Below are 57,671 nucleotides of genomic sequence, written 5' to 3'. Positions count from 1 at the left end.
CGCTCTGGTCGGACCGCTTTCAAGCATCATCATAGGCCTGATTTTTTTGGGACTCAATTATGTTTTCTTTGGCGTCTTTTACGGCGCGCCGATTATTGCGGGATCCGTTATGGTCGGCGGCTGGGAAATTATGTACCGCGACATTTCCGTTCTTCTGTTCCTGGTCGGCGCTCTGAACTTGTTCCTCGGCATTTTCAACATTTTGCCGGTCTTTCCGATGGATGGCGGCCGCGTTCTTCGAGCATGGCTGGCACAGCGTTATCCGTTCCAAAAGGCGACGGAAATCGCCGTTCAAACCGGAAAAATCTTTTCGGTCGTGATGGCGGTCATTGGTATTTTAATCTTTAACTTTTGGCTGGCGCTTTTGGCGGTCTTTCTTTACCTTTCGGCTTCAGAAGAAGGAAAAGCCGTCAAAACGACGTTTATGCTTGAAAACGTCAAAGTCGGCGACATCATGACCAAAAATGTGATTACGGTGGACGAGTCCATGAAACTGGCGGATTTCGTTAATTTTGTTTTCCAAAACAAGCACCCGGGTTATCCGGTTTTGCACAACGGGTACGTCACGGGAACCATTACGGTGGACGATGTCAAAAGAGTTAATGAGGCCGAACGCTACGCGTTTTCTGTCAAAGATGTCATGCAAAAGGACATCATTTCCGTTTCTCCGGAAACGCTTGCGTTGGACGCTTTTGAGAAAATGAATATGAGCCGTGTCGGCCGTTTGGTTGTTTTGGACAGCGACCGCAAATTAGCCGGCATTCTGTCCAGAACCGATTTAATGACTGCGATCAATCTCAGAAGCAGTTTAACCAACACCGATAACATCGGCCCGGATTTTTCAAAAAATAATTCATCAAAAAATGAATCCAAAGATAAATATCATGACCCGAAGTAATTCTCTTCGGTGTTCATGACGATTAATGAAGATTGAAAATGGTTTATTTTTTTCTCCGGCAATGTTGCCGGAATGGAAACAGCCAAAACAATTACTTGTTAAAACAATTATCATCAAAACAGTTGCCGGTCAAAACAGTTTAAATCCTCCTTATTTTTGGCGGATTGATATTTTTCTCGCATATCTTTTTAAAAATATATTTTAAAAATATTATATTCACCATTATTTATTATATTTATAAACAATGTGGTCTCTCGCACGTGGTTCTATATCCTATGAACTGTTTTTAAAAAAGGATAAATCCTAAATTTCAGTCATTATTAAAAATTAAAAACATGGTGGGGCGGGTTTAAAATTTTCTTCTTTTATATTTTTTGGATAATTATATATTATTAAAAATTGAAAAACATTATATCGGAAGAGCAAATAGATTTAGTTGACGATTAAAAGCGGTATTTGATTTTCAAAAACGAAAATGTGCGGTATTGATCTTGGAGGTTTGATTTTCTTGGGAAAAATATTGTTGGTCGAGGATAATTCCATGAACCGCGAGCTTGTGAAAGACATCTTAGAGACGTTTGACTGTGATGTTGTCGGCGTCGAAGATGGTTTTAAGGCGCTTTCACTCATCGAAAAAAACGAATTTGACCTGATTCTCATCGACATCAATCTGCCGAAAATGAACGGGGTCGAGCTGGCTCAAAAAATTCGAAACAGCGGTTATAAATACGGGAAACTCGTGGCGCTCACCGCCAACGAATGCACGTTGTCAGGTCAAAGGTTTCAAGATGTCGGTTTTGACGGACATATTCAAAAACCCTTCCAAATCAACGATTTCAGAAAGAAAGTTGAAAAATATCTCTCTTAATTTTTTATATTTTCCTTTTCTCATTCTTTTTCATTCATTTCTATTGTCCCCGCAACGGATGGTTATGTCAAAATGCCGATTTCGCAGCTGAAACAAATTCAATCCGTGTCCTCAAATCCTTCTTTTGACGACATATCCTTTTTAATTTCATTTTTGTCTCCCGGAATAAATGAAATGCTCCAAACAGCTGCTGCTAATGCTTTAATTTCAGCGGGGAAGCCGGCGGTTCCCGCTCTTTTGTCTTGTTTTGAATCTTTCGCAGATGACTCTATTTTAAGCATTGTTTCTTACATCTTGTCTCAAAATCCATCGTCTCCTCTATCCATTTTTTTGGAAAACCTTTCTCACCGAAATCCGGATGTCCGCAAAAACTGCGTGACCGGTATCGGGATCTTGCAAGCGGGAAATTCGCGGGATTTACTTCTGATTGAGAATTTGTCCCGGGTTTTGTATGAGGACCCGGATGTCCTCGTTTCTTATGAGGCGGCGCTTTCACTTGAAAAAATCAATCTCAGCGCCGATTTCTGGAATGCCCTTCTCAAAGGGCAAGGGCTTGACAATCATGTTTTTAACAAAATCATTGAAATTTCAGGAACCGCCGGAGATGACGCAACAATTCGAATTTTGACGCAAATGGAATTTTCCGACGAAAGGCTCGCCAAAACGGCCAAAGAATCTGTTCAAAAATTAAAGAATAAAAAATAAAATTTAAACCGTAAAAATATAAAAACCAAAATAAAAAGAAGCATATAAAAACGAATATATAAGAGCAAAGATTGTGTTACATGTGTTAATCAAAAAACCGGAAATCAATCGGAGGTAGCCGGCATGGAATACGTTTATTTTGTTCTTTTAATACTGGGCGGCTTAATCGCCGGCTCTTTTGCCGGAATGCTTGGTGTCGGCGGCGCTTTTTTGTTGGTTCCGCTTCAATTTTTCGTTCTTACAAAGACAGGCTATGCGCCGGACATCGCCATGAAAGTTGCCATTGCGACCGCGCTTGCTGTTACGCTTCCGACGGCGCTCAACAGCGCGTACCGCCACTCCAAAAGAGGAACGGTTTTTTGGAAATATGCCGCTCTGATTGGAACTTTCGGATTTTTATTTTCGTTTGCCAGCTCTTTTGTTGCCAACTACTTGCCGGGATCGGTTTTGTCTTTCATTTTCGGAATTGTTGTTTTAGCGGCGGCTCTTCGAACGTCGTCTTATAAAGATACGAACGAAGACCCGGCCAATATTTCTCAAAATTATTTCAAATACGCGGTTTGCGGCGCGATTATGGGAACAATTTCAGGGCTGACCGGAATCGGCGGCGGCATTGTTGTCATTCCGCTGATGATCTTTGTCCTGCGTTTCCCGTTCATTAACGCTGTTGGAACATCGTCCGCTACAATTGTTTTCACATCGATGGGCGGCATCATCGGCTATTTTATTAACGGGTTTGATACTGTCGGACTTCCGCCGTATTCCGTCGGCTACATTAATATTTTGATTTTTCTGATTCTCGTCATCCCGAGCATTATTATGTCCGGCGTCGGCGCGTCAGTCACTCACCGGGTGAATCAAAAATACATCCGCTATACGTTTTCCATTTTAACTTTTATCATTGGCGCGACGATGATTTACAAAAGTTTGGGGATTCATCTTTTTGATTTTATTTGATCGCCCAAATTCTTTTTTTTAGTTTTTACTTTTGTTTCTCTTTTCTCTGATTTTTGTTTTTATTATTTTACTTTGCTTGCTGTCACTCTTTTGCGGTTGTACGTATAATGAATAATGAATGATGCCACTTTGTTGTATTTTTTCAGCCTGTACTCAATGAAATAAGCAGCCTGCCCATGAAGAATATTGTCTAAAATAACTTGGTTGCTGACAAACTTGACAAAAACAACCGTTAAGAACTCATCATCGACCAATTCGGATTGTTTTTTGTCGATGTATTCTTCCAAAGGCGGCAGGATGTCACGGTAAGGCGCGTCGATAATGACCAATTTTTCCGGGAATTCCGATTCTTTCCAAAGCTTTTCAAAATTTGTGCGGCCCGCCTCACTTGTTGAAATATGCAAAACGGTTATGTTCTGACTGACAACGTTTGCGTAATTGAGCGCTTTTAAAAACGGACGGGAGAACGATGACCCAAGAACAATGCAGGGATTGTTGTCTTGGCTCGAACATGGTTTATAAATCTCCTTGGCTTCGCCCGGACTTAAAACAATGTCATTGGCAACGGATTTGTAATGATTGTGAACGCTTTGCATCAAAATGACCAAAGCCGGAATGGCAATGGCAAGCACCCAGGCTCCCATCATGAATTTTGTGGTAAACACAATGATGGCGCCGACAAAACTCATGCCGGCTCCGAGTGCGTTAATCAATATTTTGTGCTGCCAACCGGGTTCTTTGTCTTTTATCCATTTGACCACCATCCCGGTTTGTGCGAGCGTAAATGATAAGAAAACGCCGACGGCATAAAGTGGAATCAGTTTATGCGTTTCGGCATTAAAAACAAAGATCAATCCGCCGGCGGCGAAGAAGATGAATAAAATGCCATTTGAAAAACTGAGTTTTTGTCCACGCTGGGCCATCCGGTGCGGCATATAATTATCCACAGCCAGAATTGCCAAAAGCGTCGGAAGGCCGTTGTAAGCGGTGTTCGCGGCCAACAAAAGAATCGCGGCTGTTGCCAGTTGCAACAAATAATACAGAGGTCCTGTTCCGAAAACGGACGCGCCCATTTGAGACAAAACCGTATGCCCTTCCAGCGGAATGACCTGCAGCTGCGTTGCCAACAGAACGGACCCGCCGAAAATAAAAATAATAATTCCGGCCAAGCAATACAGAATTTGTTTGGCGATTTTTTGAGACGGTTGTTTAAATGAAGGAATTGAATTGCTGACCGCTTCAATACCGGTTAAAGCGGAACATCCGGACGAAAAAGCCTTCAGCATGAGAAATACCATGGCCAGAGTCGTCAGGGTGCCGGCCGGCGTTGACGGAAGACTGCTTAAAACCGCCGGAGAATATTCAATCGGCGTTAATGTTCCGGTTAAAAATTTGACCAAGCCGGTTATAATCAAAATGATCATAATTAAAATAAAACCGTATGTCGGAAGACCGAAAACTTTGGCGGATTCTTTCAAGCCTCTTAAATTCATCAGCGTCACAAGAGATAGAAAAATCAGAGCGATCGGAACTTGATAACCGAAAAAAGCCGGAACCGCCGCTACACAAGCGGCTGTTGCCGAAGAAATACTGACCGCCACGGTCATAACATAATCAATAATCAAGGCGGCTGCCGCGATCAGAGAGGCTTTTTTGCCGAGATTCCTTTTTGAGACGATATAAGAACCGCCGCCGTTTGGATAATGGTCAATGATTTGAGAGTATGAAAAGACGAGGACGATGAGCAAAATAATAATCGGAAGCGCGATAACTCCCAAATAATGAACGGACAAAAGACCGAGAGCCGGAACCAAAATCAAGAGAATTTCTTCAATGGCATAAGCTACAGATGATACGGCATCTGATGCCATAATCGGGAGGCCCCATTTTAAATTTAATTTTTCATCTTTAATCTCTTCGTTTTTGAGGGCTTTCCCAAGAAATAAGTTTTTTATTTTTGAATATTTCTCTTTGTCTTGCATACCTATCACAACATTATAAAAATATTATTATAAAATTCGGACGCAATGAAATAATCAAATCCTTTCATTTTTTTCAGAACAGAAGACTCTTTTTTGAAAAATCACCGCTTTATATTTTTGCAGTTTTTTGTTTCTTAGAGTTGTCTTATATGTGGTTTCGTTTTGAAAAATGGAAATATGCTTCGTGCATTTTTGAATAATTTTTATGAAACCAACACTTCATTTTTCGATTAAATTGTTTTACTTTGTTTTAACTTCAAATTATATTTTGCGGATTTTTTCATATAAATTGCTTTCGCCACATTTATATATTATTTTATTTTTAATCGCAAGAAATTCAAATATTTAATTAAATAATGTTATACTTTAATAACTCATTTTATATAGGTTTATGAACTAGAAATTATTGAGCGGGTTAAACCGTTCGCTTTTCACTTGAGTTATTTCACACTGAGGTGTTTTTCCAATGGATATTCAGACAATTCTCACATATGCCGTTTTAATTTTAATCGCAATTGTTGTTGCTTTTATTTTGTACAAAGTGTTAAAGACTGCCAAAAACCTCATCATCAATATCGTTTTGGGATTCATCATCTTCTTCATCGGTGGATTCATCGTTGACAACTATTTGATCAGTTATTTCCCGGGTGCTGAGCCGATTAACTATTTCAGTTTGGTCAACCTCATCATCACGGCTTTAACCGGTGTTTTCGGAGCGCTTGTGCTTTTGATTTTATCTCTTTTCGGAATCACATTCTAATGTGATTTCCTTTTTTCTTATTTCTTCTGTTCTCATTTTGCAGTTTACATCTGCTGTTTCCATTTTACAGTTTGCATCTTCTGTTTCTATTTTACAGTTTGCATCTCCTGTTTCTATTTTACAGTTTACATCTCCTGTTTCCATTTTACAGTTTGCATCTCCTGTTTCTATCTTACAGTTTGCATCTCCTGTTTCCAATTCTGCTATCTTTCATTGAAATCCGAAAAAATCAAACGCAAAGCGTTTGATTTTTCGGGGCGGTTTGCTTGATTCAAAAAAAAATTGCCAAATGACTTACTGATTCAAAAACAAAAACTACCAAATGGTTTGCTTGATTCAAAAACAAAAACTGCCAAATGGTTTACTGATTCAAAAATGAAATCACACGCGGGTTTGAAATCCAAAAGATAATGTGTCGCTATAACGCGCGCGCCGACCACGCAAAAAAGAAAAAGACAAAAAAAGAAAAATGAAAGAAATTCATCTTTCATTATTTATAGCTTAGAACTTTGAAATGAATGTCCGGGCTTGGTAAAGGGCGATGATGCCGATGATAATAATGAAAATCATCCACACGTACGACGAATGCGGAACGTATCCGGCGGCCCACAGCGCATTGTAAGCTTCCATAGCAATTTCGGTTTGCGGCATATTTTTTCCTCCTTATCCGATACAGGCATGCTCAACTTTATCTTTACCGAGATCGGTGATGACATAGCGGTGCATCAAAAATCCTTTCTTGTTGATGCCTTTGTCATCCACGGCTTGTTCAACATCTTTAATCATTCCGCCCGAGGCGAGTTCGATGATGTCGAAATTGATGAGGTCACGTTCATACATGCCGCTCATATCGTATTCTTTGTGAATCATTTCAATGATTTCATAGTTCCAATGCGGCTTTCCATCTTGGAAAAGTTCCAAAAGCCGGATTTTTGTCGGTCGGAGTGCCATTTTAGTCACCCCGGAGAGATTCGACATTGCCGGTGCTTTCTGTAAACATGAGCAAGCTGCCGATGACACACAAAATGCCGCCGACGATAATGGCCCAGCCCGGAGAGCTTCCAAAGAACAGGAAGACGAAAATCACAGCGAAGAGGCCGTATAAGTTTCCGATTCCCTGGCCGCGCCCAACGCCGATGAGCGGGAACGATTTGTACCAGGTCACATAACAGAAACCAAACGTAATTCCGGCAAACATCAAGACGAGAAGAACCATCGGGTTCAGAGCGAGGAGCGCGTAGTGAAGCATCGGGAATCCGAAAAGTGCCAGAATCGGGATGATGATAATCCACCAAACCAACGATTCACCGATGAAACGAATCGTAATGGCCGAGTCGGGTTCTGCCAGGTCCAAACCTTTTCCGGCAACAGCGCCTTCAAGACCCCAGCCGACAGCGGCCATCAGACCGCCGAGATATCCGAACCATTGGACATTGCCGGTGGCGAGTTCAGAAACAAGTCCGCCGGCGTAAATCGCGATTCCGCCGCACACAATAATTAAAATACCCGCAAGAGCGCGTTTTGAGATCTTTTCGCCATACCAAAGACGGGCGACAGTCGAACCGACAACCGGATACAAAAGACCGGCAACAGCCGAGAATGCGGCGCCGATGAATCCCATGGCCAGGTATGAGCCAAAAACAGCGGTCAGACCGCAAATAGATCCAAGGAAGAACCATTTGGAACAGTGTTTAAACTCCATAATTGTGCGTCCAAGTTCCTTGATTTTATGTTTTCCAAGGATGGCGTTCCAGAATAAAAGAGCAATAACGACGGTCAGCGCGTTGAGAGCTGTAATTAAAACCGCCACAATCACAAGCGAGACCGAGTTTCCATAGTCGGCCGCAATGACGGCGGACATGTCGTCAAAAGGATTCAACACCCATACAGCTGTTCCCGGAAGATACCAAATTCCCCAAAAAACAGCACAGAACAAGGCCCACATATAACCAAATTTGACCTTGCGCTTACTTTCCATGACTTTTAAGTCATTCAGATTTAAATTTTCAGCCATAAACTTTCCTTCCAAATGTTGGATAAATTAAACACCTAAAGCAATGAATTGCCTTTAAAATCCGTTATTCGTGGAGTTATTTTGTTAAAGTTGATTCTAATCGGCCGTTTTTGATTTTTATTTACATTAAAAATCTGTTTTGTTTATCTGATTTATTTTATTTTCAACATTATTTTATTTTTAACATTTATTTTCAGTGCTTGATTGCTTGATTTCGTTTTTAATGGAATTATATTTTCGTTTTTGCTTCGTTTTTGTTTCGTTTTTAAGATACTTTTTTATTTTAGATATTCGCCGTATCGGCTTTGTCTTTTATTTCTTTGAAAAATGTCCAAAATAATCGAAGATTTAGCATTTTAACATTTTTCAAAACGGATAAAAAATAAGAAAAGCAACAGTCATTGCTTTTCTTTACTTTATCACCCATTGATTTATTTTTGTTTCCATCCGTTTATGCCGACGCTTTCTTCTGAACTTCCTTTTGGGCCCACCACCAGAGCGGGATGAACAACGCCAAAACGACAAATCCGAGAAGAGTCGGTCCCCATCCGGCGTCCAATCTGTTCAAGTAGACGATACCGATCAGGTAGAACGGAATGTTGACAATCGAAAAGATCATGGCGACGTATTTCCAGCCTTTCGGGGCTTTAAACGGTCTTTCCAAGTCCTTGAATTTCGGGTCGGTTGCGGCTTTATAGTAAGCAGCCAAACTGATACCGTTTGCGACGACGTATCCGATTGCGGATGCGGAAAGAATCGCAGCGGGTCCGGCACCGCTGCCGGCCATGGAGAACAAAACAATCAAAAACAGGTTAAAAACGGCAATGACAGCCATTGCAACCATCGGGACACCGTTCTTGTTCAATTTTCCGAAGAAAGACGGCAAGTTTCCTTCGGCGGCCAAGGAGTGCATTGATCTGGACGATCCGTTAAAGGCCGTCTGAATGATCAAAACCATGGCGGCAATGAGCATCACGATCGCAACGACTCCACCCATGTCTCCGAGAACCAATTTAGCCATCGGAAGAAGTGGGGAAACTCTTTCGGCAATAACGGCGTCAACACCGAGCGTTCCGGTCACGGATGTTTGAACCATCACGTAGGTGAACAAACAGATAATACCGCAGCTGAAGAGTGCTTTCGGAACATCTTTTTTCGGATTTTTGTATTCCGGTCCGTAAATGGCAGCCGTTTCCCAAGCGCAAGCGCTCCACTGTGCCGTTGCCATAATACCAAGGAAAATCAAAATTCCGTAAATATCCCAGCTCCAGTCCGTCGGGAACCAGCTGTTTGTAATGTTCTCAATATGGAACGCGCCGGTGAAAAAGGGCGCAAGCGTAATGATTAAGAGCGGAACCAATGCAAAAATCGCCAAGATGTAACCCAATGTCGCGCCGCCGGAAACACCGCGGGAGTTCACGAGCATCAAAACACCAAAAATAACGATTCCGGCACCCACGGAAAGCCACATCGGAGATATGCCGGCAAAGGCCGGGACAAGTCCGTTTAAGTAGCTGCCGATCAGAACGGAGAAGATTGCCAACACCGGGTTCCAAGCGAGCCAGTATCCCCATGCGGAAAATCCGCCGATGAATTTACCGGTACTTGTTCCGGCGCCGAAGACCGCTTGCGCAAATCCCGGAAGTCCGGAAGCGTTTGGAAACGCCGTTGCCATTTCTCCGTAAGCCATATTTTGAAGGAATCCTTGCAAAACGGAAAGACCCCATGCGACGATTGCAAATGCCCACAAATAGGTCGCAAATGTTCCGATTGATGGCAAAATCAAAAGAGGAACACCAAGCGCAATGGCCAGGCCTTGCTTCCAGTCAATTGTTCTTTGAAGTGTATTACTGTCACTATCCACTGAAAAAACCACCTTTTTTTTAAAAATATCATAAACCCGAAATAATTTTTTTCATTTCGAAAAGCCGACTGAATTCCAATTATTTCACAAAACATTTTTTTAAAATCAAAACGACCTGCAAAAAAGTTAAAACGCAAATAGGGGCTGTTGTTTTGAATCATTCGCCGTTTGATTTCACATTGACAATCCGTCGATATGTTGGCGTTATTTTTTCAAAGCATAAGCTGTTAGAACTATTTTTGCTTGTCTAATACCTCCGTATTATTATATTTTTAAAATGCTGAGATGTTTTTGGCATTTTCAACATTTTCAAAATACCGCCGATTCCAATAAACCCTAAACCGGATAATCGTTTAGTTTGTTATTGATGAATCACACACAATACAAATGCGGCTTCTGTTCTTGAAAACAAAAGCGATACCCCCATATCCGGACTTGATTTTTCAATCCGGTCTGCTTTTTCACAAGACCATCATAAAATTATCCGCATCATTTGTTCCAATCTCTCTCCTAATTATTCATATGGGTTGAGATTTACTTGCACCGTGTAAATAGTGAGAATCGTATATAGCATAACCGTTTGTCATTATTAATGATTCTTAATGAAATATGGTTTGACAAGAGGATTGTATTGCTTTTTATTAATTTAAAATAGGCGTTAATATTACAATATTGTTAAAATATATCGCCGAATAAAAAATCTATCATCGTTTTATTTTTACAAATCGCTTCTTTTGATTCGGTTTTTGGAAAACTCCTTTTATTTTTATTTTGTTTTTTGAATTCTTCATTCCAATTTGTATTTATAAATCCTTTTTCAAAACTGTTCCTATAATACATTCTCCAGGTCGGTTTTTATCATTTGAATTTCAAGGCGTTACTTAAAACTTTATATATGAGGAGCGGATAAGTAACCCTTAATTTGTCATGAAATATTGATGCTTTCATGGATTACAGTCTGTCGCAATAACAGTTGGAAGCTTGTTTTTATAACCGGCCCCTTATATAATTTCATTGTTTGATTATTATTCCGCAGGTCTTTTCCTGTTGTGTTTATTTAATCCTCATGAATATCTGTTACTGATTGTATGTGATCATGATCCTCTGTCCTGATCGTCATCGTATCAGTGCAATATTGTTAATGATTTGTTTGATTTATTTATTCTTTCATCTGTGTTTATCTGTGTTTCATTTTCAAAAGGCGATTCAAATGACATTATCGGCATCATTGAGTCTAAGCGACATTGTTTGTCTTTCGGAGAAGAGGCGCACCCTTCTCTTGTTGTTGAAAGAGAAGGGTTGTAAAATAGAGGAACTCACGGAAAAAACCGAGATGACCGCTCATTCTTTAGCACCGCAGCTCAAAACGCTTCGCGACGAAAAAATTATCGTTTTAAAAGATGACCGTTATGAATTGACACATATTGGTCATATTTTGGTCAAGAATATGTATCCGCTCTTTGAGACGATTGCTGTCCTTGAGCGGGACCGGAAGTATTGGTTTGACCGGGATTTGTCGGTTATTCCGCCGGAGTTGCTTTACCGGATCGGTGAAATCGGCGCTTACAAGCTTCTTGAGTACAGCATCAGCGATTACATGTTTGATGTTCCGGCCGAGTTTTTGGACAACTTGAAAAAATCAAAGCACGCCATGTGCCTTCTTTCGGTTTACCATCCGGTTTACACCGACGAATAGCTCAAGATGGCTGAGTCCGGCAAAGAGATGACAATGATTGTGACGCCGAAGGTTTTTGACCGGATGAAAGAAGAATATGGCGGCCGTCTTGAGAATTTTATTGCCAAGGATAATGTGACGTTTCTCGTTTACAACGAAAAAGGAAAATCGATTGCGCCTTCCATGTTGATGACGGATATTTTCACATATACTTATCTTTTCAACAACGATGGGGTTTATGACAACAAAATGCTCATCAGCTTTGATGATCTTACCAAATCGTGGATCAAAGAGCTTTATAAGTATTTCAAAAAGTCGTCTGTTTCGGTTTTACAATACGAATCAAAATGATTTTTCTTTTTTCTCTTTTCTTCCTTTTTTCTTCTTTTTGGCGACGTCCGACGCGCGCGTTATAGCAGCACATTTTCATTTTGATTCATGAGAAAACAGAGGGTCATTTTCTTTTTGAGTCCGGCAAACCTTCCCGAAAAATCAACCGAAAAATTCCTTCGCTTCGCTATGGAATTTTTCAAAAGGCGGTGTGATGGACTTGCAACAATAAGTTCGCTTCGCGAACGGCTCCCTTCGGTCGCTGAATATATATGGTCAAAATTATTAATAGCCAAGCAAACCGCCCTGCAAAATCAGACGCTTTGCGTTTGATTTTCTCGGATTTCACTGAATTAGATTTGGTACAGTAGTGGCAGATGCAAACCGGAATGGTAAACAGCAGATGCAATCGGAAAATAGTAAGCAGCAGATGCAATCGGAATGGTAAACAGTAGGTGCAATCGGAATAGAAAACAGCAAGTGCAATTGAAATAGTAAACAGTGCGTACAGTTGCAAATTGGAATGCATCAGATTATGGAATTCCGCAAAATGCAGACGCAAAGCGTCTGATTTTGCGTGGCGGCTTTCTTGAGTTGAAAAATATGCAAAATGGGTTAAAATCAAATTAAAATTTTGTCTTTTTTAAGCCTTTGACTTCCGATTTTTTTAAAGAATCGATTTTATTTTTTCCACGATAATTTTTTCATTTTCTGCCGGCGGCAATTTCGCGTCCAAAATCACAAACCGTTCCGGTTCGGCTTTGGCCAGCGTCATGAAGTTTTCGCGCACGCGCGTTAAAAACTCGATTTTTTCAAACTTCGTTTTTTCGCCGCGGTTTTTGACGCGTTCGACTGAATCTTTTGGCGCCAAGTCAAAAATGAATGTCAAATCGGGAACGATTGTCCATCCCGCATGCAAATTTTTGACAAAAGAAAGGGCGTTTGGAATCGTTTTGTCCAAGGTTGCGCCTTGATATGCGCACCGACTGTCGGAATACCGGTCAGAGATGACAATTTTTCCGGCGGCGATATTCGGGCGGACCGTTTCCGCAACGTGGGCGGCGTGGTCAGCCATAAACAAAAAAAGTTCCGCCATCGGGTCGACATCGCATTCAATGGCCGCATAAACGGCTTTTCCCGTGAGCGTATTTTGAGTCGGTTCGCGGGTAAAGGCGATTTCTCCAAGATTTTTTAAGCCGGCATTTTCACGAAGAAGTGCAAGCATTGTGCTTTTTCCGGAACCGTCGATTCCTTCAAAAGTAATAAGTTTTCCAAGCATAAACCTTCCTTATGGGGTTTTTTGATAAAAAGGATTGCTCTGAAAAATTAAAAGAGAGAAAATATTCCGTTCTTGACAGTAATCGTTTCCATTCCGTTCGGATATCTCAATTCATAAGCGTCTGAATAATACATCAAATACAAAAGATATCGGTCCCCGACTTCTAAACTTCTCGGATCCGGGTATCCGGTATCGAATCTGACAACATCTTCGACTTGCCCGCCAATGAAACGAACTTTAATTTCATCGGAGCTGTTGCCTTTCGCCCATTCGTCCACTGTGAAAATGACGTCGGTATAAATATCGTAATCATCCGATCGGATTGCCTTGTAAACAGTTGTTCCGTTTTCATCTCCGCTGATCAATCTTTCTTCTTCTAAATAAGGCCTTTTTCCATCGTAAGTTGACCAAACAGCCGGCTGAATCTCTTTAATGGTTACGTAGACGATTAAATCAGCCTCATTTTCAAGAACATTTCTTGGCGGATAAGCGTAATCAATAAAGGACCATGATGAGAAATATGTTAGCTGCTGGTCCATTGGGATATGCGGAGGCATGTATCTGGCTGTTTTGTAACTGGAGTTGTATTTGACGGATTCAGTGACGTTATTTTCTGTAGAATTGGCATCATCATCATCGGAATTCAGGCATCCGGCGGCAAAAACAGATAGGAGAACAAGAAGTCCAATCAATACGGTTTTAGTTTTCATATTTCTCACGGATTATTTTTAACAGTAATCGTTTCCATTCCGTTCGGATATCTCAATTCATAAGCGTCTGAATAATACGTCAAATACAAAAGATATCGTTCCCCGACTTTTAAGTTTCTCGGATCCGGAAATCCGATATCGTCCCGGACAACATTTCCAACTTGCCCGCCAACGAAACGGACTTTAATTTCATTGGAACTATTTCCCTTTGCCCAATCATCCACGATGAAGATGACATCAGTGTAAATATCATAACTGTCTGACTTAATCATTTCATAAGTGGCTGTTTCGGTTTCATTTCCGATTGTCATTTTCGTGTGGTACAAATCAGATGGCATTTTTCCGTCAGCTGTTGACCAAGTTGCCGGTTGAATTTCTTGAATGGTTGCGTAAATGATCAAGTCAGAGTTGTTTTCAAGGAATTCTTTGGGCGGATGCATATAATCAATATTTGATAACGTTGCAAAGTAAATCAATTGTTTGTTTCTTGGAATCTCCGGGGACGATACGCAAAAGTTTCGTAGTTTGGATAGTATTTGACGTCGGAATTCGTAACGTTGTTCCCTTCAGAGTGATTCGTTGTTGCATTTTCAATGGTCACGTTATTATCTGTTTGATTCAGGCATCCGGTGACAAAAATAGAAATTAAAATCAAAATTCCAATTATTATGATTTTTGTTTTCATATCAAAACCTCTATAATTTGCTTTTTCAATTAAGTTAAATTAATTTTGAACTTATTTATAATGTCCGGCTCGTTGATTTAAATTATTATATTTTCCCATTTGGTCTTTTTCTCTTATTAATTTAAAATTAGGCTAAGTGTTATTCAGCACAAACTTTAAAAGCAATGGATTTCATTCACCCCATCAATAGCAATCTCAAACACCGCTGAATTGTCTTGTTTTCGACAACATACGGCGTATAAGTTGTTTTTGCGCGAAACCAAAAACCGGTTTAAACCGTTTTAGAAAATGTTTTAGATTGAAACTTTTTTGATAACGTCCTTTGGTTTATATGGTTTAATTTATATAATTTCGAATATTATTATCAACCTTGGAGGCAACTTTTGTTTTCAAGGATGTGCATCCTTATTTCCCATCAGAGAAAAGAGTCCGATTTTTGTGAACTGTTCTTCAAAATCATGCGCTGTGCCCAACCAATTTAAATTGGTTGTTTTTGACATGGACAGCACATTGATTGACGCCGAAGTCATTGACGAATTGGCGAATGCGGCCGGAGCCGCCGCCGAAGTTTCCAAAATCACGCGTCTGGCCATGAACGGGGAAATGGATTACACAGAATCTTTTCAGAAGCGGGTTGCGTTTTTGAAAGGACTTTCTTATGAAAAGGCAATGGATGCCGTTTCAAAAATTCAAATTATGCCGGGCGCGCCGGAATTGATTGATTTCATTCATTCGACCGGCAGCAAAACGGCGATGATTACGTGCGGCTTTAATTTGGTTGCCGACCGAGTCGAGCGTGAACTCAATCTCGATTATGTATTCTCAAACGAATTAGTTGTCAAAGACGGCCTTCTCACCGGAGAAGCGACCGGACTGCTCCGGACAACGAATTCGAAAGAAAAGGTCTTTGAAAAAATTGTTGAAGAACACGGGTTCCGGTTTTCGGAATGCGTTGTCGTCGGCGACGGCGCCAACGATATCTGCCTGTTCAAACGGGCCGGTTATTCCATTGCGTTTAATGCAAAACCCACCGTCCAAAAGCACGCGAACATCGCGGTCGCTGAAAAGGATCTGCGGTGTGTGATTCCGATTCTTAAAGAACTTATTTCAAGACCGCCGTGTCCGGTTTAATTTTTCGCGACACGTTTTATAGGAAACCGATTTCAAGCGGACGGAAAATCTCGATTCTCCGTATCGTTTGAAGAGGGGGGACCGGGTAATGATGAAAGAACTGCAAACAAGAAAAACAGAGTTAAAAGATATCTCTGAAGAGGCTAAAGAAAAAAGAAACCAGTTGAACGCTGAAGCAAGCAAATACGCTGCCGAAAGAAATGAACTCAACAACAAGACCAAAGAATTGATTTTGGTTGCCCAAGACTTAAAAGTCAAGCGCGACGAAGTCAACGTGAATGTCAGCAAGTACAAAGAACTGCGTGACACCACAAACGCGCGCGCCAACGAGCTTTTCGCCAAGGCCGACAGCCTGAAAAAAGACAGCAACCTCGACGGTCCGTCCATCAAAGAGATTCGAAAACAAATCGATGCGCTTGAATTCCAACAGCAAACCAATGTCATGTCTCCGAAAAAGGAAAAAGAGCTCGTGACCAAAATTAAAGAGTTGGAGCAAGAATACGTCGAAAAGAAAAAGACGTTGGATGACAACAGCGAACTCAAGGAAATTTTGGACCAAGCCCAAATCATTCGCGACGAAGCCTCCGAATACCACGCTCAACTTTCTGTTTATGCCGAGCAGGCTCAAGTTTATCACGAACAAATGATTACCGCGTTTAAAGACGCTGACCGCGTCCGCGCCGAATCTGATGTCGCCCATAAAAATTTCATCCGTGCTCAAGAAGCCGCTGACGAACAGCACAAAGTCTTCATTGAAGCGCAAAAAGAAATCCGGGATATCGACAAAGAAACCGGAAAATCCAAGAAAAAAGACAAAGATTCCAAGTCCAAGCAAGACAAAGAAGAACTCGAAAAAGATGCTCAAGGCATTATGGACAAGTTCAAGGACGGCGGCAAGCTGACAATGGAAGACTTGATGGCTCTTCAAAGATCCAAATACTAAGAAAAAAGAAAGAATTTCTTTTTTCTTTTTTTTGATTTTGTTTTTTGATTTTGTTATTTTCCTATTAGCTCTGTGATTCTTCTCTCATGTATTCTCTTTATTTTGATTATTAAACACCCTCTGTCTTTATTTATTTTTAATATTTTATTTTATCATGGGCTATTTAAAATAACATTTTATTTTTTCGGATGGTTCGATTGTTTCTGTTTTATTCATAATTTTTTCTAAATTAAAATGATTTCATTTATTATTCATATTTTTATAAAAACATTTATATATGTTACAAACAATTTAGATTTTACTCAGATTGTATTAACTCATTCCAAAGTGTAAAATTAAGCGGTGTTTCAAAAACATTTATTTAAAAAATTTATAATATTTTTAAAAATTAAAGAATTTGAAATTAAAGATTAAAAGATCCAATTTTGAAAAACAGAAAAATGTGATAATATGGTTACCCCTCATGTTTTTGATGCCGTCAAAACGAAGTTTCGCAAAACAAGTATCTCCGTATGGGATTGCGTCTTTCTTTGTACTTTTCCGCTTCTCTTTTTGATTGCCGTTACAGGTCTTTCGAATTTGACATTGGCCGGATTGATTGGGTCTGCCTTTTCACTGGCAGCGTTTTATTTTTTGGTTTTCCTATTCGCCGGAATTTTTTACATTTCATTCCGGAACATGTTTCACTACGGTCAAAATGTCTTATTCCATGGCATTATCTTCTTCATTTACGCAACCGCTTTCATTGACAGCATTGTTTTTAATTTGTATTTAAACCGGGAACCGGTTGGTTTTTTGATGAATTTGGCGCTCATGATCTGGGTTCTGTTTTTCTACTTCACCGCCATTAATGTTTTGAATCTCATATCGGATAAATCCGAACTCGGAATGCTTGTTTTTGGAAAAATTTCGGAAATTTCCTCTTCTTTCAAACAAAAAACCGGTGTCATTGCCGCGTCAATTGCCATGCTGACCTTTACGTTCCTCTCTCTTTTTTATTCAATGACCGATATCGGAATCTATCCGGTTTATATTTTCGAGTCCGCCGGTACGTTTACTGCCGTCACCGTTTTTCTTTACTTGGCCTACCGGTTATTTTTCAAAAAACCTTTGACTTCCCGGGCCATCGCTTACTTTCCGGTTTCATTATTTATGTTGATTCTTAATTTTGCCGCCTTTTTGTCTTTCGGCGCACGAACCGGAATTTTGAGATTCATTCCCTCTCCGGCGACAATCTTTGCCGAAACCATGCCCTTTTTGGCAACGCATTGGGTTTCATTTTTGTTCATGTGTCTGATGAATGTTTTTTTCTACATGCTTTGGGTTTGGCTGGGGTGGAAATCCTATTCCTTTGTCAAAAAAAGATGGTTGCGTTTGACCTCAAATCAAATCGGTCTGTTTGAATTGATTTATAAAAAAGAAAAATATTTAGTTTGTCTTGTTGATTCGAGTTTCTTCCAAAGAAAAGAGATCAGGGTTGCTACCATCCTTCTTGTTTTGATAATGGCGGAAATGTCTATTTTCAGTTGATATCAGAGATATCGCGTTCTAAAATAAACGATCATGAGCGACAATTTTAAAACTGATGATAGTTTTGAAACAGATAATCGTCGGGTGAATCCATAAACAATATGGGAAATACGCTGAATTGATCATCATTTTACTGAATTGATTCAACTCATCCCGGTTTCAGAATCCTCTTTTGTGTTGAGGTCGGAGTTCCAATTTTTCACTTTTTGAACAACCACGCTTGAAATCGTTTGTGTTTTTAAAACAACACTTTTTTTCACGTCCGTCATATTCACAATTTTTCCATTGTTGTCAACACCGGTACCGTTTTCCAAAAGAAGGATTTTCCCGGCCGGCCCGGAGACCACATAATGCGGCTCACCGGTGTTTTTTAGAGGTCCCGAATCTTTTTCCAAAAACAGGAAATATTCCTTTCCGCCAACGAAATCTTCCGGCTCAATATCGCTTTCAAATCGGACGTTATCGACAGTTCCGGCATATGTCCGAATCACAATCGGCGATTCCGTGTTTCCCTTATGGATTTTATCAATTTGAATGACAACATCTGTGTATATTCTCTTGTCCGGGGACAAATCAATTTCCACAGTATTTGCAGCGGTTTTTGTGTGCGCCGGTATTTGATGTGTCTGCATTGGAGGCATCTGTGTTTGTTGCGCCTGCGTTTGCTGCATCTGTGTTTGCTGCATCTGCGTTTGCTGCGTTTGCATCATCAAAACAAGTTCTTCCGGAGCCGTTCCGTCCGGCGTATTCCACACAGAGGGTTGAATTTCAACAACCGTTCCGGTAATGATCAGTTCCGACGTCCGCCCGAGTTGAACATAAATATAAGTTCCGGGGGTGTTGTACGCGGAAAGATTGTAAGCGGCCGGGTTTTCTCCGGAGTTGATAACGACGACATCAGATGAGCCGGATGTGTTTTGCGTCGGCAAAGTCTTGTTTTCAACATTTGCGGCAGCTTGCGCGGTGTTTGAAGAATTTGTTTTTGTTGTGTTGTTTGCCGTATTTTCTTGGTTTAAGTTAATGAAAACAATGCCCGCCAAAAAAATCACGAAAATAACCCCAAGAACAACAACCAATTCCGCGTGGTCTCTGTCCATTTTTTTCTCCCGGCAATTGATATAATCCTAATAAATTAAAATACTATGAATAATTTATGATTATTAAACTCAAATACTTTTATACTATTTATAAACTTTCCATTTTTTCAAAATTCGATTTATTTATGGTTTTAAAGCTTCATATTTTTCGAACAACCCGGCACGGGTTGCCGTAAGCGATAACGTTGTCCGGAATATCTTTTGTAACAACACTTCCGGCGCCGATAATGACCCCATTTCCGATGGTAACGCCCGGTAAAACAATAACACGTCCGCCAATCCAGACATCGTTGCCGACACAAATCGGGTGGGAATAAATCATACCTTTATTTCGCTCTTCTTTGTCCGTCGCGTGCCCAACCGTATAAAATCCGCAATCCGGCGCAACAAATACATTGTCGCCAAAGGTAACTTTCGCACAGTCCAAAATGATGCCGCCGTGATTCATGTAAAAGTTTTCACCGATTTCGATATTGTATCCGTAATCGCAATAAAAAGGCTGCTCAATGAGGAATTTATTTTTGGTTTTGCCGAAGAGCTTTCTTAAAATCGCGTTTCTCTCTTCCATTTTCGACGGATGGAGTTGATTGTATTCATGACATAAACCTTTGGCGTCGGCTCTTTCTTTGTCCAATTTTTCGCCGCCGGAATAATACAAAAAATCGTTTTCATTTTCCAGATTTGTCATGTTTTCTCTCTCCCGTATAATTATAGAATTTATTGAATAAATTTGTTCGCTTTCAATAGATGGTTTACGTCAAAATTAACGTTCCGATGGATTCATTTTTATAAAAATTCAATGCTTGGGGACGAAAAAATATAAAAAAGTCGAAACATTGGAAAACGAAAGAGGAAAACACCGGAAAACGAAATCGTCAAACAGCGGCAAAGAAAACAAAAATGAAAAGAAACAACATTTATCTGTTCAGCTTTGGTTGCAAGAAGGTTTAATCGCTGAAACATTTGGAAGAACTTGTTTTTCGAGTTTTTTATTATGTTTTTTGAGCTTTTTTTATGTTAATGTTTTCAAGTTTTTTTATGTTAAGAAGCGAAACCGGTGAAATGAATTATTCCATTGCCGGTTCCATCTATTCAATTGGCCGGTCAACCAAACTTTCCGGTCCGTTTTTCAAATCGTTTTTAACGCAGTGAGTCCGGTTCCGTTTTTTGATTTCCGGTTCGACATTTTTCGGTCGGGATCTTTTTGGATTTTCCTTCGGATTCGGGGTCAGATTTCCGAAGTTGGAGTCGGGATGAGTTCCCGGGTTTAAAGTCGGGGTTGGACTTTGTTGGAATTTCCTTTGGATTTTGTTTGATTCCCTGATTTTTCCGTTTTTCGGGTATATCCGTTCGGGTTTCAAACGGATGCCGAGCCGCTTTTTAAAGCCGGCGAAGATTGAATCTTCTTAACAAATCAACATACGCAGCTCATCATATTTATATTAATCGATATATATTATCGACTGGATAATTATAATATTTGTCTAATTTTTGAGTTTAAAATTTTAAACGTTTTTTTTGCGTCATGAATTGTTTTGTTTTCAGCGATCAGCATCGAGTTCTCTTTTTTTGATTTTTGAATTATTTTATTGAGCATCAGATCCCCGATGTTTCCGTCCCCAAACGCCAGGTGCAAATCGGATTTTCCATCGTTGTCGTGAATGTGATAGTGATTGACTCGCCGATTTAAAAATGCGTCCAGTGTGTTTGTCGTATGCGCGTGCCCGATATCTAAAACAAACGACAGATCCTCCTCTTCCAAATTGATTTCATCCGGGTACCGGAACAGAAAAATTTCAGCGTTCGGCATGTTTTCCACGCAAATATTGACGCCCGTTTCCTTTCGAATTTCGGCCAGCTGCCGGAGAGATTTTAAAAGCGCCGCCTGAGAACTTTCATAAAGTCCGGTGCTGTTTTGCGGCATGTATCCGGGATGAACAACCAAAATGTTCGCGTCGATTTCTTGACAAACGCGGGCGCTTTGAGAAATTATTTCAAGTCCGGCCCGGCGGATTTCTTCCCTCAAGCTTGCCAAATTGACGTCTTGCGTCGGCGCGTGGACGGAATAAGAAAGGTTGTGTGAAAAAAGACATTCATAGTTTGGGTTATTTTTAAAATCCGCGACAATGTCATGTTTTCCTTCCGAAAATATTTCCGCAAAACCGGCAAATTGTTCGATTTCGGAAAGCGCAAAGTCCAGATCTTTGTCAAATAAAGCAAGCGTTGAAACACCAATCATGTCTTTTTGGATGTTGTTTTTGAATAAAAGCGTAATGGTTTTTTAATGTGTCATGTTAAATTTTATTCAATAAATTTTTATATTATTTAGAATATTATTAATTTTTATTTCAATATTTTCCATATTTCTCTATATTTTCAATACCGAAACCTTATATGATGGCAGCTCATAATTAAAACCCAAAACTTCAATTAAAACACAATTTTACAATTCCGATTCATATTTTTCAGGTGTTCTCATGTCCCCTCCGATTCAATCAAACAATTCACCCGAACCGGAAACAACTCTTCCGTCCTCCGCTTTTCCGGCTCACAGCATCAATTTGGACGATCCGACACTTTATGTGGAGCGGGATTTCAGTTGGCTTCATTTCAATATGCGCGTCATGGAAGAGGCGCTTGATGAAAGCAATCCGCTTCTTGAACGGGTGCGTTTCCTATCGATTTATGCCGGCAATTTGGACGAATATTATATGGTCCGAATTCCAACCGTTCACAAGCGCGTTTTGGAAGAGGGTATGAGCCTTGAAACAGCCAACCGCGCTTATTTTGACATGCAGCAAATTTATTCCGAATTGGCGGTCATGCTTAAAAAGATGGAATTTTGCTGGGAAGACATGTTGATGCCGGAACTTAAGAAAAACAACATCAACATCCTGCAATACAATGAACTTCAGGATTATCAAATCGAGTATTTGACCGATTACTTCAGGCGCAATATATTCCCGCAGCTTACGCCGCTGGCATATGATTCCAGCCATCCGTTTCCATACATCACCAACCAAAGCATTAATTTTGCCGTCATTTTGTCGGACGCGCTTTACGGCGACGTTTTCGTCCGCGTCAAAATTCCGTCCAACGTCAAGCGGTTGATTTTGATTCCGGATCGCGAGGATTTGGCGGTTTCTAATTCTTCTCTGCCGGAATCCCAATTTCCGGTTCCGTTTTCGGCCGGCATGAAAAAGTCAAAATCCGACGCTTACAATTTCATATGGATCGACGACGTGGTTTTGGCAAACCTGGACATGGTTTTTCCGGGACAAAAAATAAAAGAAGCCCATGCTTTTCGAATTACGCGTGACGGCGACTTGGGCATTGATGACGACGGCGACTTCAGCCTTCTCAAATCGATTGAGAAAAAGTCGGGCGTTAATTATTTCGGGCCGCCGCTTCGTCTTGAAATCAATGACGGAATGTCGGATTACGTCCTGAAAATTTTGCTTGAAAACCTCAAACTCCGTTCGTCCCAAGTGGAAGCGCTCAAGTCGCCGGTGGGTTTGGTTTCCATTTCGGAAATTTGCAGCATTGACCGCTCGGAACTTAAATTCGAGCCGTTTGCGCCCAAAAAGAAAAAGTATCTGAGCGTTTCCAAAGAGCTTGATATTTTTTCCCGAATCAAGAAAAAAGATGTTCTGATTTACCGCCCGTACGACAGTTTCGACAGCATGATTGACTTTGTTCAAGCGGCGTCAGTGGATCCGGATGTGGTGGCGATTAAAATCACGCTTTACCGAGTGGACCGCAATTCCCGGATTATTCAATACCTTAAAGATGCGGCCGATAACGGAAAACAGGTGGCTGTTCTCATTGAGCTCAAGGCCCGTTTTGACGAAGAAAACAATGTTTCAAAAGCGAAAGAACTGGAGCACTCGAATATTCACGTTGTTTACGGCGTCCCGAATTTGAAAACACACGCGAAAATGTGTTTGGTTCTTCGTCAGGAAGGCAACACGATTGTGCCGTACATGCACATGAGCACCGGAAATTACAATGCGGGAACGGCTAAAGTGTATTCGGACTTTGAATATTTCACGGCTGACCCGGTTCTCGGGCAGGACGTCGTTGATATTTTTAACAGCCTCACCGGTTATTCCCGAAAGACCGATTACCGGAAAATGCTGGTGGCGCCGAATTCGCTTCGAAGTGAATTTATTCAAAAAATCCGGCGCGAAGTTGAAAGTCATCAAAAAAACGGAAACGGCTACATGCTTTTCAAATTGAATTCTTTGGTCGATCCGGAATGCATCAAAGAACTTTATTTGGCGTCGATGGCCGGCGTTCAAATTGATCTTCAAATCCGCGGCATCAGCTGTATCAAACCGGGGCTTCCGGGAATCAGCGAAAACATTCGTGTCACGTCCATTGTCGGCCGGTTCCTTGAGCACACCCGCGCTTATTATTTCTACAACAACGGAAATGAAGAGCTTTATTTGGGAAGCGCCGACTTAATGCAGCGGAATTTGGACCGCCGCGTTGAGCTTTTGTTCCCGGTGAACGCCGCTTATCTCCGAAAAATCAAAGACGTGATTCTTCAAAAGCATTTGGAAGACAACGTGAAACTCAGAGTCGGTCTTTCCGACGGTTCGTTTACGCGGTACAAACGCTCCGACGGCGCCGAGCCGCTTGATTCTCAAATTTGGATGATGACAAATCAGGATAAGTGGGACTGATTTTCAGTCCTCTCTTTTTTCGGGCGGCGCCATACGCGCGCGTTACAGCGGCACATTTTCTTTTGCATTCAAAAGACAGCGGGCAGTTTTTGAAAAATCAAACGCAAAGCGTTTGATTTTCTCGGAATATCTTGAAAGATAATAAAATTGGAAACAGCAGATGCAAACTGGAAATTGGAAACAGCAGATGCAACTCAGGGCAACAAATCGAAGGCTTTTGTTGGAAGATTTTTTAATTTAATAAAATGGCAGGACGGTTTTTATGACTCAAAGCGAAAATGTGTCGCCTTAACGCGCACGGCGGCGCCGAACAAAAAAAAGAAAAAAATAATTAAAGCGTTTTTGTTTATTTCCAAAACTGATACCACTTTTTTTTCGGCACCGCTTGCGGTTCCGGCATTTTTTCATCCGGAATCGTCAATTCAACCGATTTTTCGTTTTCTTTGGCGCTTTCAATCAACGGCTGGACCTGAAGCATATACGCTTGGTGAATCCGAATCAATTCTTCATAATTCCGGTTGGCGGCGGCGAGTTGGTCTTTTAAGTCCGAAATGTGGCGGCGTTGGACTTCGATGATGTTGTTGTCGATTTCCCTCTGAACAGCCAATTCTTCTCGTCTTTTTAGGCCGGAATAATACTCGGACAAAGCGGTTGAAATCACTTCATTCGGATTTTTCTCGGCGTCGATTTTAATTCTCAAGTTTTCCGGCAAACGAAAGTTGACATTCGCCTTTCCGATTTTTTTTGCGGCGCCGATTTTTTCCTTCTTTTCGTTTATTTTGCCTTTCCGCGCCGTCTTTTCGTTTTTACTTTTCTTCCTTTTGATTTGATTTTTTTTCATTTCTTCTTTGTTTTGGGACACGGCAAAACCTCTCATTCATTTTAAAATCCGGATTCTTCAATGATTTTTGAAATACGTTCATGGAAAAACTTTCTGTCCATTTTTTTCCAAACACCGCGGAACTTCAGCAACAGCGACTCAATTTCTTCTTCCCGGTATGTTTTATATTTGAGCAGTTCGGCAAGGACAGATTCAAATTCGGCAACTTCTTTTTCATTTTCACCGCTGTTCAAATTTCGTTTCATTTCTTCAAGGCGCCGGATATAATTTTCAATCGCGTCAACAGCGACGACAGCATCGTGAAAATCACCCAAAATATCTTGTAATTCTTTGAATTCCTTCGTCAATTTCACAGCGGTATCGCCCAAACAATCCTTGAAAAAGTCAAGCGTATAGCGGAAATTTTTAGCGGCGATTCTGAGCCGGTGAAGCTTATCGATTGAGATGAACGGACCGTCCAGCCATTCATGATAAGCGGTAATGCCGGCCGCTTTTTCATACAAAACTTGCGGCAAAACGTCCGCCACGCGGGACGGGGCGACATCTCCCTTTTTGTTGATGGCCGGTATCCCGATGTATTGTCCCTTGGTTAATGTCTTCTGAATCTTATTTTTGAAAGTTGAATAGTCGTCCGAGTTCAAATAATCCGCAACAGCCTCATGCGCTTTTTCCTTATCAGCGGCAACCAATTCATAAAAAATATTCAGGCGCGCCGGTTGAATATTCTTGTTTTTCAAATAGGCGTCCGTCTTTTCCAACAAAACATCCAAATCCCGCGATTTTCCAAGCGGTGACAGCGTTTTTTTGAGATTGTCTTCGGTTTTTGAAATCCATGCCGGGTCCAAAAATTCATAAAAGATTGTCACCGACGAACGCATTTTTCGAAGCGCGACACGCATATCGTGAACCGCTTCAATCTCTTTTCCTTCAATAACGCCGGGTTCGCATTTGATGACCTCCCGAAGTTGTGTCAAAAATATCTTTTCGGACGCGTTGGCCATTATATCGTCGCATGAAATCTTTTCAGCCGCTTTTTTCTTTTCGTTTGCTGAAATTTTTTGGTCAAACGTTAATTTTTCGCCGTCTTTTTCATACGCGCCGCTTCTCACTTGAATAAACCGGACCGGGATTCCGAACACGAAATTAAAAAGAGATGACCACCCCTTTTTCGGTTTTGTTTTTTTGTCGGCCGTGTAGTAAATTTCCACCATTTTCTCAAATTCAGAAATGTCTTTCTTTACATCCGCCGTTTCATTTTCAACCGAATAAGCCGGTTCGGTGCCGCCTTCCATTTCGGTGAAGCCGCTTCTCATTTCAAAGATTTCATTTTCCGTTTCCAGATTCAATTCAAAAGAGTCATCCGTTTCTTCAATCCGGCTTCTTTCAACGGACACGATTTCCCGAATGGATGCCTTTTCCTTTTCCAACCGGTTGACGATTTGCAAAAATGATGCGTCAACCAGCGCTTTTCTTTGAAGAGCCGGCGGAACAAAGAAACCGGCGTTTTGAATGGCGTTTTTAATTTTGAGTTCGGACGGGCTTTTGATGTTTTCAAGAATGAACGCCAAACTCATCATTTTGAGTTCATTGAGCGTTGTTTCTTTAAGCGGGTGCGTGAGAATGATATCCCGGATGACATTTCCGTCTCTTTCAATGGAAATTCCTTGCCCGATTCCGGAAAGAACGGCCAAATGATTTAAAATCCGATTTTGCGCTTCACTCTTTGTTGAGCGGTCGCCCGCAAAAAAATCCGCCCAATAAGACATGTTTTCGGAACGCGCTTTTACGATGCGGATATCTGAAATATCGGCGCCGTAACAGACCGCCAGTTCTTCCGCCGTCCATGTCTTGCTGTCCGAAATCGGTTTTTGAAGGTAAAAGGCCGGGTTTTCAGCGCTTTCAAAGACAAACGGAAACAGGGACAGCCGAGCCGACAAAAATGCTTGATAAATGTTTACGATGTCTTCCGGGGATGTTTTATATTTTTGGGCGGCGAAATTTACGGAAAGACCGCTGTCCAGTGCCAATATCATGGACGCTTTGAATTGAAAAACATCCGAAATAACGTCCGAATCGTTGCCGAATAAACCGTTTTTGCCGAAGTAATCCGAAAAGTCGGTCGAATAATCTTTTTCACAAATTTGAATAAGCGCCGCCTTTTCAGACGGCTGTAAAAAGTTGGGGCAGACCGTGTCAAAAACAGATTCGGATCCGCTGTCGATTGAATATTTTTGTTCCGCCAACGCCGGATTGACCCGTCCGTCGATTTTGTCGCGGTTGAAGTAAAGAATCAAGCCGCGCTCGAATTTTGATAAATAATTCGTTCGAATGTTGTTTTGAATCAACGGCTCCGATTTAATCGTGTTTACAAAATCTTTTAAATCTCCTTCCGTGCCGTTTTTGAGTTCGATTTCCAACTCGAAAAAAGTGTGCGTTTGGTCGAAAATTTTTAAATAAACACAATCAACAGCCATTTCCGCTAAAACCTGTTCCTGTTCATTGACGCCGGTTTTAACATTTCTGAACATACGTTCCTGTCCGATCGTTAAAACGGGAATTAAATCAAAATCGCCGATGGCAAACGTTAATTTTTTCAAAAAATCAGGGTTGCTGATGTCTTTTACAGCCGAATTCTTGGGCAGAGTTTGTTTGGCTTCCATGCGCTTGTGAACGCCATCTTTCCGGTCTCCGCGGCTTTTCAGCGTCCACTCAATTTCATCGGCTCCCTTTTCTTCCCGCGCGCGCAAATAATAGCCGACGGAAAGCAGCAAAAAATCGGGCGTATCGTAAAACGTGTCTGAAAAAACAGCCGGATTTCCTGTTTCAATTGTAAAAGAACCTGTTTTTGAAATTGTTTTTAAAAAATCATGTGTTTCCGGCTTTAAAACACCGAATTTGTATTCAATTTCCATGTTCTTTCCTTCCATCTTAAATGCTATTTTGTTTTGAACAATTGTTTTTATCAAAAACAGAAATCATCGAATTTTATTTTTGATATTTATATTTTATTTAAGTAAGACACTTTTTCTGTATAAATAGCCACCGAAAAGAAAAAGGACGATCAAAATGAGCAAAACAGAGAACAGTAATCTGAAACAAAACAGGAAATTTTATCAAATTTTATTTTTTAATTTTTAAAATCAGTTCTTTTGGATCGATTTTTCCGTCGTTTCAATGGCACCCACCAATTTTCGGATGGACTCATACCGTTCTTCAACGCATTGCAAAAAAGGAGCCACATTATCACCGGCAATCGCGCCTTGTTGTGACGGTTTGATGAGTCCGTTTTGTTCCAAAATGCGCAGAGAATAACGAACTTTGTGCGCTTGCATTCCGGTTTCTTCAGACAATTTTAAAATACCGATGGGTCCCCGTTCAACGACAAATTTTAAGACAAGAATGTGCCTGTCAATTAATTCTAATTCTGTGTAGGCTTGTTCAAACAACATGAGGAACACAAACAGTTTTATCGCTAAGTTAAGTGTCATTCATTCAATATTTATACTTATCTGATGATTATACATGATTAATGGTTTAACATAGGATCATATTTCTATTTTTATAATCTCATTTTATTATTATAAAAATCATCTTTTGTTATTTTTATCTCTTTTTTTATGGATTCACAAAAAAATAATTAATTTGAATTTTTATATAAAATGGTTTCGGAAAAAAATGTATGTTTAATTTTATATTTTCACGATTTCAATTTTCGTTTCTGAATTTTTCAAATTACCGCATTTTTCAAAAATCTTCAATCACAGTATTTGAAAGTATTCCAATGCCTTCGATTTCAACGTCTACCGTCTCTCCCGGAAGCAATTGACCAACCCCCGGCGGTGTTCCGGTCGCGATGACATCTCCTTTTTTTAAGGTCATTATGTTTGAAATAAACGCGATAAGCTTTGGGATTTTAAAAATTAATTCCGCCGTGTTTGAGTTTTGACAAACCCGAATATTTCCATCCCGATCGGTTATTCGGGTTTGAATATTCAAATTTTCCGGATTCAGGTTTTGTTGTTCCAACTCTTCCGGCGTGACGATAAACGGTCCGAGCGGCGCAAACGTATCAAAACTTTTGGCGCGCGTCCATTGTCCGTCTTCTTTTTGAAGATCGCGTGCCGTCACGTCGTTAAAGCATGAAAATCCGGCGATATAAGAGTCTGAGTCCTCCGAAGATATATTTTTGCCATCCTTCCCAATAATAACGGCCAATTCCGCTTCATATTCCACTTGTTTGCTGGCGCCCGGATAAACAATACATCCATTGTGCGGCAAAAGCGCCGTCGGCGGTTTGAGAAATAAAATCGGATTTTTCGGAACCGGCATGTTCAATTCCCGGGCATGATCCGAATAATTGAGTCCGACGCAGATGATTTTAGAAGGAAGGACCGGCGACAAAATCAAAAGAGAAGACAGCGCGTATTCGTCATCCAAATGTTGATATTCCGGCGCCGGATAAACGATGCCGTCAAAAACATCGCCCTCAAAATCAACTTCCATATCGCTGTTTTCATCCAAAGATCGGAACCGTCCGAACATAAAAATCATCTCTTGCTTAACTCATTATTGATTTTGGCGGCGCCGCGCGCGTTGCAGCAACGCATTTTATAGCACATTCCTTTAACCGGCGGTCAATTTCTCTTTTTTGTGTTATATTTCATGTCCATGTACACGTTTTCCGCTTTTCGTTCCGAAATCATTTGATTCAATCTTTTCATTCGTACCGGCCGTTTATATTTTTAATTTTATTTTACTTCTCTTTCAGCAAATCGGCCAGCTCTTCTTTTTTGAAAGCGGAACGGATAATCCGGGTCCGGCCCTTTGAGCCTTTTCCGGAGAAATCGGCGGTGACATAGCCGGCCGAAATCATTTTATTAATAATTTCATAAAAACGGGTGTAACCGATGTTTGTTTCCGCGTTGAATTTTTCATACAAGTCTCCGGCGGATATTTCTTTGGTATCGGCGACTTGGCGGATAATTAATTTTTCGTGATCGGTCAGGTTTGCAAACATTCGGGTAATATACAAAGAACGGGATGCTGAATACGCTTTTTTCACGTCTTCAATTTCCACTTTTCGAGACGCTCGTTTTTCGGCATTGAGACCGGACCGCTTCAACAGGTCAACGCCAACCCGAAGATCGCCGCTTTCGTTCACAAAATTTGCCATTTGGTCTTTCGCGTCGTCGGTCACGACGTTTGGGAAAAAGCCGCGCATAATCCTGTCGTCTAAAATATCTTTGATTTCGGAAAGTTCGTATCTCGGGAATTCAATTTCTTCCGGAAGAAAAACGGAACTGACGCGTTTGTCAAAACCGTAAATCACTTCGGGGTCGTTGACAATCGCGATGACGGAAATTTTTGAGCCCGGATATTGCTCGTGGGCGCGCAGAAGCGAATACATCACTTCGTCGGCATGCCCTTCATAAAAGAGATAATTGATGTCATCCAAAACGACAACAAGAACTTTATCGACATCGATGAGCTTTTTGGTTAACTTGTCAAAAATGCGGTTAAAAGAAACGCCGGATGCCGGCGGCGCAACACCCATCACGGATTTATAAATCCGGGAGATCACGGCAAACCGGGTGGAATCGATTTGACAATTCACTTTCACCGTGAGCACTTTATCGGTATATTCTTTGAGTTCGTCGAAAATTTTGAGAGAAGCGCTTGTCTTTCCGGTGCCGGGCGGGCCAAAAAGAAGACAGTTGAGAGGACGTCCGCCCCGGATGGCCGGCTTAAGCGCATAGCGGATGGCGTTTAATTGTGAGTCGCGGTGCGGGAAATAGTCCGGCAAATAATCCAACTCAAAAACATCGGATTCCTTAAAAAGAGTCTCATCCCACATCAACATATTATTTTCTTTCATAAAAATCCCGATTTGTTTGATTTTGCATTTTATTTTTTATTTAAATGGGGTATTATTCTATAAAAGGTAATTGAAAATTGAAAACCGGTATTTCGAATCAATTCCTTTTCTTTAAAAAACGGAAGCCGGATTTTGTCGAGATGTATAACTTGCCGCCGTAACGCGCGCGGCGCCGTCGTTAAAATTTGACCGGTTCCTTCTCTTTATCATCCATATTTATGATGTTTACTGCGGTGCAAAGCATATTTTAAATACCAAGATATTAATCGTTCTATCTCATTATCACATTTACTCAAAAGAATCAGAATTTCCTCAAGGTTGAGAAAATTATGGCATTGGACCAAAATGACCTGAACACGATTGAAAAATATGCGCTTCAAAACGCTGTTAAATACGAAGCCGTCCCGCAAGGAAAAGCGGTGATGGGAAAAATTATGGGCATTTGCCCGCATCTGCGCGACCGGGTGCCGGAAGTGTCGGCTGCCATTGCCGATATCACGGACCGGATGTGCAAAGAAACGCCGGCCGAATGGGAAGCCCGGCTCAACGCGATGGCGCCCGAACTCTTAGAAGAATTGTCCGTTAAAAAAGAACCGGATAAAGGTTTAAAACCGCTTCCCGGCGCCGAGTCGGGAAAAGTCGTGATGCGTTTTGCGCCAAACCCGAACGGACCGCCGACGGTTGGCAGTTCCCGCGGCATGATCGTCAATTCCGAATATGTGAAAACTTATAACGGCAAATTTATTCTCCGGTTTGACGATACCGATCCGGAACAAAAACGGCCGATGCTTGAGGCTTATGATTGGTATGTCGATGATTTCAAATGGCTCGGCGTTGTTCCCGACCAAATTGTGATTGCGTCTGACCGCCTGGACAAATATTATGAAATTGCGTTTCAGTTGATCGATCTTGAAAAAGCGTATGTTTGTTTCTGCGACGGCGAGACGTTTAAAGGTTTAAAAGACAAAAAGCAAGCGTGTCCGCATCGGGACACGCCGGCAGCCGTCAACCGCGCGCACTTTGAAAAAATGCTTTCCGGCGGCTATGAGGAGCGGGAAGCTGTTCTTCGGATTAAGACCGACATCACCCACAAAGATCCGGCCATGCGGGACTGGGGCGCTTTCCGCATTCTTAAAAAATCGCATCCCAGACTGGAAGTCGGCAGCAAATATGTTGTTTGGCCGCTTTTGGACTTTGAGGGTGCGATTGAAGACCATCTTCTCAAAACCACGCATATTATTCGTGGAAAAGACCTGCAGGACAGTGAAAAGCGCCAAAAATACATTTACGATTATTTGGGGTGGACATATCCGAAAACCATGCACTGGGGACGCGTTCGAATTGAAGAATTCGGAAAACTCAGCACCAGCGGCATCCGTGCGTCGATTGAGGCGGGCGAATACAGCGGCTGGGACGACCCCCGGCTTCCGACCGTCCGCGCGATTCGCCGCCGCGGAATCCAACCGGAAGCGCTTCGAAAATTCATTGTGGAAATGGGCGTCGGAGAAACCGATGTCAGCATCAGCATGAATTCGCTTTACGCTGAAAACCGGAAATTTGTCGATCCGGTGGCGCACCGCATGTTCTTTGTCGAAGATCCGCTTGAAATGACAATTGATGGACTTGGCGACGTGGTCGCCAAAGCGCCGCTTCATCCGAATAAACACGATGCTGTCCGTGAAATCAAAGTGAACGGCAAGGTTCTTGTGACGGCGGAAGACAAAAAAGAAATGTCTGTCGGCTCTAAAATCCGGCTCAAAGACTTGGCCAACGTGGAAATCACGTCATTATCGCCGCTTTGCGCGAAATTTTTGGACAACAATGCCGAATCCGCCAAAAAATGTAAGATGAAAATTATTCATTGGGCGCCGTCCGACGGTGTCAAAGTGACCGTTCTCGGGCCGGAAAAAACATCCGTGGGAATCGGCGAGCGTCAAATCTTAGCGGAACGCGACAAAGTCGTTCAGTTCGAACGGTTCGGTTTCTGCCGGATTGATTCGGTCGATGGCAACAATGTCGTCGCGTATTTCGCGCACAAATGAACGAATTATTCAAAAACAGACGGTCGTTTGATGATTTGGTCATTAAATTTATTTACTTATTCAGCAACTTAATTGACTTACTTTGTTTAATTGATTTGAAGAGATTCAATCAGATTCAATAATGAATTCGTATCCATTGTCGGAGATCTTGAAATGAAAATTTTAGTCAGCGATTCGCTCTCGGAAGAGGGTCTTTCGATTTTAAAGGAAAGCGGTTTTGATGTTGTCGTTAAAACCGGCCTTTCCGAAGATGAGCTTGTGAAAGAAATCAAAGGTGTCGACGCTTTGGTCATCCGCAGCGGCACCCAAGTGACCGCCCGCGTTATTGAGGCGGCGGACAAATTAAAAATCATCGGCCGCGCCGGTGTCGGTGTGGACAATGTGGATGTGGAAGCCGCCACCAAAAAAGGAATTATCGTGTCGAACACGCCGGATGGAAATACGCTTTCCGCTGCCGAACATACGTTTGCGATGCTCATGTCGATGGCCAGAAACATTCCGCAGGCTTGCGCTTCTCTTCGGGCCGACAAATGGGAACGGAATAAATTTATGGGCGTTGAGCTCAACAAAAAAGTGTTCGGTGTCGTCGGTCTTGGCCGCATCGGCGCCGAAGTCGCCAAACGTGCTCAAGCGTTTGGAATGACGATTCTCGGCTACGACCCGTTTGTGTCGGAGGAACGTGCCAAATCCATGGGCATTCAGTTAACAACGGTGGAAGACATCTGCCGCCGCGCGGATTTTATTACCGTTCACACGCCGCTCACCAAGGAAACCACGAATCTCATCAATAAAAACATGTTTGACGTGATGAAGAAGAACGCGCGCATCATTAACTGTGCCCGTGGCGGCATCATTAATGAAGAAGATTTGGCGGACGCCGTCGAATCCGGAAAAATTGCCGGCGCGGCGATTGACGTTTTCATCAAAGAGCCGCCGACCGGGTCCCGTCTTCTCAAGTCCGACAAAATTATTGTGACGCCGCACCTTGGCGCCTCGACTGTCGAAGCGCAAATCAATGTGGCAATCGACATTGCGCATGAAATCATCAACGTACTCAATGGTGAAGGTGCCAAAAGCGCGGTCAACATTCCGTCCGTCCGTCCGGAAGTCATGGCGGTCATTTCTCCGTACTTGAAACTTGCGGAAACCACGGGAAAAATCGCCGGCACGCTGATCGGTACCGGTTACAACAAGATTGAATTGTCTTACCAAGGCGAAATCGCCGGAAAAGATACCCGGACCATTACACTCGCCGCTTTAAAAGGCGTCCTTCAAACGGCAGTCGGCGCAGGCGTCAATTATGTGAATGCGCCCGGGCTTGCCAAATCCCGCGGCATCGATGTGTCGGAAAAGAAATCGGAGTCCAGCGATGAATATTCATCCGTTTTCACGCTGACGCTTTTTGGCAGCAACAAATCAACCAGTGTTTCGGGAACGGTTGTCGGAAATGATATTAAAATCATTCAAATCGATAAGAACCGGATTGATGTTTTCCCGTCCGCGTATATGATTTTTGCCGACCACATCAACAAACCGAATGTGATCGGCCCGTGCTGTCAGGTTCTCGGCCAAAACAACATCAACATTTCCGGCATGCAAGTCGGTCATGTGAAAATCGGCGAGCCGACAATTATGGTCATCAGCGTGGACAGTTCCGTTCCGGAAGACGTGCTCAAAAAATTGACGGCGATTGACGGCGTTTTGAGCGCGAAGATCGTGGGAATTTAAATTAGATTAAAAATAGAAAATTGAATAAAGTCAAACGTCAAGGCTTTATTCAACCATTTACTCTTTTTTCAGCAATTTCATACACAAGCCCGTCATCCCGAATGGAAATAACACAGATTTCCATTGTGGTTTCTTCTCGAATTAATTTGTAAATGACTCTGTGTTTTCCAACTCTGATTTTGAAACAACCTGAAAGTTTTGTATTCTTTTGGTTTTCGAGTGGTTTCCCATAGCCGCCCTCGCTGTGAGGTAATGGATTTTCGGATATTTTTTTGATGGCTTTAAGAATTTGATTTTTAATTGTTTTGTCGAGTTTTTCCAGGTCATGTATGCTTTCTTTTAAAAATTCGATTTTCCAAGCCATTAATCAATCTCAACCTCGGTGTTTTCAATATCTTTTTCATCAATTCCAAGCTTTTCAAGAACTTCTTCATAAGAATATCTCTTTTCGCCGGTTGCATTTTCCATCCGCCTTTCAGCTTCTTCCAATAAAAGTTGATCTTCAATCATTTCGATCATTTCCTCATATTTACTTATTGATAAAAGAACGCAGACCGGCTTGTTGTTTTTTAAAACGGTTTTCATGCCGGTCGCATCGACTTCTTCAAATATTTTTTTGGCGTCGCCTTTATTAAATCTTGAGATGGGAACAAATGTTTGATGTAAATTTACAGATGGATAGCGGTTGTTCATGGTTTTGCCTCGTATTTCGAATTTAATCTGTTATGATATTTAATATCTTCTTTTTTATCGATTAATTAACTTATTTTTTAATTAACTAATCTATCTATAAATTATTTATAAAAATTAAAATTCGAACAATCGTGATCGTTTAAATTTATTTTCACAATATTTTGTTTGTCGGAATTAATTCTGTATGTCAAATCTAATTTTATATGACTTAACATTTTCGTTAAATCGAATAACTTTTTATATATGAAATTCCTATGTTTTTTGATTTGTTACGTCTTTCATTTTTTGCTTGTATGGGGTCTTTTGTTTCCGTTTTTAAATAACTGTCCTTTCAAAGAGTTTTGAAAAATCCGGCAGATGAATGCAAAACAGATCATGCGAACGGATCAAACAGAATAAGTGTACATGCAAAAAAGAGGGGTTGTGATTAACTATGAGTATTCGAACAAAAAAACCATCCTCAAAAAAAGAACGCCGGTTTGCCGGAGTTTCAATGATTATGATCGTTATTGTTGTCCTGTTGACTGCCATGATGGCGGGTTGTCTTAATCAAGATGCAGACACAGAATCGGCGGGCAGCGGTTTATCCTCGCCTTCCGGAAACGAAGGAACCAACAACAGCACGAACGAAACGACAAATGACACCAATACATCAACGTCATCGTCCAACGCGTCTTCTTCCTCCTCCTCGTCCTTGCCGGTTATTGTGGCAAACAGTTCGACCGGTGGCGGCGGCAGTGTAACGCCATGGCTTGCAACCGTAAGCAATCCTTTTATCGGAACATGGGTTTCCGACCCGGATGAAAATGGTATGACCCTTGTTTTCAAAGGACATTCGGATGGCACTTTTGATTATGAGATCCGAAATATGCCTCCGGGAATGTCGGATGCCTTTGGCATTCCTGAAGACGGACTCGGAGACGGAGCCTATCTTGTCAGAAAAGATTTGGACGGCACGAGCGTTGTTGTTTCGTATTATGATTTCGGCATGGTTTCGCCCGGTAAATTTGTTGTGATAAACGATAATTTGATTCAGCTCACAGAATTTGAGACGACTGAATCGGGCGGGAAGAGTTATGGCGAATCGACGAATTTACACCGAGAAGGACCATTGGTACGTTCCGATTATGTGAATACAACATTGTCTGATAGCATTTTTATCATGGGTTCCGCAGAAATCGGATGGGGCTTGGACCTCACCGAAGAAATTCCGGAGGATATGCCTGAAGACGAGCGGGAATTTATGGAATTCATGTTAGGGACATGGGGCAAAGATTACTTCCCTTCATTATTACAGTTCAATCCGGACAGTACGGTTTTCTGTACATTCATCGATATGGGCTGGCTCATGGAAGATTTTGGCTTTATGGAAAACGCGCCGAGAGATATAACTTTTCCATTTTCATACGCTTTCTATAATGATGAGGACGATGGAAATGACAGGCTGATCATTTATACCGAAGAAGGCGCCGGGGAAAACGGATTGCTTGTTTTGGCTTGCGACTATTCGACGATGGGAAATAATTATTTGACATACACCTATTGTGATATTCAAGACGGGTTTGCTGCGCCTTCCACAGAAACGCTTGTCTCATGGATGTATCCTTATGTCAATCCGAAAGTTATCGATGAAGATAATAATGAAGCTGGGGTCATGTTTTTAACGATGCCGGATTTAGAGATATATGCAGACCAGATCAACCTTGCAGAAGAGAACGGATTTGTGTGGGCACATGAAGTCTCGGTTGCGGAAAACAGTTCCAGTGAAAATGTAATCGGTAAACCAAATCAACTCGCTTCCGGAGTCTATCCCAGCGGATTTAAATTCTGCATTGAGACCGCAATTGAAGACGATGATCCTCTTCGTCCGGCAATCGGATTCGGTAATCTTTTCTTGTTCACGTCCGACAATATCGGGCCGGCTTATGGTGAATTGGAAGAAATAATGGATGACGCAATAGAAAATGGAGAAGACGTTGGCGGATGGGTTTTGATGGATTCCGGTACGTTAACCAGCCGTGGAATTCATGTCTATATGACAAATGCGGCAATGGACGAACCGAAAGAAATCACAGATAGAATCTCTTTTGGGATGACCTCTCTGGATACAAATGAGGATTCTATTAATGATTCGATCCTTTTCAGTTACGGCGCCATTATGGTTGATGACGCGCTTGGCCGGGAAGGACTCGAACTTAACATCGCCTTAGAAGAAGAACTTGTTTGGGATGATGGCGAAAAAGATGGAAACATCACCGGAGAATTGTGGATTGCCCTTGACTCGATCGCTGCGGCGGGGGATGGAACTCTCTCTGACCCTTACCAAATTGAAACAGCAGAACAGCTGAATCAGGTGCGTTACAACTTAGACAAGCATTTTATTTTAATAGACGATATTGACCTCTCCGAATACACGAATTGGAGACCCATCGGTACCTTTGCTCCTCTTTCGGATGCTCCCGAAGATGCGGAAACTCCAAATATGGCGTGGGCTTTTACCGGTACTTTTGACGGTAACGGACATACGATTTCCAACCTGACCATTAATCAGCCGGCAGGTTTTGCAGTCGGCTTGTTTGGATGTGTTGTCGGAACCGATGGAGAAGACGCTTCCCTCTACAACTTAACGGTTGAAGATGCGGATGTAACGGGAGCGGTATTGGTCGGCAGCGTCGTCGGCTTTGCTTTCGATTGCACCTTGGAAGACATCAGTTTGACCGGCGACAATACCATTTCCGGTCATAATATGGCCGGTGGTATCGTCGGCGGCAGCGTTGGCCACGGCTTTGGAAAGATCATTGGATGCAATGCTGAAGCTGATATTGTTGTTTTAAACATCTCCTTCCTTTATGACCCTAAACCCGATGGAATGGGTCTCGTTAGCGGCACAGCCGGCGTCTTAGGCGGCGGTTTGGAAGGCTTCTCGCTGGCTGACTGTACAGCGGTCGGTACGGTGACAGCGACAGGCGACGATTGTTACGGACTCGGCGGTTTGGCCGGGTGCGTTTTTGTCGGTCCTTCCATTGAGAACTGTACTGCCGATGTTACAATCACAGCGACCGGATCCGGTAATGACCTGATCGGTGGTTTGCTGGGCTTTTCCGGTACCCCCGATGAAGACAATCCGACCTTAATTTCAGATTGCCGTGTTGAGGCTGTTGTTGATGTGCCGGCAGACGCTTACCGCGTCGGCGGTCTTATCGGCGGCGGTTTTTACTTTGATGATCCCTACTATACGGCTCTCTATCCGGTTCCGACGGTGTTCGAAATTACGAATTGCGACACCACCGGCAGCATTTCCGGAGGCACGACCGTTGGCAGTATTGTGGGTCTAAACTATCTGAATTCATTGTCAGGTTGTACCAGCGGTATGACATGGGATGGCGACGCTCTTGAATTAATCGGAGATACGTTTACGATTTGATTCTTGCATCAAGAGCTATTCGTACAGCCAAGTTTCAAAAGCCATATGAAACGACAGAATAAATCGTCGTTTCATACGGCTTATTTTTTTAACACGAATGAACTTCCAAATATTATATTCATTATTTTGCTCCTTCTTTTTGCTCGGTTGAATTTTCAAATTGTTTTTCAATCTCTTTTCAGCAAACATTTTTTAAAAAACGTTTATAAGAATTGGCGGTGATGTTGTATTCAAAAGTAAAACGTTTTTTCATGAACTGAGGTCAAAATGAGTATCGGATTCAGTTTTCAATCGGGCCCCTGCGCGCCCGAAAAAATTCGGGAATTATTTTTAATTCTCAAAAATATGTCCAAAAAGCATGATGTTGAATTTTTGGGCAGCGGCAATTTCGATGACGCTGTTTTTATTCATTTTTGCAAAGCCGGAGACATTGTTTTTTGGTACGAAGACGGGATTTTACGGGGTGATTGCCAAACGAATGCCGCCGGTCCCGGCTTTCATGCGGCGGCGGTTGATTTTTTAGACGTTTTTATGGTGAAATCCAAACTTGACGTTTTGGTCGATGATGAAACAGATTATTATTCTCACCGCGATTTTGAAAAGATGAGGCGGGAGCACTTTTATAATTGGCTGGACAATTTGGTTCAGGCGGTTTATGAACAGTTTCAAGGTGCAGAGGTCGGAAATGTTTTCATTTGTTGGGGCCCGGAACAATATGAGCCGATCGACATTCCAAACACAGTGGTAACGCCGGTCGGTCGTTTTTCCATGAAAAATTTGTTGATCCGGGCAAAAGAGATTGACACGTTTGCCGGAGACTTTTTCATTTGGAACAGCCGGGAAAAAGACGCCCGTTTCTATCGAAATTCAGCGCTGTCAATGCTTTGGGAAGATTGTTTTTTCATGCCGAGCCGCCGAAGTCCGCCGGATAAAAAAGTGAATCAGGATATTCTTTGGCATTTGGAAAAGGCGATGAAAATGGACTCATCGCTTCCGTTTCCGGTGGCGGAGTATTTGGAGATTTGCAATCTGGCCGGTTCAAAACCAAAATCGGTGGCAAACCTTGCGGCCTATGAGTCGGAGTTTCCGGTCGGTTACCGAAAAAGCGACGTCCATTGGCGTCTCGGAAATTTGCTTCTGCCGTTTCCGGGGTATTTTTTGTATTCCAAAGACCGGGACGGGCGCGACCATGTTTATCATGACAATTTGGAGAAAAATTGGTATACTTACCGGATGACGGCACTTTTCGGGCCGGAGCCCCAGCTTGATTTTGACGACGACCTTTTTGAAGGTTCGGCGGAACCGCCGGAAACATTTCCTGTCAAGGACGGCATTTGCCGCGCCTCTTATTCCGGAAAAGTCAAAGAAAACGGCGAGGAATACTGTCAAATCGTCGCGGAAATTTTGTCCGGAAATCAAGTGACGCTCATTACGGTTTACTTCGACGAGCCGGAAAACCGGGTTCATGTCATGGACCGGCTTAAAGGTGTTCTGGCGAATGTGAAAGACGACGATTGATATTTTTTGACGGGCGGCGGCGCGCGCGTTATGGCGACACATTTTGTTTTTGAGTCATGAAAGACAACTCGCAGCCTTTGAATAAAATTAAATAAGCCTTCGGCACTTTTTTGAAAAAAATCAAGCAATCTCTCCCGAAAAATCAAACGCTTTGCGTTTGATTTTCTCGGATTTCGATGAAAGATAGCAGAATCGGGAGCTGCAGATGCAACTGGAAATAGGAACCGCAGATGCAACTGGAAATAGGAACCGCAGATGCAAACGGAAAATAGAAACAGTAGATGCACCTGAAAATAGGAACCGCAGATGCAAACTGAAAATAGGAACAGTTGATGTAAGCTGAAATTGAAAAACACTCCAATTTCAGCAACCCGTTTTATCCGTTATCGGACCCGATATCTTCGCCGGCGTCTTCTTTTCCGTAAACGCCGACAATCCGGCTGACTTTGTTCGGGTTTTGTATGACGTGATTTTTTCGCCGGCTGTCGTAATATTTTTTCTCATTTTTCTCTTCCGGATTTTTGGCAGAGGGTCTTTCATTAAACGGTTTTGAGCAAACGGCTGTTTCATCGATAATGATCCGCAAATCTCTTTGCCGGCACGGAATTTCAATTCCTTCTTCCCGGAACCGACGGAGGACGGTGGAATTGATATAGTCGCGCGATTCCCATTTCCGGTCAAAACGGTTGGTCCAAAATGTCACCATCAAATCCAAACTGGATTCGCCGAATGTCAGGAAAAACACTTCCGGAACCGGTATTTCTAATATGTAGTCAAAATTTTTGGCGGCGTCAGTCGCGACTTCCATCAGGATTTCTTTGACTTTGTCCATGTCCGAACCGTAGCCGACAGAGAACGGGAGGCGGACTTTGATTTTAATATCCGGCATCGCGTAGTTGGTAATGATGCTGGTGGAAATGGTGGAGTTCGGAATCGTCATCAATTCGTAATCCAGCGTCCGGATGCGCGTGCTTCTGGAACCGATATCGAGAACGTCGCCGACATGGTCTCCGATTTTGACGCGGTCGCCGACTTTAAACGGGCGGTCCGCATAAATCATGGCGCCGCCGAAGAAGTTGCCGATCGTATCCTGGGCGGCCAGCGCGACAGCAATTCCGATCACGCCGACGCCGGCCAAAAGAGGCGTGATGCTGACGTCGTAGATTTTTAAGATAATTAAAACGGCAGTGAACCAAATGATGTATTCGGCGAGAAGGTCCAACAGTCCGAGCAACCGTGTTGTGATATCGTTTTTTGTACTTTGAATGATCCGCCGTCCGTAAAATTCCATCAAATTTTGAACCAAGGCCGATAAAAACCAGGCGCCAATGATCACGGCAATGACTTCGTTTAATTCCGTCATCATCAGTCTTTCCATTCCGGCCGGCGTTAAAATATAATTTTTAATGCCGTAATAAGTCGGAATCAAAAAAGCGATGATCGTCACCGGTTTTCCGACGGACGCCAAAAAAACGTCGTCCCATTTTGTTTCGGTCGTTTCAACTTTTTTCAGCAACACTTTTCGGATTTGGCGCATCCCGAAAAAAAGAACCAAGCCCAAAATGATGAACAGGCAACCGTAAATAAAAGAAAAATCCGTATAATTAATATATGATAAATAATCCGCCATAGTTTTCCGCTCAGAATATTTTGTTTTTCATGATTCTACTTTTATTATCTTAGTTCTATATTCGATTAATCATGTAAAATCAAATAAGTTTATAATTATTGATTAACTTACTACAAGCAGTCATTTCACTTATTTAATTCTGATTGATACAGGGAGATGAGATTAAATTTTATCTTTCTTTAAATATTTTGAATTAATATTAGATTGAAAATAATTTAATAAAATAGAAAAAATTCAGAAAATTTTGATTATATAAAATTTAGATAAAAATGGATTTGTTTAAAAAACTGGGGTATTTATGCGGTTAAACAGAAAACATTTGGCTTTGACGGTTTTATTCGTATTTTGTTGTTTGTTTTTGACAGGAACGGCAATGGCTAACGAAATTGTTGTTGAAAACAGTGGAATTTACACGATTTATTTAGATCCGGCTTTGGTCAATAACAGCGGAACGATTCAGGGAACAGGCGGCGTCACATATACGGATGTAACGGAAGCCGGCAACAGTTTCAATTATACCGGTTTTTATGCGTCTGATATTTCCTACAAATTTTTTAATACCGGTACGACTTCGGATGGTTTTTCAATTGTTTTGAGTTCTTCCTTCACCGGAACGGATGTCAATTTAGTTTTAACGGGTCCTTATGCTTCTCATAGTATGGTTGTCAATAGTATTCATATCAGTTCAAATTCTCCTGCCCCGTTTAATCTCACGATTAACGGCAACGGTTATTCCATTGCGAACGGCAGCGTCTATATATTGGGAACCGGTGTGAATGATTACGATGCCGTCAATGTTTCAAACCTGACATTGACAGACGGCAGTTTATGTTTTGCAAATATGATGGCAGTTTCCTCTTCTATTTCCGGCATGAATATCCAAAACGGGTCCATTTATTTGGACAATGTTTCTTTGACGACGGGTGGAATGAATATTTTTAACAACACCGTTTCAAGCAGTGAATTCGTTCTTGAATTTGTCACGGAATATTCTTCCGGCTTTACATGGATTTATAATAATAAATTTTCAACAGATCGTCCGGAGTATTTAAAGTTCGATTCTTCTAACATGTCCGATATCGAGTTTAACGAATGGGACATGTTAAACACGACTGCTCTTCCGCCGCATTCCGGAACCAATGTTGTCGGCGGTCCGAATATTGCCGGAAACTATTGGACAAACTCTGACGGTTTCGGATACTCGGATATGTTGCCGTCGTCTTCTACCGGTTATTCAACAATTCCGTATACCATCCCGGATGATTTGTCATCGGGAGACCGTATTGATTATTATCCGCTGACCAAATACACAGCTCAGCAGGGTGGCGGCGGCACGGGTAACGCAACGGTTGTTAACAGTACAAATGAAACCAATCAGACCAACGCAACAAACGAGACGAATGAAACCAATCAAACAAATACCACCAACACAACAAACACCACCAACCAAACCAATCAGACCAATGGGACAAACGGCACCAATGGTACAAACGGTACCGGCAGCCCGGGAGGTTCAGGCGCCAGCGTCAATACGATCCTCCGGCAGCTGAAAGAAAACAATACGTCCACCGAAGAAGTTGTTACCGATTATATTGTTCCGGCATCTATTGTTACCGGGGCGGGGGTCAGCGCGTTGATTATGACGTTGATCAGTTTGATTGACTTTTTCTTTGACGTGACGTCTAAAAATGTTCGCGGCGCGGTCAAAACGCATGGTTTATCCGGTCTTCAAATCCGGTTTAATCCGCCGTCGTTGAGTACAGTTTTCAGTGCCCGATCCGCTTTCATGCTTTTGACATTTATCATCGGCATTGTCATCATTGATACACTGCTTGGCGACACGGTGGACGCGGCGATGAACGGCGGTCTTTTAACATTCCTGACAGCGTTTATTCCGCCAATTGCGGTCGGCGCTATGATTAACATTGGCGGCGGCTTGTTCTTGGATGAAATCTTAGATTGGATTCTTGAAAAGACCGGCAAGTTCGCCCGGGAAAAGACATCGCTTTTGGACGCCGTTGAAACGAACAGGCATCTGAATATTGCGGCTTTCTTCATCTTCCTGGTGGCGGCGACGACCATTCTGATGTTCTTCATCTTGTTCTTGGATTGGTCACTTTTGTGAGAATTTTTAAAACGTTCTCACATTTTCTTTTTTTTGAAGCGGCCTTCGCGCGTGTTACAGCAATCATTTTCTTGGTTCTGTAATCAAAAAGAAGATGTTTTTATTTTTTTGATTGAGGAAAGTTTATATTCTATCAATCTTATTCAGGGACGTTATCTATTCGAAAAAGTATTGTATATCTGATTTTTATTAACACGATTTTTGATCCGTTATATCAAATTCAGGATACCATATTTTCGAACGCAGTCGGTTGGTTTTTCAGCCGAATTATAGATACCGATTTGGCATTGCCGATGCATGCCGGTCGCATATGCGTGAGTAGGATTTTTGTTTATTTTAGAAAAAATCTTGCGGAGGAAAATAATGGGTAAGAGAACACTTGTAAAGCTCTCGAGAAAGACAAATCCGAGAATGATTAATCTCATTTTGACGCTCAAAAACGCGGCCAATGAGAACGACGCGCCGATCTGGTCGGCGATTGCCAAAAAATTTGAAAACCCGTGCAGAAACTATGCTGATGTGAACTTAAGCAAAGTCAACCGGTACGCCAAAGAAAATGAAGTCCTTTTGGTTCCGGGAAAACTTCTCGGTGCCGGCGATGTTGATTTCCCGGTGACCGTTGCAGCTCTCAGTTTCAGTGTTGCGGCAGCTGAAAAAATTGCGGCGGCCGGCGGCAAATGCATGAGAATCGAAGACATCCTTGAAGAAAACCCCAAAGGGTCAGGCATTCGGATTTTCCAGTGAGGTGCAAAAATGACAGTTATTGACGCAAACGGATTAATTTTGGGCCGCCTCTCCAGTGTGGTCGCAAAACGCCTTCTGAATGGCGAAACCATCGATATTATCAATGCCGAAAAGGCAGTTATTTCAGGTTCCCGCGCAAACATCTTTGCCGATTATGAACACTCCGTCGAAAGAGGACGGCCCGAATACGGTCCGTACTTCCCGAAAAGACCGGACAAAATCATGAAAAGAACGGTTCGCGGCATGCTTCCGTACAAAAGACAAAGCGGCAGAAAAGCTTTGAGCAACTTAAAGGTTTATGTCGGTGTTCCGGCCGAATTCCAAGGAAAAAAGACCGAAACCGTTGAAGATGCCAGTATGGAACGTCTCAGCTCCCGGAAATACGTCCGCCTCGGAGATGTCAGCAAAAAGCTCGGAGCGAACTTCTAAGGAGGAAACATAAATGGCAGAAAAAGTTGTTAACACATCCGGTAAACATAAGACCGCCGTTGCCAGAGCCGCCGTCAAAAGCGGAACGGGCATTGTCAGAATTAACAAAATTCCGCTCCCGATCTACGGAAGTTATTTGGTGAACCAAAAAATTTCAGAACCGGTCAACATTGCCGGCGAAAGCGTCATCTCAAAGCTTGACATCAGCGTGACCGTCTCAGGCGGCGGCGTTGTCGGTCAGGCCTATGCCGCCAGAACCGCAATTGCGAAAGGAATTGTTGAATTTACAAACGATGTTGCTGTCAAAGACGCCTTTGCGGAGTTTGACAGAAGCTTGCTCGTCAGCGACTCCAGACAAAAAGAACCGAAATACTTCGGTGGTCCGGGTGCCCGCGCAAGATATCAGAAATCATACAGGTAAGGAATAAATTATGATACCGGTCCGTTGTTTTTCATGCGGAAAAGTCATTTCATCCAGTTACGAGGAATTTAAAACACGCGCCGAAGCCGGCGAGGACAAAGGCCGGGTCTTAGATGACCTTGGCATTACTCGCTATTGCTGCCGGAGAATGATTTTAAGTCACATCGAAATGGTTGACGTGATTGCTCCATACCAGTAATGGAATCGTAAAGACGAGAGCACTTGAAAAATAAAACCGAAAGTCGATCAAAAAATGGTCTGGAAACGGTTTTGACAAAATCAAAACCATTTCTGTTTTTATTTTTTAGGCGGAAGCATTTAAAACAATTATTTTGGTGATGGTATGGAAATTCAAATTCAAGAGTATACGCGGTTTGAACGCGCCCGAATTGTCGGCGCACGCGCCCTTCAAATTTCAATGGGTGCGCCTGTTTTAATTCAAGATTACGAAAAGTCCGGAGCTGATCCGCTTTACATCGCTCTTGAAGAATTCAGAAGAGGCGTTGTCCCGATTACGGTCAAAAGGGAATAATATATTCATTTAATTTACATTTTATATTTTTTAATTCGTTCGGAATTAAAAAAGCACAAGGAAATTAATCAAACATTAAGGAAATTTTATTCAAACAAACAATTTCGGTGATTCAATGGAAGAAGAAAACTATTCAGCAAATATTTCGGAAGATGTGTCCGCGCCCGAACAATCCTACCTCGTCTCAATCGACGAATATTTGGCCGCCGGTGTTCACATCGGAACGCAACAGAAAACAAAAGACATGATGCGGTTTGTTTACCGTGTCAGAACCGACGGTTTATATGTTTTGGATATTCAGGCCACCGATGAAAGAATCATCGCCGCCGCCAACATGTTGTCCAAATACGACATCTCCCGCGTCTTGGTTGTTTCTTCAAGACAATACGGTCAATATCCGGCCAAGATGTTCGCCAAAACCACCGGATGCCGTTCCGCTCTCGGCCGCTTCATTCCGGGCATGCTCACCAACCCGCAAATGGACAGCTATTTTGAACCGGAAATTGTCATCGTGACCGACCCGGCCGGCGACGCCCAAGTGATCAAAGAAGCCTTTGACATCAGTGTTCCGGTGATTGCTCTTTGCGACTCGAACAACTTGGCCAAAAATGTGGACCTCGTGATTCCGACCAACAACAAAGGAAGAAAAGCCTTGTCCTTGGTTTACTGGCTCCTGGCCCGCGAAATTGCCAAAAACAAAGGCATGCCGTTTAACTATGAACTCGCGGACTTTGAAGTTCCGTTGTAAATTTGCTGAATTGTTTTTAAAAAATAAGTTGTTTTAAAATGGGCAACCGTTTCAATGAAACGGTTGCCTTTTTTTATTGAATTTTGGATTTTATTTCAATTTATTCAATTAAATCTAATTCTCTTTACCCGCTCAATTGGTAACAATTCGAACAGAATCTCCAGGTGCCAATTCATAGTAGGGGTAATATGATTGCTTTACAAGATAGAACAAGTACTGTTCGCCTTCCTTAAAGTCCCATGAGTGGGGCCAACTCTCTCTATATTGAACAATGTTATCCACCTGTCCGCCATACAACTGAATCGTTATTTCTTCAGAACTGTTTCCTTTCGCCCAACGGTCAACGGTGACGACCATTTCAGTATGTATCTCATAACGAGGCGACCATAAAGGCTCTCCCCTGTCCAGCATATCTTCAACTTCGGGTGGAATCTTTCCATCGCTTGTATTCCATACAGATGGTTTTATTTCTTTAACAGTACCATAAACGATTAATGGACACTCACTCTCCATCATTCTTTTGTTCCAATAGGCGTAGGAGATATTTGTAATATATTGGTAGGGATAAAATCTTTCAACATCTTCACCCGAAAAAATATCGTCCGGGTTGTTGATTTGGAGTTCGGCTGTTTTTGATCCGTAATCATATCTCACATAAGATTCCAAAGAAAGACAACCTGCGGCAAAAACTAAAATAAGCAATAAAACTCCAATCAATTTTTTATTTATTTTCATAATCGTACCTTCATTGCTGGTGTCTGAAAAATGTTTAAAATTTAATAATATTAAATTTTAAACAAATTTCGTAGGGTATTTAATATTTGATTTTGGTGCCGGTGCGCTTTAATTAATTCGAACTTCATCCAAACTAATTTTTTCACCATCTGCATTTATTAATATTTCTCCATTCAGAGATAGTTTTCCTCTCGGTGTTAAAATAACATAATGTGTGGGACCGATATCTTTTATTGTTCCTGTGTCTTCTCTTAGGTACAGTAATATTTTATCACCTTTTTTAAAATCTTCAGGGTTTAGGTGTTCAACATCGTTCATCTTAAATTCTCCAATGATACCCCCAAAAGAACGGATAATTATTTTTTCAGACTTCACTACGTCTCCTTTATAACACTCTTCAACTAAAAATGTCATATCTGTATAAATTCTTTCGTCTGGTTGGAGATTAAAGTAATAATAAACACACTCTTCTCCTTTCTCAGTTACTCCTTTTTCTTTGTATACTCCTTTTGGTTGCTCTCCGTCAACTGTACTCCATTTTGGGTCTGAAATTTCAATAATAGTACCATAGACAATTAAATCACTTTTTTCATTCAGTTCCTCATATGTGTAATATGGTACGCTTGCATTTGAAGTGGTTGAAAATACTGAATCTCCATTTGCAAGAGGGAAATTAGACAGTAAACCCAAACCAAGCAAGCTTATACCTATAAGAAACACTCCTATGACTAATATTTTAAAATTTGTTTTCATATTTTCCCCCTCCCGGTTACGGATAAAGTGCTTTTGCCCCATTTTTGTCATCTGATTCCAACGACCGCTTATAAATTGTTCCAGTTGGAGTTGAAGAATACATGGTGTAAAGGGAATTGCTCTGCTCATGATTCAAACCCAACGCATGTCCTAATTCATGAACCATAACACTTTCAACATCAATTGCTTTCGGCGGGCAGATTGTAGTCGTTGACCAATTGACATAGGTGTTCATGTTAATTGTTGACCCTGTTTTTTGACGTTTGGTACTAGATATCACAATCCAAGAGGTTGCGGTTTCTTGCGCCCACGTATCATTATTTGCCATTGAGGATTGTTGTATACATACGTCCAATGAATTTACCGGTGGATTATTTTTTACATAACTAAAGTTTGCACCAGCTGAACTCCACGACCCTATGGAACTGTTTACAGAGCTATCCCATGTTGATGGCAAAGTACCCGAATAGACATATACTGGTTTTTTATTCCACGAATTGGTAATGCCACTATCATCTGTCGTCTTATATGCAAATGCAGTTCCTGTCATTGAAATGATAAGAACTGCAATTAAAAGGACTACTCTTATTTTTGTTGTCATTTTTTCCTCCATACATTTTAAACCAGATTTTGAAATAATAAAAAATATTACGTAATAAATCTGGTACGACCTAACAAGCATCGTTGAGTGGCTCATTAGATAAAAATTAAACTTATTTTATAGTATTTATATATTATGTGCTTTTAAAAATTTATTTTCACAAATTTATAAAGTTTCTATAAACACTTTTCACAAATTTATAAAATTCCTATAAACACGATTGTTATAACGTGCACACTTATAAAACTCAAAAAAATAGAACAGTCAATTCCCGTAAAAAAAGAACTCAAAGGTTGCAGTCTAAAACCTTTGAGTTCTTTTCGGTTTGGAAGTCCAACATTTCAGACTTTCATGTTTTTCGGGTCGACTCGTGTCCGGTCAACCAGTTCTTGTTTTTTGCCGGCATTCCAGCCGTTCACGGATTGGAGGTATCCGGTGATTCTTGACAAGTGATCAATGTTTCCGGAGCCGCACTTCGGGCAGCATTCTTTGATTCCGGAGGCGACGTATCCTTCGTCTTTACAAACGGTGATGTCGCGCGTGAACGCAAAGTATCCGGTGTGGGTGTTTTTGGCAATGTGCATGGCCATTTCTTGCAAGCCTTGCGGGTCCGGGTTTCCTTCGCCGAGCCAGATGTGAAGGATGTTTCCGCCGTCCACAATCGGGAAGAAGGTCTGTTCCACATTGATTCTTTCGATAATGGAAATGTCGGCGCTCGGCGGAACATGCGTTCCGTTCGTGTAGTAGACCGGAAGATCTTTTCCGCTGCCATTTTCAAGTTCACGTTTGGCCAATTCGACGTCGCCGTTCATGTTGCATTCCGCTTTTTTGGCATATTCCGGGTGAAGGAGGTCGGACACCGCAAACCGCTGGGCAGTGGTTTCGGCCGGCGTTCTGGCCAGAGCAATTTCAATGCCGTTTTCTTGGGACAGCTTTTGGGCGTACATTTTCATTTCGTACATGACACGAATCGCGAATTTGTAAGAGTCTTTGGATTCATAAATCGAGTATCCTGTGTGGTACCGAACCATTTCATTGATACCGACGACGCCGATGGTGTAGACGAGACTGTCAAAATCGACCGCAATCGTTCCTTTTTCACCGGTGTTCGGGTCTTTCGGAGTCATGGCGGCAAACGGAATCCGGTTGCAGTCAAGCAAGTGGTCCATCCATTTCTTTTTGACGCGGAAGACCTCAATGGATTTACTCATCAGGTATTTGAGTTCCTCAAAGAGCTTTTCGTCGTCGTGCTCAGCTTTGTAAGCGGCGCGCGGGCAGTTGAGGGACATGACCATCCAGGATCCCATGGAGAAGTGCTTTCCATCCCGGAAATAGAGTTTGTCATCAAATTGTGTGTCATCGGTCGGGTTGGCGGAGAATTGGTAGGCACAGCACTGGTAACAGCTGATTCCTTCGCCGGCGCCGCGGTATTCCGGAATTTGGTTGTCAAAGTACGGGGTTCCGAACTTGGCGGCCAATTCGAACGTCAAGCGGTAGAGGTCGTTGTAAGACAAAACGTCCGGGTTGGCTTTGTTGAATTCGACGTCTTCTTCCATGAAATCGGGTTCAATGGAGATTTCGGGTTTCGGGAAGCTGAACGGTTTTCCCCAAGCGTCTCCTTTGAGCATGACGACCATGAGCGCACGGAATGCTTTTCGGACTTCTTTTTCAAGTTCGCCGTAGACCCAGCGCTTGGTGCCCTGCTCGCCATCCCAAACTTTTCCCATGGCAACGACCGGTTTGTTTTTCCAGAGCTTTGGAACGCCCGGAGACAACTGAACGGACGAGAACACCGTCTGTCCGCCGCGGGCGCACATCATTTGCATCATTTCGTAGACGAACATCTGCATGAGCTGTTCGAGCTCTTTATCGGTTTTTCCGACGAAGTAAGGCGCCATGAAGGTGAGGAAGTTATAGAATCCCTGGCCGCCGGCAAAGTTGGTTTGGGCGGACCCCATCACTTTAACGGCATGGAGAACGGCCACTTCGGCGTTCATGGCCGGACCGGCAACACTGGATTGGACGCCGACGCCGTCGGGCATGAGTCCGTAGTAGAAGAAATACCGGAGATCCCAGTCCTGACAGAACGGGCGGGTTCCGAAGTACTCCAAATCGTGAATGTGGAAGTCGCCGTTTAAGTGAAGGTCGGCCAGGTTTCCGGGCATTAAGAGCAGGTTTTGTTCCTTGGACATTTTGTCGGCTTTCTTTTTGTGAGACGTTTCGGCGTTGTCCAGTTGGTTGGCGTTGTCGTGGGACTCAAATCCGAGGCCGGAGTCGATTTCACAGGAGTCGTAGACGGACGCGCCGACTCTGGTCATAATATTACGCCATTCGGTGTGGCCGCGTTCCAAAAGGACACAGTTGACGATTTCACGAACCAAGGGTCCGGAGAGAAATTTCAAATTCATTTTTCGAATGCGGGCTTCAGCGTCTTTGGCGATTTCGACGGCTTCGTCGCGGGTGATTCCGGGAACACCGTAAAAGCGGTCGGCCAGCTGGGTTTCTTTCATGAGTTGCTTGACGATTTCATTTCTGTCCCAGTCAAGCATGTATCCGCTGGTTGTCCGGACTTTCGGCATGGTGGAAATCGTGCTTCCATCAAGCGTTTGCTGGACTTGCTTTGGAAATCCCTTCTCCGGGTTGTTGAGTTCGGTTGACATTTTTTTCCTCTTTTTATTTATTTAAATTATATTTTGATATTGCGCGTGATTAGAGTAAAGATTGAATTTGTTTGTCGTTGACATCGCTTCCGGTGAAGATGTCTTTGTAGGTCAAAAATTTGTTTCCGACTTGAAGAACCGGCGCCACGTTTGTAAAAATGTTGTTCATGGCCAGTTCCGTGAGAGCATCCGGTGTTCCCATATTCATTTCCTCGAAGGGGACATTTTTCTCATTCAGATATTTTTTGAGAATTTTACATTTCGGGCAAACGTCTGTTGTGTAAATGACCACTTTTGTCATGTGAAATCTTCCTGTATGTATAATTATAATCGGTGTGTGGAGTGAAGGTGATGGATGAAATTGCCGTTTGGAATGTTTTGGAATTGTGTTTGTTGTGAAAGAGCGTCCGGTTCGGACAATGGCGAAAGATCTTCTTTTATGTCGGGATCTTATTGGAGTGGATCTTTTGATGAATTCGGCAATTTCATCGGGCTGAATTTGCTTCGTAAGGTAAAACGTAGTAATCTGTTTGTCGTTTAATAAACTTTATTCGTATCACGTTTGTATTCAAATCTAAAACCGCAAATGGTAACCCTTCTATCTTTGTATACAAACAAAGTCGTTAGTTTATATACTTTAATTCATCTGTCTTATGGTTATATTGGTAAACAACTTGTTCATAAACTCTATTGACAATCATTTCTGATAAAAATCATTTTATATTTTTGAAGTTGTATAAACATCGGTAAATATTTTCTGATTTTAATTATTTCCAAATATTTTTATGAGTTTTATTTTTCTGTTTGTTTTTTCTTATTTTTCTTTTATCTTTTTTCTTTTGTCCAATTTTTTGAGTCGCCGCATCTTCTGTTCTTAAACAGTCTTCAGATCATCTTTTTTCTTTTTGGACTATTTTAACCGGTTTAAATCGATTAATCGGATGTTCTGTTGATTGAGTCTGTTCCTTTTGCAGTCTCGTTTTCCATTGGCGTGGAACGCCAATGGAAAAGGAAAGATAATCGTTGGGATGAGGGTTGCATACTGTGGAAACAGTGGGTGCAAACTGCAGATGAAAACAGTAGGTGCAAACTGTAACTGAAAACAGTAGGTGCAAACTGTAACTGGAAACAGCAGATGCAAACTTTAACTGGAAACAGCAGATGCAAACTGTAACTGGAAACAGTGGGTGCAAATTGTAACTGAAAACAGCAGGTCCAATTTTGAGTTGAAAATTAAAAATACAGGGATAATTTTTGATTGAAATGAAAATGTGTCGCTATAACGCACGCGCCGACGCTGCAAAAAATTAAAAATATTCTGTCACAAAATGTTGTAACAATCAATCAACAGGTGTCGTTTTTCCATCCTTCGACAAAACCACCACTCGGCTGGCTTCGGATTCGCCGGCGAATTTGTATCCGGCTGCGGCGGCGATTTCTTCGGCGAACGCTTTGACTTCTTCTTGTTCGGCCATGTTGGAACGGGACAATCTCAGTCTTGAAAATCCGACGTGCATGTACGATTTCACTTCTACAAAATCCGGGTCGGCGCGTTTGATAAGTTTTGCAAATCCTTCCGGATCTGTCATGTTATGGCCTTTCACGACCGTAATCCGAACGGCGGTTCGGACGCCGGCCTTTTTCTTTTCTTGAAGAACGTCCAGCGATTCCATCACTTTGTTCCAAAGGGCCGGCGATTTCGGACGGCAGACTTTGTTGTACGTATCTTCCGTCGTTGCGTCCAGGCTCATGTAAAGCTGGGACGGAAAAATCTTTTTGATCATGGCGGGATTTGTGCCGTTGGTGACAACAAACGTGGTCATGCCTTTTTTTTCAAACTCTTGGATGAGTTCCGGCAAATGCGGATAAAAGGTCGGCTCGCCGGAGAGTGAAATCGCGACATTACTCGGCGTTTTGGCTTCTTCGTAGTTTTCAGGAACAGCATTTGGGGAGCCGCCAAAGCCGGTAATCAATTTTTTTTGAGCTTTAAGGCATTCGGAAACGATAAGTTCCGGAAAATCCCATTCCTCCGGCGCGGGCGCTGAAACTTCTGTCGGCCGCCAACAAAAAATACATTCCTGATTGCAAAGAAGCGTCGGCGTCATTTGAAGACAACGGTGAGAAACGACGCCGTAAAAAGAAGATTTGTAACAAACGCCGGTCCCATTCATGGAATTTTTAAGCCAGGCGCAGGTTTTGACAGCGCAGTGCCGGCCGGCTTTGGCATATCCTTGGCGACGCATGAGCTCGTCCATGGAAATTTCTTCCAAAGAATAACTGAAGTTGATTTTTTCGGGATTTTCCATTATTTCCACCAAAAATGAAAAAATAAGAATGAAATGGCTGTGAATAAAGTGAAATCAAAAATTGAATGACGGTATCGGTCAAACAATCAAATAACGGTTTGCACCGGCCCCTTTTGAAGCTTCGACACCGATAATTCCGGCAATTTCAAGACCTTCGCCGCCAAGGTTGGCCAATTTGGAATACAATTCTTCTTTGGAAATGTATTTCTCATTTCGGGTCCCGTCTTCCATTTGGATTTTAATTGAGATTTCACTTTTAATCGAACTTTTTCGGATACATTCGTGAACGATTGAACCGTATTGCCCGGCAATTACTTTCATACAATCGAAAATCAAATTGTTGAGAATGGCATCGTCTTCATCAATGAAGATTTCCTTGAGTTCGAAGGAGGCCACATTCTTTTTAATATAATCCGTGATTTTTTCCGGAATTTTTTGAAGCTCGGCTTCCTCAATCAGCGCTGACAAATCGGTGTCGGCGGTAATGTCTTGACCGTCATCGAAAATAGAAAAGTTGCCATTTTTGCGGATAATCTTGATGATTTTTTTCTTGTTTTCCAGTTCCAAAAGGAAATTGTACGGGTCGTCGTACTGAATGTTTTGGACGAAATAATCTGATAAACTGCTGACGCGCGGCTTGCTTTCTTTCATGAAAAGACCGGTTTTGGCCATGTGCGGAACATTTAATTTTCCGAGCAGTTTTTGAACTGTCAGCCGGTCGTCATTGAAATGGAGTTGATAATTGTACTGAAGGCCGGAAATATATCCGAAAAACATTCCGGACAAACCGTTTTGTTCTTGCGTTATCACATAAGCGCGTTTAGCGCCGTAGACGCTGGATACCAAAAACGGGCTGAGCGTTTTTAAGATTTCGATTTCTTTGCTTTTGATCAAAACGGCGGATTCCTTTTTGATTTGGTTGGTTTCAAATTCCAAAGATTCCCGGGATTTTCGAATATTTTTGTCGCAAACATCAATGATTTCGGAAACGCACGGTTTTAAAATTTCGAGTTCTTCGCTGCCCTCGTTGAGCGGAAGCGCGTGAAGCAGGTCGTCGCGGAATTTACTTAAAATCATTAATTTCCGGTTCATGTGGGTGATGTTTTCCTTATCTTCGTCCTTCCTTTCAATGATCGAATTTTCAAGAGGCAGAACCTTTCCAAGGCATTCCACATAATTTTTTAAATCCTGAATAAAATCTCGTTGAATCGGAAGCTCTGTTCCGTCCTGATAAGTGTAAATCATAAACGCACCCGGTGATTTGATAACTGCGATAAGAATAACAACAATAATGAATGGATTAGTAAATGAAATAAAGTTTAATGTTTATAATCGTTTCAGGGATATAAGAATTTTCAAGGCTTATTCTTTTGTCATTTTAGCTTGTTTTTCTTTTCAATTTTGTTGATTTATTATATTTTTCACTTTTCTTATTTCAATTCCTGTCACTCTATTCTGTTACAAGTTCGCCATTGTTGTTGAAATGAGCCTGCTAAATATGCATTATTCAATCCGGAGAATGATTTATTGAAAATCGAAAGTGCAGTCAACACGTTGCGCAGCTGTCCGACAGAAGCAATAGTGGAAAGAAAAGAAAACGAAGGAAAAGAAAACGAAGGAAAAGAAACGAAGGAAAAGAAATGAAAGAAAAGAAATGAAAGAAAAGAAATGAAAGAAAAAAAATGAAAAAAGAAAGAATAAAAAAGAAAAAATAATTGAACGAGAAAATCTCATCCAATCACCACGTTGTCATAATATTTCGTGACGTTACATCAGGACAGCCCGCACCGGGTCCAAAATTTCGTTGAGGTATTTGGTGGCGGCGGCTTTCAAATCCATCGGGTGAATTTTTTCAGCGGCGAAGGCTTCTTTGAGTTCGTCGTAAGAATTGTAAGTGGAGTTTCCGCCGAACTTTTCAGGTTTCTCAATCACGATCTGACCATATCTCGGGCAGATGTGGTATTTGAAAAGTTCCAAAATCGGGTTCTGTTCAACATCGCCTTGCTTACAGTAAGCTTTTTTCAATTTCTTTTCAATATCTTCAGCGGTGTCGTCGATGGAAATAAAATTGTCATTGGATGACGACATTTTGTTGCCGTCAAATCCCAAAAGAATGGGCGTGTGAATGCAGACCGGTGTTTTAAATCCCAAATCCTTGAGATGCTCGCGGGCCAGCATGTGAATTTTTCGCTGGTCCGTTCCGCCGACGGCGATGTCGACATCCAAAAGCGCAATGTCAAGTGATTGCATAATCGGGTAAATGAGTTGCGATACCATCGGGTTGTCCATGGCGCGGCCGACTTCATCCATGCTGCGGGTGGCACGGTTTAAGGTGACCGAGCGTGACATTTGAATGACGTTGAGCATATATTCGTGTCCCAACTGGTAATCGGAACCGTAAACGAAGCGTGTATTTTCTTCTTTAAGACCAAGCGCGATAAAACAGCGTTTGTTGTAATCGGCGATTTTCTTGACTTGCTCAAATGTTCCCTTTTTGTTCAAATAAGCGTGGACATCCGCCAGCAGAACTGTGATTTGACAGCCGGCTTTTTGAAGGTCAAGGAGTTTGTTGACGGTCAGCACGTGTCCTAAGTGGATTTTACCGCTCGGCTCGTAGCCGACATAGGCTTTTGGCGCGGGATTTTTCTTAAATAGTTCAACCATTTCTTCTTCGGTGACGACTTCGTCAATATTTCGTTTGATGAGTTCCATCTTTTCAGATTCGGATAACATAAAAGGGCTCCAAAATTTATTTTTGCGTTTGTTTGAAGATGAAAACATAACTGACCGTTAGAATATAAATTTTGCTCAAAAACAGAGGCGGCTTTTGAATTTTTGAAAGCGAAAAATAGGGACGGATCCTTTTAAAATATATACAAAATGTGTTGCAATAACGCGCGCGGTGCCGCCGGTGAAAGATGAAAAAAAGGAAAATAAGAAAAAAAAGGAAAAATGTTACATTTGGGCCAACATTTTTCCGAATTCTTTACATTTGTTGATGTCGTCTCCGACCGGTTCTAAGTTTACAATCAACCCGTCATTTAAAAGATTGGCGCCGGCCGCTTTCACATCTTTTGACCATTGACGCATCCATTCACCATCTCCCCAGTCATAAGATCCGAAAAGGCCAACTTTTTTGCCTTTCAAAGTTCCCATGACGGATTTCATAAACGGCTCAAATTCGTCTTCTTCCAAAATCTCATCGCCCATAGCGGGACATCCGAACGCGGCAACATCGGCTTTTTCAACATCGGACATATTTGCGGCAGAAACTTCTTTCAGGGTGACGGCAGCGCCGGCAGCTGCGGCGCCTTCTTTAATTAAATTAGCCATCGTTTCCGTATTTCCGGTTCCGCTCCAGTAGACAATCAGCATATTCATGAATTTCACATCCTTTAATATTCAAATCCAATATCCGAATTCAAATATATATGAATTTCGTTTATGCGAATTTAATTCGTTATTACGAATCAATAGATGCTAAATTATAATTATGAAGTTGAAAAATGAAAGGAGCTCAAAAAGAATTGAAAATTTAAAAATTCAATCAAAAAAATAACCGTAAAAATAAAAAAGAGATGTGTCAACAGCATGACACAATTTTAAAATCAGACAGACCGTTATTCATCGGATTTTTTTTGGAATTTGCGGATAACGTCTCGAATTAAAACAATGTCGGCCGCTGTTACAACCCAGCGATACGGAATAATGACGCCTTCGCCGGCCACATCAAAAACGTCTGTGTTGACT

54 protein-coding genes (2 of these 54 only partly in view) are annotated in these 57,671 nt (G+C 42.0%); 23 read left to right on the top strand and 31 right to left on the bottom strand.

Annotated elements, in window-relative coordinates; all coding sequences use genetic code 11:
* The 5 genes from MsAc7_RS05395 to MsAc7_RS05375 all read left to right on the top strand — a co-directional run.
* Positions 1 to 898, top strand: the 3' portion of a protein-coding gene (locus MsAc7_RS05395) for a site-2 protease family protein (RefSeq protein WP_338101906.1). It extends 335 nt beyond the left edge of the window; the window shows 898 of its 1,233 coding nt (coding positions 336-1,233); its start codon lies off the left edge, out of view; its stop codon occupies positions 896 to 898.
* A 25-nt stretch (positions 899 to 923) separates the two neighbouring features.
* Positions 924 to 1,103, top strand: a complete 180-nt coding sequence (locus MsAc7_RS05390; protein ID WP_338101905.1) for a hypothetical protein — start codon at positions 924 to 926, stop codon at positions 1,101 to 1,103.
* Between the two features lie 303 nt (positions 1,104 to 1,406).
* Positions 1,407 to 1,766: a response regulator gene (locus tag MsAc7_RS05385; protein ID WP_338101904.1), complete on the top strand. Its 360-nt coding sequence runs from the start codon at positions 1,407 to 1,409 to the stop codon at positions 1,764 to 1,766.
* Between the two features lie 72 nt (positions 1,767 to 1,838).
* On the top strand, positions 1,839 to 2,471 hold the full coding sequence (locus MsAc7_RS05380) for a HEAT repeat domain-containing protein (RefSeq protein WP_338101903.1): 633 nt from the start codon (positions 1,839 to 1,841) through the stop codon (positions 2,469 to 2,471).
* A gap of 123 nt (positions 2,472 to 2,594) precedes the next feature.
* Positions 2,595 to 3,428 carry a sulfite exporter TauE/SafE family protein gene (locus tag MsAc7_RS05375; RefSeq protein ID WP_338101902.1) on the top strand — a complete coding sequence of 278 codons (834 nt, stop codon included), beginning with the start codon at positions 2,595 to 2,597 and terminating at the stop codon, positions 3,426 to 3,428.
* Between the two features lie 62 nt (positions 3,429 to 3,490).
* Here MsAc7_RS05375 and MsAc7_RS05370 read toward each other — a convergent pair whose 3' ends face one another.
* Positions 3,491 to 5,410, bottom strand: a complete 1,920-nt coding sequence (locus MsAc7_RS05370) for an APC family permease (protein ID WP_338101901.1) — start codon at positions 5,408 to 5,410, stop codon at positions 3,491 to 3,493.
* A gap of 466 nt (positions 5,411 to 5,876) precedes the next feature.
* Between MsAc7_RS05370 and MsAc7_RS05365 the strand changes: the two genes are divergently transcribed.
* Positions 5,877 to 6,170: a transcriptional regulator gene (locus tag MsAc7_RS05365; protein ID WP_338101900.1), complete on the top strand. Its 294-nt coding sequence runs from the start codon at positions 5,877 to 5,879 to the stop codon at positions 6,168 to 6,170.
* On the opposite strand, the gene MsAc7_RS05360 is transcribed toward MsAc7_RS05365, so the two are convergent.
* The 5 genes from MsAc7_RS05360 to MsAc7_RS05340 form a co-directional block, all read right to left on the bottom strand.
* The gene (locus MsAc7_RS05360; RefSeq protein WP_338101899.1) at positions 6,144 to 6,368 is read right to left on the bottom strand and encodes a hypothetical protein; all 225 of its coding nucleotides are present in this window, start codon (positions 6,366 to 6,368) and stop codon (positions 6,144 to 6,146) included. The genes MsAc7_RS05365 and MsAc7_RS05360 overlap by 27 nt on opposite strands.
* Before the next feature lie 303 nt (positions 6,369 to 6,671).
* Positions 6,672 to 6,821, bottom strand: coding sequence for a hypothetical protein (locus tag MsAc7_RS05355; protein ID WP_338101898.1), 150 nt, complete (start codon positions 6,819 to 6,821; stop codon positions 6,672 to 6,674).
* Between the two features lie 12 nt (positions 6,822 to 6,833).
* Positions 6,834 to 7,121 carry a hypothetical protein gene (locus tag MsAc7_RS05350; protein ID WP_338101897.1) on the bottom strand — a complete coding sequence of 96 codons (288 nt, stop codon included), beginning with the start codon at positions 7,119 to 7,121 and terminating at the stop codon, positions 6,834 to 6,836.
* Position 7,122: 1 nt separating this feature from the next.
* Complete coding sequence (locus MsAc7_RS05345; RefSeq protein ID WP_338101896.1) at positions 7,123 to 8,184, bottom strand: DMT family transporter; 1,062 nt, start codon at positions 8,182 to 8,184, stop codon at positions 7,123 to 7,125.
* A gap of 451 nt (positions 8,185 to 8,635) precedes the next feature.
* Positions 8,636 to 10,048, bottom strand: a complete 1,413-nt coding sequence (locus tag MsAc7_RS05340; protein WP_338101895.1) for an APC family permease — start codon at positions 10,046 to 10,048, stop codon at positions 8,636 to 8,638.
* A 1,210-nt stretch (positions 10,049 to 11,258) separates the two neighbouring features.
* Here MsAc7_RS05340 and MsAc7_RS05335 point away from each other — a divergent pair.
* Both MsAc7_RS05335 and MsAc7_RS05330 read left to right on the top strand, forming a co-directional pair.
* A complete protein-coding gene (locus MsAc7_RS05335) occupies positions 11,259 to 11,744 on the top strand; it encodes a helix-turn-helix transcriptional regulator (protein WP_338101894.1) in 486 nt (161 codons plus the stop codon).
* 6 nt (positions 11,745 to 11,750) lie between these two features.
* Positions 11,751 to 12,074 (top strand): transcriptional regulator FilR1 domain-containing protein, encoded by a 324-nt coding sequence (locus MsAc7_RS05330; RefSeq protein ID WP_338101893.1) that lies wholly within the window; start codon positions 11,751 to 11,753, stop codon positions 12,072 to 12,074.
* A gap of 646 nt (positions 12,075 to 12,720) precedes the next feature.
* On the opposite strand, the gene tmk is transcribed toward MsAc7_RS05330, so the two are convergent.
* The 4 genes from tmk to MsAc7_RS05310 are packed head-to-tail and all read right to left on the bottom strand — an operon-like array spanning position 12,721 to position 14,727.
* Positions 12,721 to 13,332 carry a dTMP kinase gene (tmk, locus tag MsAc7_RS05325; RefSeq protein ID WP_338101892.1) on the bottom strand — a complete coding sequence of 204 codons (612 nt, stop codon included), beginning with the start codon at positions 13,330 to 13,332 and terminating at the stop codon, positions 12,721 to 12,723.
* A gap of 47 nt (positions 13,333 to 13,379) precedes the next feature.
* Positions 13,380 to 14,042, bottom strand: a complete 663-nt coding sequence (locus MsAc7_RS05320; RefSeq protein WP_338101891.1) for a hypothetical protein — start codon at positions 14,040 to 14,042, stop codon at positions 13,380 to 13,382.
* A gap of 5 nt (positions 14,043 to 14,047) precedes the next feature.
* Positions 14,048 to 14,518 carry a hypothetical protein gene (locus tag MsAc7_RS05315; RefSeq protein WP_338101890.1) on the bottom strand — a complete coding sequence of 157 codons (471 nt, stop codon included), beginning with the start codon at positions 14,516 to 14,518 and terminating at the stop codon, positions 14,048 to 14,050.
* The gene (locus MsAc7_RS05310) at positions 14,515 to 14,727 is read right to left on the bottom strand and encodes a hypothetical protein (RefSeq protein ID WP_338101889.1); all 213 of its coding nucleotides are present in this window, start codon (positions 14,725 to 14,727) and stop codon (positions 14,515 to 14,517) included. Before MsAc7_RS05310 ends, MsAc7_RS05315 begins: the two co-directional genes overlap by 4 nt.
* Positions 14,728 to 15,192: 465 nt before the next feature.
* Here MsAc7_RS05310 and serB point away from each other — a divergent pair, with 465 nt between their 5' ends.
* The 3 genes from serB (at position 15,193) to MsAc7_RS05295 (ending at position 18,331) form a co-directional block, all read left to right on the top strand.
* The gene (gene serB / locus MsAc7_RS05305; protein WP_338101888.1) at positions 15,193 to 15,858 is read left to right on the top strand and encodes a phosphoserine phosphatase SerB; all 666 of its coding nucleotides are present in this window, start codon (positions 15,193 to 15,195) and stop codon (positions 15,856 to 15,858) included.
* 88 nt (positions 15,859 to 15,946) lie between these two features.
* Entirely contained in the window at positions 15,947 to 16,801 is an 855-nt protein-coding gene (locus MsAc7_RS05300; protein ID WP_338101887.1) for a coiled-coil protein, read from the top strand.
* A 450-nt stretch (positions 16,802 to 17,251) separates the two neighbouring features.
* Positions 17,252 to 18,331, top strand: coding sequence for a hypothetical protein (locus MsAc7_RS05295; protein WP_338101886.1), 1,080 nt, complete (start codon positions 17,252 to 17,254; stop codon positions 18,329 to 18,331).
* 143 nt (positions 18,332 to 18,474) lie between these two features.
* Here the strand turns inward: MsAc7_RS05295 and MsAc7_RS05290 are convergent, their stop codons facing one another.
* The 3 genes from MsAc7_RS05290 to MsAc7_RS05280 form a co-directional block, all read right to left on the bottom strand.
* Positions 18,475 to 19,428: a hypothetical protein gene (locus MsAc7_RS05290; RefSeq protein ID WP_338101885.1), complete on the bottom strand. Its 954-nt coding sequence runs from the start codon at positions 19,426 to 19,428 to the stop codon at positions 18,475 to 18,477.
* A gap of 139 nt (positions 19,429 to 19,567) precedes the next feature.
* The gene (locus MsAc7_RS05285) at positions 19,568 to 20,116 is read right to left on the bottom strand and encodes a sugar O-acetyltransferase (protein ID WP_338101884.1); all 549 of its coding nucleotides are present in this window, start codon (positions 20,114 to 20,116) and stop codon (positions 19,568 to 19,570) included.
* 783 nt (positions 20,117 to 20,899) lie between these two features.
* Positions 20,900 to 21,667, bottom strand: a complete 768-nt coding sequence (locus MsAc7_RS05280) for a sugar phosphate isomerase/epimerase family protein (protein WP_338101883.1) — start codon at positions 21,665 to 21,667, stop codon at positions 20,900 to 20,902.
* Positions 21,668 to 21,905: 238 nt separating this feature from the next.
* Between MsAc7_RS05280 and ppk1 the strand changes: the two genes are divergently transcribed.
* Positions 21,906 to 24,116 (top strand): polyphosphate kinase 1, encoded by a 2,211-nt coding sequence (gene ppk1 / locus MsAc7_RS05275; protein WP_338101882.1) that lies wholly within the window; start codon positions 21,906 to 21,908, stop codon positions 24,114 to 24,116.
* Between the two features lie 346 nt (positions 24,117 to 24,462).
* On the opposite strand, the gene MsAc7_RS05270 is transcribed toward ppk1, so the two are convergent.
* The 5 genes from MsAc7_RS05270 to MsAc7_RS05250 all read right to left on the bottom strand — a co-directional run bounded on the left by MsAc7_RS05270 (position 24,463) and on the right by MsAc7_RS05250 (position 30,832).
* Positions 24,463 to 24,978: a hypothetical protein gene (locus MsAc7_RS05270; protein WP_338101881.1), complete on the bottom strand. Its 516-nt coding sequence runs from the start codon at positions 24,976 to 24,978 to the stop codon at positions 24,463 to 24,465.
* A 20-nt stretch (positions 24,979 to 24,998) separates the two neighbouring features.
* Positions 24,999 to 27,869, bottom strand: a complete 2,871-nt coding sequence (locus tag MsAc7_RS05265) for a CYTH and CHAD domain-containing protein (RefSeq protein WP_338101880.1) — start codon at positions 27,867 to 27,869, stop codon at positions 24,999 to 25,001.
* Between the two features lie 228 nt (positions 27,870 to 28,097).
* Positions 28,098 to 28,406 (bottom strand): hypothetical protein, encoded by a 309-nt coding sequence (locus tag MsAc7_RS05260; RefSeq protein WP_338103471.1) that lies wholly within the window; start codon positions 28,404 to 28,406, stop codon positions 28,098 to 28,100.
* Between the two features lie 295 nt (positions 28,407 to 28,701).
* Positions 28,702 to 29,499 carry a fumarylacetoacetate hydrolase family protein gene (locus MsAc7_RS05255; RefSeq protein ID WP_338101879.1) on the bottom strand — a complete coding sequence of 266 codons (798 nt, stop codon included), beginning with the start codon at positions 29,497 to 29,499 and terminating at the stop codon, positions 28,702 to 28,704.
* Between the two features lie 211 nt (positions 29,500 to 29,710).
* Positions 29,711 to 30,832, bottom strand: a complete 1,122-nt coding sequence (locus MsAc7_RS05250; protein WP_338101878.1) for an ORC1-type DNA replication protein — start codon at positions 30,830 to 30,832, stop codon at positions 29,711 to 29,713.
* Positions 30,833 to 31,161: 329 nt separating this feature from the next.
* Here MsAc7_RS05250 and MsAc7_RS05245 point away from each other — a divergent pair, with 329 nt between their 5' ends.
* Positions 31,162 to 32,874: a glutamate--tRNA ligase gene (locus tag MsAc7_RS05245; RefSeq protein WP_338101877.1), complete on the top strand. Its 1,713-nt coding sequence runs from the start codon at positions 31,162 to 31,164 to the stop codon at positions 32,872 to 32,874.
* 153 nt (positions 32,875 to 33,027) lie between these two features.
* Positions 33,028 to 34,602, top strand: a complete 1,575-nt coding sequence (gene serA, locus MsAc7_RS05240; RefSeq protein WP_338101876.1) for a phosphoglycerate dehydrogenase — start codon at positions 33,028 to 33,030, stop codon at positions 34,600 to 34,602.
* Between the two features lie 49 nt (positions 34,603 to 34,651).
* Here serA and MsAc7_RS05235 read toward each other — a convergent pair whose 3' ends face one another.
* On the bottom strand, positions 34,652 to 34,966 hold the full coding sequence (locus MsAc7_RS05235; RefSeq protein WP_338101875.1) for a type II toxin-antitoxin system RelE family toxin: 315 nt from the start codon (positions 34,964 to 34,966) through the stop codon (positions 34,652 to 34,654).
* Positions 34,966 to 35,295, bottom strand: coding sequence for a type II toxin-antitoxin system Phd/YefM family antitoxin (locus MsAc7_RS05230; RefSeq protein ID WP_338101874.1), 330 nt, complete (start codon positions 35,293 to 35,295; stop codon positions 34,966 to 34,968). The genes MsAc7_RS05235 and MsAc7_RS05230 overlap by 1 nt, the downstream gene beginning before the upstream one ends.
* 433 nt (positions 35,296 to 35,728) lie before the next feature.
* Here MsAc7_RS05230 and MsAc7_RS05225 point away from each other — a divergent pair, with 433 nt between their 5' ends.
* Together MsAc7_RS05225 and MsAc7_RS05220 are read left to right on the top strand one after the other, a co-directional pair.
* A complete protein-coding gene (locus tag MsAc7_RS05225; RefSeq protein WP_338101873.1) occupies positions 35,729 to 38,719 on the top strand; it encodes a GLUG motif-containing protein in 2,991 nt (996 codons plus the stop codon).
* A gap of 267 nt (positions 38,720 to 38,986) precedes the next feature.
* A complete protein-coding gene (locus MsAc7_RS05220; RefSeq protein ID WP_338101872.1) occupies positions 38,987 to 40,237 on the top strand; it encodes a hypothetical protein in 1,251 nt (416 codons plus the stop codon).
* A 376-nt stretch (positions 40,238 to 40,613) separates the two neighbouring features.
* Here the strand turns inward: MsAc7_RS05220 and MsAc7_RS05215 are convergent, their stop codons facing one another.
* Positions 40,614 to 41,867 carry a mechanosensitive ion channel family protein gene (locus tag MsAc7_RS05215; protein ID WP_338101871.1) on the bottom strand — a complete coding sequence of 418 codons (1,254 nt, stop codon included), beginning with the start codon at positions 41,865 to 41,867 and terminating at the stop codon, positions 40,614 to 40,616.
* A gap of 373 nt (positions 41,868 to 42,240) precedes the next feature.
* On the opposite strand from MsAc7_RS05215, the gene MsAc7_RS05210 reads away from it, so the two are divergent.
* From MsAc7_RS05210 to rpsB, 7 genes are all read left to right on the top strand, one after another.
* The gene (locus MsAc7_RS05210; protein ID WP_338101870.1) at positions 42,241 to 43,992 is read left to right on the top strand and encodes a hypothetical protein; all 1,752 of its coding nucleotides are present in this window, start codon (positions 42,241 to 42,243) and stop codon (positions 43,990 to 43,992) included.
* 363 nt (positions 43,993 to 44,355) lie between these two features.
* A complete protein-coding gene (locus tag MsAc7_RS05205; RefSeq protein ID WP_338101869.1) occupies positions 44,356 to 44,736 on the top strand; it encodes a 50S ribosomal protein L18e in 381 nt (126 codons plus the stop codon).
* Between the two features lie 9 nt (positions 44,737 to 44,745).
* Complete coding sequence (locus MsAc7_RS05200) at positions 44,746 to 45,165, top strand: 50S ribosomal protein L13 (RefSeq protein WP_338101868.1); 420 nt, start codon at positions 44,746 to 44,748, stop codon at positions 45,163 to 45,165.
* Positions 45,166 to 45,178: 13 nt separating this feature from the next.
* Complete coding sequence (locus tag MsAc7_RS05195) at positions 45,179 to 45,586, top strand: 30S ribosomal protein S9 (protein WP_338101867.1); 408 nt, start codon at positions 45,179 to 45,181, stop codon at positions 45,584 to 45,586.
* 10 nt (positions 45,587 to 45,596) lie between these two features.
* Positions 45,597 to 45,785, top strand: coding sequence for a DNA-directed RNA polymerase subunit N (locus tag MsAc7_RS05190; protein ID WP_338101866.1), 189 nt, complete (start codon positions 45,597 to 45,599; stop codon positions 45,783 to 45,785).
* A gap of 144 nt (positions 45,786 to 45,929) precedes the next feature.
* Positions 45,930 to 46,118 carry a DNA-directed RNA polymerase subunit K gene (locus tag MsAc7_RS05185; protein ID WP_420847448.1) on the top strand — a complete coding sequence of 63 codons (189 nt, stop codon included), beginning with the start codon at positions 45,930 to 45,932 and terminating at the stop codon, positions 46,116 to 46,118.
* Between the two features lie 115 nt (positions 46,119 to 46,233).
* On the top strand, positions 46,234 to 46,866 hold the full coding sequence (gene rpsB, locus MsAc7_RS05180; protein ID WP_338101865.1) for a 30S ribosomal protein S2: 633 nt from the start codon (positions 46,234 to 46,236) through the stop codon (positions 46,864 to 46,866).
* A 132-nt stretch (positions 46,867 to 46,998) separates the two neighbouring features.
* On the opposite strand, the gene MsAc7_RS05175 is transcribed toward rpsB, so the two are convergent.
* The 10 genes from MsAc7_RS05175 to MsAc7_RS05130 form a co-directional block, all read right to left on the bottom strand.
* Complete coding sequence (locus tag MsAc7_RS05175) at positions 46,999 to 47,601, bottom strand: hypothetical protein (RefSeq protein ID WP_338101864.1); 603 nt, start codon at positions 47,599 to 47,601, stop codon at positions 46,999 to 47,001.
* Between the two features lie 108 nt (positions 47,602 to 47,709).
* Positions 47,710 to 48,396, bottom strand: a complete 687-nt coding sequence (locus tag MsAc7_RS05170; protein ID WP_338101863.1) for a hypothetical protein — start codon at positions 48,394 to 48,396, stop codon at positions 47,710 to 47,712.
* Entirely contained in the window at positions 48,371 to 48,955 is a 585-nt protein-coding gene (locus MsAc7_RS05165; protein WP_338101862.1) for a matrixin family metalloprotease, read from the bottom strand. The genes MsAc7_RS05170 and MsAc7_RS05165 overlap by 26 nt, the downstream gene beginning before the upstream one ends.
* A 341-nt stretch (positions 48,956 to 49,296) precedes the next feature.
* Positions 49,297 to 51,615 (bottom strand): anaerobic ribonucleoside-triphosphate reductase, encoded by a 2,319-nt coding sequence (gene nrdD / locus MsAc7_RS05160; RefSeq protein WP_338101861.1) that lies wholly within the window; start codon positions 51,613 to 51,615, stop codon positions 49,297 to 49,299.
* Positions 51,616 to 51,664: 49 nt separating this feature from the next.
* Complete coding sequence (locus tag MsAc7_RS05155; protein WP_338101860.1) at positions 51,665 to 51,916, bottom strand: glutaredoxin family protein; 252 nt, start codon at positions 51,914 to 51,916, stop codon at positions 51,665 to 51,667.
* A gap of 1,039 nt (positions 51,917 to 52,955) precedes the next feature.
* Positions 52,956 to 53,921: a 4-demethylwyosine synthase TYW1 gene (gene twy1 / locus MsAc7_RS05150; RefSeq protein ID WP_338101859.1), complete on the bottom strand. Its 966-nt coding sequence runs from the start codon at positions 53,919 to 53,921 to the stop codon at positions 52,956 to 52,958.
* A gap of 78 nt (positions 53,922 to 53,999) precedes the next feature.
* Positions 54,000 to 55,166, bottom strand: a complete 1,167-nt coding sequence (locus MsAc7_RS05145; protein WP_338101858.1) for a chromosome segregation ATPase — start codon at positions 55,164 to 55,166, stop codon at positions 54,000 to 54,002.
* 522 nt (positions 55,167 to 55,688) lie between these two features.
* Entirely contained in the window at positions 55,689 to 56,654 is a 966-nt protein-coding gene (locus MsAc7_RS05140) for a tyrosine--tRNA ligase (RefSeq protein WP_338101857.1), read from the bottom strand.
* A gap of 222 nt (positions 56,655 to 56,876) precedes the next feature.
* The gene (locus MsAc7_RS05135; protein WP_338101856.1) at positions 56,877 to 57,302 is read right to left on the bottom strand and encodes a flavodoxin; all 426 of its coding nucleotides are present in this window, start codon (positions 57,300 to 57,302) and stop codon (positions 56,877 to 56,879) included.
* Positions 57,303 to 57,541: 239 nt separating this feature from the next.
* Positions 57,542 to 57,671, bottom strand: partial view of a PRC-barrel domain-containing protein gene (locus MsAc7_RS05130; protein WP_338101855.1) — the 3' portion only. It continues 128 nt past the right edge of the window; the window shows 130 of its 258 coding nt (coding positions 129-258); its start codon lies off the right edge, out of view; its stop codon occupies positions 57,542 to 57,544.

Origin of the sequence: Methanolapillus millepedarum (genome assembly GCF_032594115.1) — an archaeon.
Lineage (GTDB): Archaea > Halobacteriota > Methanosarcinia > Methanosarcinales > Methanosarcinaceae > Methanolapillus > Methanolapillus millepedarum.
This window is presented reverse-complemented; position numbering and strand designations above follow the sequence as displayed.

Bases quoted from the DNA above. Each gene is read 5' to 3' on its own strand.
- MsAc7_RS05390 (WP_338101905.1), top strand. From the start codon at position 924: ATGAAGATTGAAAATGGTTTATTTTTTTCTCCGGCAATGTTGCCGGAA.
- MsAc7_RS05380 (WP_338101903.1), top strand. From the start codon at position 1,839: ATGCCGATTTCGCAGCTGAAACAAATTCAATCCGTGTCCTCAAATCCT.
- MsAc7_RS05375 (WP_338101902.1), top strand. From the start codon at position 2,595: ATGGAATACGTTTATTTTGTTCTTTTAATACTGGGCGGCTTAATCGCC.
- MsAc7_RS05370 (WP_338101901.1), bottom strand. From the start codon at position 5,410: ATGCAAGACAAAGAGAAATATTCAAAAATAAAAAACTTATTTCTTGGG.
- MsAc7_RS05365 (WP_338101900.1), top strand. From the start codon at position 5,877: ATGGATATTCAGACAATTCTCACATATGCCGTTTTAATTTTAATCGCA.
- MsAc7_RS05355 (WP_338101898.1), bottom strand. From the start codon at position 6,821: ATGCCGCAAACCGAAATTGCTATGGAAGCTTACAATGCGCTGTGGGCC.
- MsAc7_RS05350 (WP_338101897.1), bottom strand. From the start codon at position 7,121: ATGGCACTCCGACCGACAAAAATCCGGCTTTTGGAACTTTTCCAAGAT.
- MsAc7_RS05345 (WP_338101896.1), bottom strand. From the start codon at position 8,184: ATGGCTGAAAATTTAAATCTGAATGACTTAAAAGTCATGGAAAGTAAG.
- MsAc7_RS05335 (WP_338101894.1), top strand. From the start codon at position 11,259: ATGACATTATCGGCATCATTGAGTCTAAGCGACATTGTTTGTCTTTCG.
- MsAc7_RS05330 (WP_338101893.1), top strand. From the start codon at position 11,751: ATGGCTGAGTCCGGCAAAGAGATGACAATGATTGTGACGCCGAAGGTT.
- tmk (WP_338101892.1), bottom strand. From the start codon at position 13,332: ATGCTTGGAAAACTTATTACTTTTGAAGGAATCGACGGTTCCGGAAAA.
- MsAc7_RS05320 (WP_338101891.1), bottom strand. From the start codon at position 14,042: ATGAAAACTAAAACCGTATTGATTGGACTTCTTGTTCTCCTATCTGTT.
- MsAc7_RS05310 (WP_338101889.1), bottom strand. From the start codon at position 14,727: ATGAAAACAAAAATCATAATAATTGGAATTTTGATTTTAATTTCTATT.
- MsAc7_RS05300 (WP_338101887.1), top strand. From the start codon at position 15,947: ATGATGAAAGAACTGCAAACAAGAAAAACAGAGTTAAAAGATATCTCT.
- MsAc7_RS05295 (WP_338101886.1), top strand. From the start codon at position 17,252: ATGGTTACCCCTCATGTTTTTGATGCCGTCAAAACGAAGTTTCGCAAA.
- MsAc7_RS05290 (WP_338101885.1), bottom strand. From the start codon at position 19,428: ATGGACAGAGACCACGCGGAATTGGTTGTTGTTCTTGGGGTTATTTTC.
- MsAc7_RS05285 (WP_338101884.1), bottom strand. From the start codon at position 20,116: ATGACAAATCTGGAAAATGAAAACGATTTTTTGTATTATTCCGGCGGC.
- MsAc7_RS05280 (WP_338101883.1), bottom strand. From the start codon at position 21,667: ATGATTGGTGTTTCAACGCTTGCTTTATTTGACAAAGATCTGGACTTT.
- ppk1 (WP_338101882.1), top strand. From the start codon at position 21,906: ATGTCCCCTCCGATTCAATCAAACAATTCACCCGAACCGGAAACAACT.
- MsAc7_RS05265 (WP_338101880.1), bottom strand. From the start codon at position 27,869: ATGGAAATTGAATACAAATTCGGTGTTTTAAAGCCGGAAACACATGAT.
- MsAc7_RS05260 (WP_338103471.1), bottom strand. From the start codon at position 28,406: ATGTTGTTTGAACAAGCCTACACAGAATTAGAATTAATTGACAGGCAC.
- MsAc7_RS05255 (WP_338101879.1), bottom strand. From the start codon at position 29,499: ATGTTCGGACGGTTCCGATCTTTGGATGAAAACAGCGATATGGAAGTT.
- MsAc7_RS05250 (WP_338101878.1), bottom strand. From the start codon at position 30,832: ATGAAAGAAAATAATATGTTGATGTGGGATGAGACTCTTTTTAAGGAA.
- MsAc7_RS05245 (WP_338101877.1), top strand. From the start codon at position 31,162: ATGGCATTGGACCAAAATGACCTGAACACGATTGAAAAATATGCGCTT.
- serA (WP_338101876.1), top strand. From the start codon at position 33,028: ATGAAAATTTTAGTCAGCGATTCGCTCTCGGAAGAGGGTCTTTCGATT.
- MsAc7_RS05235 (WP_338101875.1), bottom strand. From the start codon at position 34,966: ATGGCTTGGAAAATCGAATTTTTAAAAGAAAGCATACATGACCTGGAA.
- MsAc7_RS05230 (WP_338101874.1), bottom strand. From the start codon at position 35,295: ATGAACAACCGCTATCCATCTGTAAATTTACATCAAACATTTGTTCCC.
- MsAc7_RS05225 (WP_338101873.1), top strand. From the start codon at position 35,729: ATGAGTATTCGAACAAAAAAACCATCCTCAAAAAAAGAACGCCGGTTT.
- MsAc7_RS05220 (WP_338101872.1), top strand. From the start codon at position 38,987: ATGAGTATCGGATTCAGTTTTCAATCGGGCCCCTGCGCGCCCGAAAAA.
- MsAc7_RS05215 (WP_338101871.1), bottom strand. From the start codon at position 41,867: ATGGCGGATTATTTATCATATATTAATTATACGGATTTTTCTTTTATT.
- MsAc7_RS05210 (WP_338101870.1), top strand. From the start codon at position 42,241: ATGGCTAACGAAATTGTTGTTGAAAACAGTGGAATTTACACGATTTAT.
- MsAc7_RS05205 (WP_338101869.1), top strand. From the start codon at position 44,356: ATGGGTAAGAGAACACTTGTAAAGCTCTCGAGAAAGACAAATCCGAGA.
- MsAc7_RS05200 (WP_338101868.1), top strand. From the start codon at position 44,746: ATGACAGTTATTGACGCAAACGGATTAATTTTGGGCCGCCTCTCCAGT.
- MsAc7_RS05195 (WP_338101867.1), top strand. From the start codon at position 45,179: ATGGCAGAAAAAGTTGTTAACACATCCGGTAAACATAAGACCGCCGTT.
- MsAc7_RS05190 (WP_338101866.1), top strand. From the start codon at position 45,597: ATGATACCGGTCCGTTGTTTTTCATGCGGAAAAGTCATTTCATCCAGT.
- MsAc7_RS05185 (WP_420847448.1), top strand. From the start codon at position 45,930: ATGGAAATTCAAATTCAAGAGTATACGCGGTTTGAACGCGCCCGAATT.
- rpsB (WP_338101865.1), top strand. From the start codon at position 46,234: ATGGAAGAAGAAAACTATTCAGCAAATATTTCGGAAGATGTGTCCGCG.
- MsAc7_RS05175 (WP_338101864.1), bottom strand. From the start codon at position 47,601: ATGAAAATAAATAAAAAATTGATTGGAGTTTTATTGCTTATTTTAGTT.
- MsAc7_RS05170 (WP_338101863.1), bottom strand. From the start codon at position 48,396: ATGGGGCAAAAGCACTTTATCCGTAACCGGGAGGGGGAAAATATGAAA.
- MsAc7_RS05165 (WP_338101862.1), bottom strand. From the start codon at position 48,955: ATGACAACAAAAATAAGAGTAGTCCTTTTAATTGCAGTTCTTATCATT.
- nrdD (WP_338101861.1), bottom strand. From the start codon at position 51,615: ATGTCAACCGAACTCAACAACCCGGAGAAGGGATTTCCAAAGCAAGTC.
- MsAc7_RS05155 (WP_338101860.1), bottom strand. From the start codon at position 51,916: ATGACAAAAGTGGTCATTTACACAACAGACGTTTGCCCGAAATGTAAA.
- twy1 (WP_338101859.1), bottom strand. From the start codon at position 53,921: ATGGAAAATCCCGAAAAAATCAACTTCAGTTATTCTTTGGAAGAAATT.
- MsAc7_RS05145 (WP_338101858.1), bottom strand. From the start codon at position 55,166: ATGATTTACACTTATCAGGACGGAACAGAGCTTCCGATTCAACGAGAT.
- MsAc7_RS05140 (WP_338101857.1), bottom strand. From the start codon at position 56,654: ATGTTATCCGAATCTGAAAAGATGGAACTCATCAAACGAAATATTGAC.
- MsAc7_RS05135 (WP_338101856.1), bottom strand. From the start codon at position 57,302: ATGAATATGCTGATTGTCTACTGGAGCGGAACCGGAAATACGGAAACG.